Source organism: Pseudomonas sp. YuFO8 (assembly GCF_035065025.1).
Classification (GTDB): Bacteria; Pseudomonadota; Gammaproteobacteria; order Pseudomonadales; family Pseudomonadaceae; genus Aquipseudomonas; species Aquipseudomonas putida_AE.
Window position 1 is genome coordinate 57,108 of the sequence record NZ_JAXDEQ010000019.1, and the last position, 56,688, is coordinate 113,795.

Here is a 56,688-nt window from a genome sequence, read left to right on the forward strand (position 1 = left end):
TTCGACCATGCTGCGCAGGTCGTCATGGTTGGAAATCACGCAGGCGATTTCACAATCCAGCTCATCGCTGTGCCAGCGATGCAACAAGTCGGCGAGGCAGTGGGACTCGCGGCTGGCCATCAGCACCACACGCTTCTTCTGCTCGGTATCGGTGATACGCCATTCCATCGAGAATTCTTCGGCAATCGGCGCAAAGGCCTCGCGCAAGGCCTCGATACCGAAAGGCAGCGAGTCGGCACGAATTTCGTGACGCATGAAGAACCAGCCACTCAGATTGTCCGAGTGGTGGCTCGCTTCAGTGATCCAGCCGTTGTGTGACGCCAGAAAGTTACTGACTTTGGCAACGATGCCGACGCGGTCCGGGCAAGAAATCACCAGCCGAAAAGTGCGCATGAGGGGGAAACTCCAGAACTTCGCAAAGTCGGCCATTCTAACGATTGCGCAGCAAATCTGCAGTATTGATCACGTGTTGCCTTGGCCGATGGCTTGCGCCAGGGTTCCCACGCCACCGGGTTGACGCCCGCCACACTGTACTTGGCCCATCGACAAGCAGCGGTTTGTAAATAGGTGTAGCACAAGCATTGAACTATTTAACGGCGTATCCAATGCATGCTGACTTCACTGGATTTTAATTAAATAAACTCCAGTTTAATGTTTACTTGATGATACACCCTGACTATTATTGCCGCACTGTCACCTGCCATCCAGCGTTCTACATAAGGTAGTAATCATGTCCTTGATCAACGAATACCGTGCCACCGAAGAAGCTATCAAAGAGCTGCAAGCCCGTTTGAAGAACCTGTCCCAAGACGACAAACTGCAGACCGAGCTGGAATTCGAAGGCAAACTGCGCACCCTGATGGGCGAATATTCCAAGTCCCTGCGCGACATCATCGCGCTGCTGGATCCAGAAGCCAAAACCAAAGCCCCACGTGGCGGTGCAGTAAAAACTACCGGCACCAAGCGTGCTCGCAAAGTTAAACAATACAAAAACCCGCACAACGGCGAAGTCATCGAAACCAAAGGTGGCAACCACAAGACTCTGAAAGAGTGGAAAGCCAAGTGGGGCGGCGACGTGGTTGAAGGCTGGGCTACCCTGCTGGGCTGATCCTGCGCGCTTGCCGCGAATCGATTGCGAAAAAAAACGCCGGCCTACGCTGGCGTTTTTTATGCCCGGAATTTAACCCTTGGACATTTTCGATTTCAAAGATTCAAACGTTTGCGTAAATCCTGAACATATTCCTGCCAATCATTGAGCACCGCCTGCTGCATCGATGTCGCTGTAAGGGCCAATTGGGCTGCGGCCTCTACGAAACTATCCAGCGTATTGGGCGCGCCGTATTCAGGCACTGACAAACGTTTCTGGCAGAATATTCGCCAGCGTTCCTGCTCGTCGAGACTCAAGGTATCGGGAAAGTTACGTGCTCGATATCGAAACAACAGCTCGGGCAAACGTTCATCATCGAAAGGCCATTGCTGTTGTGCCAATTGCAGCGGATCGACTGTTCTGACTTGCTCGCAGAGACGCCGATCACGGTCGCCGATAAATCCGTCGTATAACTGTTGTTCCGGATCCTCGCTCAAGGAGAAATCTTCACGGGCATAAATCGCCAGAACTTTAGCTTGCCAATCTTGCTGCGCGTCACTTAGTCGCAGTGCTCGTGCCTGGTAAAGCGCAACATCCATTCCCAGGCGCAGCTGATCTTCCGGACGAAGTACCGATAAAGGCGCCACCACGGGGCATTTATTGACGTGGATAAGCTTGAGCGGTACTGGCAACTCCCCCTCTGCCAGCTCTTCGTGACGGGTATACAAGCGCTGACGCAAGGTTTCGGCATCGAGATCGAGCAAGCCCTGCGGGTCGAGGTGCAGGTCGCAGACGATCAGTGCGTTCTTGTTGCGCGGGTGCCAGGCCAGGGGCAACACCACGCCGACATAGTTGCGCGCCGCAGAAAAGCGTCCCGACACATGCACCATGGGCTGCAGCAGCCGTACCTGGTCCAATACCTTTTGCTTGCTGCGAAGTTGAAATAACCACTCATACAATTTCGGCTGTTTTTCCCGGATCAGCCGTGCCAGGGCGATCGTGGCGCGAACGTCCGACAGCGCTTCGTGGGCATTGCCATGATCGATGCCGTTGGCGGCGGTCAGGCGCTCAAGCTTGAGCGTCACCCGCCCCTCAGCGTCCGTCGGCCAGACAAGGCCATCGGGGCGCAAGGCATAGGCCGCGCGCACGACGTCGATCAGGTCCCAGCGGCTGTTACCGCCCTGCCATTCCCGCGCATAAGGGTCGAAAAAATTTCGGTACAGGCTGTAGCGGGTCATCTCATCGTCGAAGCGCAACGTGTTGTAGCCCGCGCCGCACGTACCTGGCGCGGCCAGTTGGGCATGGACCCGGGTCATGAAGTCGGCTTCGCTCAACCCGTGCTCGGCCAGTTGGGTGGGCGTGATGCCAGTAATTGCGCAAGCCGCGGGATGCGGCAGGATGTCGTCGCTGGGCCGGCAGAAGAGGTTGACCGGCTCGTCGATTTCATTGAGGTCGAAGTCAGTACGCAGCCCCGCCATTTGCAGCGGGCGGTCGCAACGGGGATTGATGCCCGTCGTTTCGTAGTCGTACCAGAAGATGGAAGTCACGGGCTATTCCTGAACTGAAGATTGGCCAAGTCTAGGCGTTCCCGTCCCGCTCCGGCCAGCAATCCTGCCATTCAATCATCCCCGGTTACTCAATGTGCAATACATAGTTATGTCGTTTTGACCGGCGAGGCTGCTAGCATCCGGTACAGAGACAAACCGATCAGGCCACACCACCAGGTTGCCCATGCTCGACGTCACAGCACTGCCACGGAAAGCAACGCTGCCCCCGCCACTGGACACGCGGTATCAGGTCGAAACGCCCGAAGGCATCGACTTGCCACTGCGCCCGGCCGGGTTGATGGTGCGCGCCCTGGCATTTTCCATCGACCTGGTCCTGCGCGGGTTGATCCTGGGCCTGTTGTTCATCGTCCTGGCGATGCTCGGAAAACTCGGTGCCGGCCTGGTTTCGATCCTGCTGTTCGGCGTGAGCTGGTGGTACATGGTGCTGTTCGAAGTCTTCAACCAGGGCTGTTCGCCGGGCAAACAATGGATGGGCTTGCGCGTCATCCAGGACGATGGCACGCCTGTTGGCTGGTCCGCGTCACTGTTGCGTAACCTGCTGCGATTTGTCGACATGTTGCCGTTCGGCTACTTCCTTGGCGCCATCAGTTGCCTGCAACACCCCAACTTCAAGCGCCTCGGTGACCTGGCCGCCGGTACACTGGTGATCTACCGCGAACAACTGCTCACCCGCCCGCAACTGCCCCCCGCGCAACCCCGTCGCCCGCCCTTTGCCCTGACACTGTCCGAGCAACGCGCCATCCTCGGGTTCGCCGAACGCCAGGCCGGACTGTCCGACGCCCGGGTCAACGAGTTGGCAACGATCCTCGCGCGCCCCTTGCAGGTTGCGCCACCCCGGGCCGTGGCCGAACTCAACGGCATCGCCCACGGCTTGTTGGGTCCGGCATGAAACAAAGCCTTTTCGAACATCGGCACATGGCCGAATGGGAGCAGTTTTCCCTCATGCTGGACAGGCTGGAGCGTGGCAGTAAAGCCGATGGGGCCGTTCAATTTCCAGCCGATTATCGGCGCATGTGCCATCACCTGGCGCTGGCCCGCGAGCGTGGTTACAGCAGCTTCCTGATCGACTCGTTGCAGCAACAGGTGTTGCGCGGACATCAACAACTGTATCGGCATCGCAGCCAGCTCGGAGCCAATGCGCTGGGTTTCATCCTGGCCGGCTTCCCGCGGCTGGTACGCGAACAATGGCGCTTCGTGCTCGCCGCCAGCCTGCTGTTTTTCGGTAGCCTGATTGCGTTTGCAGGGCTGGTGTATCTGTTTCCGGACCTGGTCTATAACCTGATACCGGCCGACCAGGTCAACGACATGCAAAGCATGTACGACCCCGAGGCCGGTCACCTGGGGCGCTCGATGGAGCGGGCGGCCAGTGAAGACTGGGCGATGTTCGGCTACTACATCATGCACAACATCGGGATCGCCTTTCAGACGTTCGCCAGCGGCTTGCTGTTTGGCCTGGGCAGCGCGTTTTTCCTGGTCTTCAACGGCTTGATGATCGGCGCGGTGGCCGGGCACCTGACGCATATTGGCTATGGCCAAACCTTCTGGTCATTCGTGGTGGGGCACGGTGCCTTTGAACTGACGGCCATTGCCCTGGCGGGTGCCGCCGGCCTGCAACTGGGCTGGGCGTTGATCGCACCGGGCCCCCTGCCCCGTGGCGAAGCCTTGCGCCTGGCTGCCCGCAAAAGCGTGCTGCTGATTTGCGGCGTGATGCTGTTTCTGCTGATTGCGGCATTTATCGAAGCCTACTGGTCGTCGATGACGGCCCCGGCGCCCCTGACCAAGTACCTGGTCGGTGCGGCCCTCTGGGTGCTGGTGGCGGTTTACCTGTTATTCGCCGGAAGGACCCGCCATGCGCCTGAGTGACACCACCGTGGTCATTCGTCCCAGACCCACCTTCGAAGCCATGGACCTCGGCGTGCTGCTGAGCCAGCGCCACCGACGCCTGCTGATGACCAGTTGGGCGATTGTCACCTTGCCGGTTTTCGCCTTGCTGACATGGTTGCTGTGGGATTCGCCGACCCTCGCCGTGTTCATCTTCTGGTGGCTGAAGCCGGCCTTCGAACGCTTGCCGCTGTACATCCTCTCCAAAGCCATCTTTGGCGAAACGCCCACCCTCAAACAGGCACTTTACCAATGGCCACGGTTGCTCAAGCCGCAACTGCTGGCCAGCCTGACCTGGCGCCGCCTGAGCCTGAGTCGCAGCTTCCTGCTGCCCGTGTTGCAGCTCGAAGGCCTGGGCGCAGAGGCACGCCAGCAACGATTGCAAGTGTTGTTGCAGCGCGACGCCGGCGCGGCACGCTGGCTGACCGTGATCGGTGTGCTCCTGGAAAGCGCGTTATGGATTGGCTTGATGGTGCTGTTCTACCTGCTGCTGCCACCACAGGTCGCACTCGACTGGAGCTGGCAGTCGCTGATCAGCGCCGCGACGCAGGATTGGCACTGGCTGGAACACCTGTCCAACGGCTTCTACGCCCTGGTGCTGGTGGTGTGGGAACCGGTCTATGTGGCCGCAGGCTTCAGCCTGTATCTGAACCGGCGCACCGCGCTCGAGGCCTGGGATATCGAGCTGGTGTTTCGCCGACTGTCCCAGCGTTTGAGCGGCACAACCCTTGCCCTGTTGCTGGCAGTGACTTTGCTGTTGCCCATCGCACCCACCGTCCGGGCGGCCGAACCGGCCCCCGCGGCGCCCGACAGCCCGCGCCTGCTGGAGCAATCCCTGACCAGCCAGGCGTCCCGGGACAGCATCAAGGCCATCCTCGATCAGCCACCGTTCAAGAACCGGGAAACCGTCACCCGCTATCGATTCGGCGAAAACCAGGCCGGCGACGAAAGCGCGGACGACGACAACATGCCTCAATGGCTAAAGAGGCTGCTGCAGATGTTTGACCAGCAGCACTTCGGCGCCGTGGCCACACTGATCGAAGTCACGCTGTGGGCCGTGCTGCTCAGCGCCATCGGGGCATTGATCTGGTACTACCGAGAGTGGTTGCAGGCGTTCGTCAGCCGACGCCCGCGCCCCGTCGAAAAAGCCCCACGCGCGCTTCCTGCGCAGGCCTTCGGCCTGGACCTTGACCGCGAAACCCTCCCGCCCGACATCGCGGCCAGTGCCGAAAACCTCTGGCAGAGCAACCCGCGCGCAGCCCTTGGCTTGCTTTATCGCGCCCTGCTCAGCCGCTTGTTGCACGACTTCGACCTCCCGCTCAAAGCCGCCGACACCGAAGGCCAGGTCCTGGAACGCATCGAGCAACTGCAGCAACCGGACCTGTTGGCCTTCAGCAAAGACCTGACCGCGCACTGGCAAAACATGGCCTATGGGCACCAACTGCCGCCCGCCCATGCGCAGCGCCAACTGTGTGACGCCTGGCGTGGTGTATTTGGCCCGGGAGCCGCCCGTTGAATCGGCGCACCTGGCCGATCATCGGCGCGCTGAGCGCTGTGCTGCTGGGCGCGCTGATGATTTATCTGTACCTGAAGGCAACGCCCTACCCGGTCGAAATCGACCACGGCCCGGCGCCGGAGGCCCAGGCTAATCCCTACCTGGCCGCCGAGCATTTCCTGCGCAAACAGGGCTTGAGTGTCAACCATGCCAACAGCCTCGATATCCTGCCGAGCCTCACGCCAAAGCATCACAGCCTGTTGTTGCTCGGTGACCGCTACAACATGACGCCCAGGCAGATCGATCAGGTGCTGGACTGGACCCGGGCCGGCGGGCGCCTGCTGTTCGTTGCACAGTCGTTATGGGATGAACAGACCGGGCAAAGCAATGACCTGTTGCTTGATCGGGTGCAACTGCAGCAATCGCTGAGCAAAGACCTCAAGGACCCGCCACCCGGTACGCCTGGCGACCCCTTCGCGCAATTGACCAAACTCTATCTGGAAAATGAGGACGCACCGGCCTACGCCGGCTTCGATACCGCGTTCCATCTCGAAGATCCGAAGAACCTCGCCCAGGCCTGGGCCAACAGTGGCAAGGCCACCCACATGATGCAGCTGAACCACGGACTCGGTTCGATCATCGTGGTGACCGACGCCGATCTGTGGAAAACCCCGGCGATCGATCAATACGACAATGCCTGGCTGCTCTGGTACCTGACTGTCGATACCGCTGTGACCCTGCTGTTCAACACAGAACACGACAGCCTGCCGACATTGCTGCTGCGCCATTTCCCCCAGGCGCTGGCCGCCTTGATCGCCCTGGTCGGACTGGCTTTCTGGCACTTCGGCGTGCGCCAGGGCCCTCTGCTGCAACCACAACCGAAAGCCCGGCACCAATGGCAGGAACATCTGCGCGCCAGCGCCGATTTCATGTTGCGCCACAATGGCCAGGACAGCCTGTTGCAAGCCTTGCGGCAAGACATACTGTGCCGTGTGAGACATCGCCATCCTGGCTACGAACGACTCGATGCCACCGAACAATGGCGGGTGCTCGCCCGCCTGGGCGGGCAACCCGAGAGCACCGTCAGCCAAGCCATGAGCCCGCGGCCGAAGCAGCGGCTTTCCAGTGCTGAATTCAGCCGCCAGGTCGCCCGTCTGCAAATTTTGAGGAATGCGTTATGAGTCAACCGACCGAGCCCGATGCAATCAACCACGCCACTGCGCAACGCCAGCGCGCCAGCCAGCTGGCCCAGGCCGTGCGCCATGAATTGCAAAAAGCCGTGATCGGACAGGACACTGTCATCGACGACGTGCTGACCGCGCTGCTTGCCGGCGGCCACGTATTGCTCGAAGGTGTGCCGGGCCTGGGCAAGACGTTGCTGGTCAGGGCGCTGGCCCGCTGTTTCGGCGGCGAGTTCGCGCGTATCCAGTTCACCCCGGACCTGATGCCCAGCGATGTTACCGGGCATGCGGTGTACGACTTACAGACCGAGCAATTCAAACTGCGCAAAGGTCCGTTGTTCACCAACCTGTTGCTGGCCGACGAGATCAACCGCGCCCCGGCAAAAACCCAGGCCGCACTGCTCGAAGCCATGCAGGAACGCCAGGTCACCCTCGAAGGCCGCGCCCTGCCGATCGCCCAGCCGTTCATGGTGCTCGCCACGCAAAACCCCATCGAACAGGAAGGCACTTACCCGCTGCCGGAAGCCGAACTCGATCGCTTCATGCTCAAGGTGCGCATGGACTACCCCGACGCCGAGCAGGAGCTGGACATGGTGCGTCAGGTCAGCCGCTCTACCCGTGCCGACATGCTCGATGTGCAACCAATGCGCACTGTGCTGCAAGCCAAGGACGTGCTGGTCCTGCAACGCATAACCAGTCATTTGCCGTTGGACGAACAAGTCCTCGATTACGCCGTGCGCCTGGCCCGCACCACCCGCAGCTGGCCCGGCCTGACCCTCGGCGCCGGGCCTCGTGCGTCCATCGCGCTGGTACGCTGCGCACGGGCACGAGCCTTGTTGCGCGGCGGCGAGTTCGTGATACCAGATGACATAAAAGGCTGCGCTCTGGCGGTGTTGCGCCATCGCGTGCGCATCGCGCCGGAGCTGGATATCGAAGGGCTGGACGTCGATCACGTGCTGCAGCAACTGCTCGATCAAGTACCGGCGCCACGGCTGTGAAACCTTCGCGCCTGCTGCTGATCTGGCTTGCGATCCTGCTGGTCATCGGCATCGTGCCTGGCACATTGCGGGCGCTGGACATGGCTGTTCCCCCAACGCTGTTCTCGATCAACTGGGGCTTGCTGCTGGCGCTACTGGCCCTGGCCATAATCGACGCGATCCGCCTGCAACGCCTGCCCTCACCCCGCGTACAACGACAAATGCCCGGCAGCCTGGCCCTCGGCCGCTGGGGCGAAGTACGGCTGCAAGTCGAGCACGACCTTGCCCTGCCACTGAACATCCAGATCCATGACCACGTACCCGATGGCCTGAGCTTCGAGAACCTGCCCCTGTCGGTCGAACTGCAACCCGGCCAGCACAGCCACGTCGGCTATCGCCTGCGCCCGCTCAAGCGCGGTCACTTCACCTTCGATCACTGCGAAATCAACCTGCCGAGCCCACTGGGTCTGTGGTCCGGCAAGCGCCTGCTGCACGTGACGGACAGCACCCGTGTCTACCCGGACTTCGCCCGACTCTACGGTGGCCAACTGCTGGCGGCGGACAACTGGCTCAGCCAACTCGGCGTGCGCCAGCGCCAACGACGTGGCCTGGGCCTGGAGTTTCATCAGCTACGGGAGTTTCGCGAAGGCGACAGCCTTCGCCAGATCGACTGGAAGGCCACCGCGCGCCAACGCACACCGATTGCCCGGGAGTACCAGGACGAGCGTGATCAACAGATCATCTTCATGCTCGATTGCGGTCGACGCATGCGCAGCCAGGACGGTGAGTTGGCGCATTTCGATCACGCGCTCAACGCCTGCCTGTTGCTGAGCTACGTCGCGCTGCGTCAGGGGGATGCAGTGGGCCTCAGCACCTTTGCCAGCGATCACCCGCGCCACCTCGCCCCGGTGAAAGGCGCTGGCCAGCTCAATGTGTTGCTCAACACGGTCTACGACCTGAACAGCACCCAACACAACGCCGATTATCAAGCGGCTGCCACCCAGCTACTGGCTCGGCAGAAACGCCGGGCGCTGGTGCTGCTGATGACCAACCTGCGCGATGAAGACGATGAAGAACTGCTGACGGCCGTCAAGCGATTGAGCAAACAGCATCAGGTGCTGGTCGCCAGCTTGCGGGAAAGTGTCCTCGAGACTACACGCCTGTTGCCGGTGCAAACCTTGTCGGAGGCACTGAGCTATTGCGGGACCGTTGAATACCTGAATTCACGCGCAGCACTCCATGAGCGTTTGAACGCCCATGGAGTACAGGTAGTGGACATGCAACCCGAGGCGTTGGGGCCAGCATTGGTCACGCGTTACCTGAACTGGAAAAAAGCAGGAATGATTTAGAGGTCTCCCTGTTCCAGAACACAGCAAAATATTTGCTGTATCAGGCCGAAGCCGGCAACGGCTGAAAACTGAAGTATCGCTTCAATGCCTGCACCAACTGCCCATACTCCGGCGGTGCCCGTTGCAGGCTGAACCCGGCGTCGTAATGGTGGGGCGTTGCGTCCTCGTGGCACCACAGGCAACACGCCTGCAAATCGATGACCTGCATACCCCCGTCGCTCGCGGGGATTTTCAGGCGCAAACCGAAATCGGCACCGATCATCATCGGCAACTGACTGACGAGCATCAGCCCGTCTGCGGAGACGTTGCCCAGAAAGCCGATCGGCTTGTCGGTGACGCTGTTGAACACTCTCAGAAAATACGGCAGTTGATGCCGCTCGATACGGCGGTCAGTGAACATGCGCAATTCGCCCAGCAAGGCCCTTAAGCAGGGCCGCACTAATGCTTCGGAACGGGCCTGCCTGCGGTTGAATCAGACATGGGCGCGCTCTCCCCGCTCCTGGTGCGACAGTCCATGAACCGCTGCCGCTTACTCCTGCCGATCACGGGTGTTACGTCGGTTTGAAGGCAAGGCTTTCAAACCGCTTTATTCGACTATAGCTCACCGTCGTCGCTGAGCCAGCGCTGAATGGGTAACGTAATCAGAAGCGGGTAGGACGCACCGCCGCCGCACTGCGCAGCGGATAGTGACCCAGCGCCTGCAAGGTTTCCAGGCGCGCCTGGGCGCGGTAGGCGTATTCGCTTTGCGGGTACGACGCGATGATGAACTGGTAGGTTTGCGCCGCATCGGCAAACAGCTTCTGCCGTTCCAGGCACAGACCGCGCAGCATCGACACTTCCGGCCACACATAAGGCCGCGCGCGGCTGGCGCGTTCGACCTTGGACAGCTCGAGCGTCACCTGCTCGCAATTGCCCCGGTCATAGGCGCTGTAGGCAAGGTTCAAATGGTGGTTCATCGACCAACGGGTGCAGCCCACGACACTGAGGGCAAGGACGGCTATGAGCACGAATCGCATGGGAGTTCTCCTGACTTGAGCTCTGTATCGACCCATGGGCGAAAATCTTCAGGCGACCGGTCAGCAAAAGTGTTCGGTTCAATAAACAAACGAATAAGTAGTGCACATGAACAATGACTACACCCCAAGAGCATAGTAGCCTCACTCAGCGCTTGAACTCAGGAGTCTTTGCATGTCCGTCCGTCGTACCAAAATCGTCGCCACCCTTGGCCCGGCCAGTAACTCGCCGGAAGTCCTCGAACAACTGATCCTGGCTGGCCTGGACGTCGCCCGCCTGAACTTCTCCCACGGCACCCCCGACGAGCACAAGGCTCGCGCGAAGCTGGTGCGTGACCTGGCAGCCAAGCACGGTCGTTTCGTTGCCCTGCTGGGCGACCTGCAAGGCCCGAAAATCCGTATCGCCAAATTCGCCAACAAGAAGATCGAGCTGAAGATCGGTGATCAATTCACCTTTTCCACCAGCCATCCCCTGACCGAAGGCAACCAGCAAGTGGTCGGCATCGACTACCCGGACCTGGTCAAGGACTGCGGCGTGGGTGACGAACTGTTGCTCGACGACGGTCGCGTGGTGATGCGCGTCGACACCGCCACTGCCACCGAACTGAACTGCACCGTGACCATCGGCGGCCCGCTGTCCGACCACAAGGGCATCAACCGTCGCGGTGGCGGCCTGACCGCTCCGGCCCTGACTGAAAAAGACAAGGCCGACATCAAGCTCGCCGCGGAAATGGAAGTCGACTACCTCGCGGTGTCCTTCCCGCGTGACGCCGCCGATATGGAATACGCCCGTCAACTGCGCGACGAAGCCGGCGGCACTGCCTGGCTGGTAGCGAAGATCGAACGCGCCGAAGCCGTGGCCGATGACGAAACCCTCGACGGCCTGATCAAGGCGTCCGACGCCGTGATGGTGGCCCGTGGCGACCTCGGTGTGGAAATCGGCGACGCCGAGCTGGTGGGCATCCAGAAGAAGATCATTCTGCACGCACGCCGCCACAACAAGGCCGTGATCGTGGCGACCCAGATGATGGAGTCGATGATCCAGAACCCGATGCCGACCCGCGCCGAAGTGTCCGACGTAGCCAACGCCGTGCTCGACTACACCGACGCCGTGATGCTCTCGGCCGAAAGTGCTGCCGGCCTGTACCCGCTGGAAGCCGTGCAGGCGATGGCGCGCATCTGCGTCGGCGCTGAAAAGCACCCGACCAGCAAGACCTCCAGCCACCGCATCGGCAAGGAATTTACCCGCTGCGACGAGAGCATTGCGCTGGCGACCATGTACACCGCCAACCACTTCCCGGGCGTCAAAGCGATCATCGCCCTGACCGAAAGTGGCTACACCCCGCTGATCATGTCGCGTATCCGTTCCTCGGTGCCGATCTACGCGTTCACCCCACACCGCGAAGCCCAGGCCCGCGCGGCGATGTTCCGTGGCGTGTACACCATCCCGTTCGACCCGGCTTCGCTGGCGCCGAACGAAGTCAGCCAGAAGGCGATCGACGAGCTGGTCAAGCGCGGCGTCGTACAGAAAGGCGACTGGGTCATCCTGACCAAGGGCGACAGTTACCACACCACCGGCGGCACCAATGGCATGAAGATCCTGCACGTTGGCGATCCAATGGTCTGAGTGACACGCTGAAAACCAAAAGCCCTGCCATGTGAATGGCGGGGCTTTTTTTTGCCTGAAACTTCGCCATCAGAAAGTTTTTTTATCTCAAAATAATCGACAAACCTGTCAACTCTGACAGTTGTTCATTTCCCCCCGCCCCCGTCTCATAGAGAGCAGCAGCACCGTACTGTTTTTGCGGAACGGGCAGAGGATGCGAGTGCAAAGGCACTCGCCCATTACATCAAGGGAAAGTGCAATGACCACGGAAAAAATACATGCTTCGATTCTTTCAGGCCAACTGGACCCCATTTTTGGTGCAAACGGCTTGGCCGTCCTCCGTTCACCAAACCCCGATTTCCCAAACTGGTCCTCACGGGTTGTCGCTGTAGGTCCTGACAATATGATCTACATCGCGGGAGTTCTATATGATGATGTCAACGGAATGCTCTTCGCGCTGACACGCCTGAATGAAGCTGGCTCTGTCGACACCAGCTTTGGCAAACAGGGTTTCTTCTACGATTTTTTTTACGGATCCGCTAACTCCAGCTTCTACGCCGAACAGATTGCATTTGTGAATGGCAGAATTCTGCTGACGGGAACGCTGTTTTACCGTGTAGGCGGCGTGAGTGCGCGGGATAAGGCCGCCGTTCGTTTTCTTCCCAATGGCACCATTGATAAAGAATTTGGCAAAGAAGGAAAAGTCATTATCCCGGCTCCCAACACGACTGCTGATTTACACGCCGTATCCGCGTACAACGAAAAATGTCTGGAAATCGAAAAATCAAGATGTGTTTCATCCGATTCTCTGAACAAGCTTGCGCCCTACGCGCGCGAAACTTCGCCAATTACCGACGATCGCATCATATTGCTTCATGAATCTGGCACCTTCGCCTCGATTGATGCCTGGATCATCTGCTTGACTCCAAGCGGGGAACTTGACCTTTCATTCAATGAATCGGGTTTTGTCCGTGTCAGACATGACATTTTTAACTTCTTGCAACTGAGTAGCCTGATCGTCGACGATGCGGGCAACTACATCAGTGCCGGCCACGTCAAAACAGGTTACTCCAATCCCCCTGAAGCAGTTGTTTTAGTAAAACACAGCAAAGACGGCAAACTGGATAAATCCTTTCAACGAGACGGATTTCTGGTTATGGAAGATGAAGACCCACTCTATTACTGGGAGGTTGCCAATATAGTAAAACAACCCAACAATCGCATTCTGTGCACAGGTTCAAGGCATTCAAGACACGACACTGCGATCTCCGGATTTTTAATGAGTCTGGAAGCTGACGGCTCGAACAATATCCAGTTCAACGGTGGAAAACCGGTATTCATGAACATAAATTCATCCAGTACGTATTTGTACACTGCTGATTTCCTGCCTGACGGAAGCTTTCTGACTACCGGACTTTTAGAAAGATATCGTAAAGAAAGTCATTACGCTATCTCGCGTTTCTTTTACAACGGCGTTCATGACAAGGACTATAACAACGGGGTGGGCTGGCTTGACTATAAAGAAGCGGTAAACATTGGTTTGTATTCTTCAGCCATTAAAGACAACAAGGCCTTTTTTGCGGTGGAATTTAAAGAAGAAACTGTAGTCATCCGCGCAGTAGCAAAAGGACTGATGCCCTGAAAACCAAAAGCCCTGCCATGTGAATGGCGGGGCTTTTTTCGTTTAAAAATAGTCAGATAGACGATTTCACTACCCCTCACCTGTCAGATCTGACAGTAGACAGCCCTCTTGCCCAGCCCCTTTAATCGATCCGGTCAACCGCGGCTATCGCTGTCATCAAGGCTTTCTCGCGCCAGGCTGTTGCGGGCTCGTCATTGGCAGCCCTTGTCGACGGACAACTCACCCCATTAAAGGAATAGAACGATGAGCCAATACACAACACTGACCACCGCCGACGGTGATCTCGATCCACAGTTTGGTCTTGAAGGTAGGGTGTCTGTGCTTATCCCTGGTGCCAAGTCCACTATAGCCCAATGTATTGTTGTAGGCCCTGACGACAACCTTTATGTCACCGCATCAATAGAGCCAAGTAACAATATTCGCGAATTCACTCCAGCCGTGGTTTGCCTGCACAAGAACGGGGCTATAAACGAAGCGTTCGGTAACAAAGGAATCGTCATCCAGCGTTTTACTCCTCAACTTGGAGTACGAATGCAACAGATACATTTTCTCGAGGACGGGACTGAAACAAAAATCCTCCTTTGCGCTGTCGACAATACCAACGACATTAATGTACTCATTCGCCTTCACATCAACGGGCGGCTGGATGAAACGTTTGGCGAGAATGGCCTGCTAAAGGTAATACTGCCTGCACCCCTTTCCGATAGCCCTGAACAAATGCCCACATCGCAGGCATCAAGCGACATCGGCGCCTCAGGGATCAGCACGGTAGCCAATGGAAAAATCTACCTTGGCAAACACGTTTACATGGCAGGCTTGATCGCCGACATCGGCATAATCACCCGGCTCAACGCTGACGGCTCGCTGGACCTCAGCTTCAACAAAACCGGTTATGTCGCCGTTGCTCATGGATACTGGGCTAATACCACCATCAACGACATCTTCGTGCAGAACGGAAAAATCACCGTGTGCGGATCGCTCTATAAACGCGATACCTCCCAGCACTACGGCATGCTGGCTCGTCTGAATGACGATGGCACTCTCGATCAGACCTTTGCTGAAAATGGGTTTGCACTGGTCCCGGAAGCGACGTTCGATAGACTCACTCAATACGCCGAAGACAGTATTCTCGCTGCTGGCTCGACGTTATCGCCTGCCCAGGGTGTATTGGCTTGTTTCACCAAAGAGGGTCAACTCGACCAAAAATTCAATGGTGGAAAAATTCTTTATCAATCCGACACAGAGAGAGGCGCTATCAGATTCCATGATGTTGGTATAGTCCAAGAGAAAATCATCGTGGCCGGGAAGTTGATACCGAATGCGGGCCTTCACTCATTAATGGTGGCTCGCTACCAGAATGACGGAACCCTGGATCCCGGCTTTGGCAACGGGAAGGGTTTGGTGTATGTACCTCAAGACACCAGTTTTGGGTTCAGCACCACAATGGCCCTGCAAAAGGATGGGAACGTGTTGCTCATCCGCGAGACTGTCGCCATCCCGGATCGGACCTTGATAGCACGCGTACTGAACACGAACCAGGAATAGCAGCACCACACGGCACGTTGGCGACCCGCAGGTCTGAGTGATCGGTTGCTGGAAAAAAGCCCCGCCATTTGAATGGCGGGGCTTTTTTGTTTTTGATCCGCAAGATGTGTTGCCTGGGGAGGCCTCATCGCGGGCAAGCCCGCTCCCACAGGTTTTTGTGGTGGTCACATGATTTGTGAACAACGGTTCAGTCGTAGCGTCAGCAGGCCGCGGTCGCGTTCAATCTGGATGGCATCGGGCATGGAAGGTCTCGCATCTGAAAAATCAGCGCTCAACCGCGGGGCAGGAAGACGTCGGCCAGCAGTTGGTTGCGTGGCAGCCCCGCCAGGTACAGGCGCCGGGCAAAGGCATCGACACTGTCGGGGGATCCGCAGAGCAAGGCCTGGGTTTGTCGCGAAACAAGCCGCAGTTGCGCCAAAGCCGCGGGCAACTCGGTCGATGTCCACAGCTCGATGCTGAGGTTCGGACGGCTGGCGGCCATGGCTTGCAGAGGTTTGGCCAGATAATGCTCGTTGGCATCATGGGCCAGGTGGATGACCCGAATGGCGCCCCGATGATCCTGGCGCAAGGCTTCTCGCAAGACGCCGAACAACGGTCCCAACCCGGTGCCGGCCGCCATCAGCCACAGCGGTCGGTCGTGCCAGTCCGGGTCGTAATGCAAGGCTCCGCCACGCAATTCGCCGAGACGGATCGGGTCGCCGATGTTCAGCTGACGGGCTAAATCGCTGAATTCCCCCGACTGGCGACAATCGAGGTGAAACTCGAGAAAACGGTCCTCTTCCGGCAAGCTGGCGAGGGAATACGGCCGCGCCACATTGCCCGCCCATAGCACCAGATGCTGCCCGGCGCTGTAGCGCAACGGGCGTTGTGGCGCCAGGCGCAGGCGCAAAACGCTACTGCTCAACCAATCGGCCGCAGCGACCTCGGCCGGACGGCCATCCTCTTGCGGGTCGAAGGTGTGCACCTGCAAGTCCTCGACCACCTGACACTGGCAGGCCAGGCGCCAGCCTTGCTGGCGCTGCTCTGCGCTCAGGGCATCGGGGCGGCTGTCGCTCGGTAATCCTTGCACACACTGCACCAGGCAGGCATGACAACTGCCGGCGCGGCAGCTGTAGGGTACCGGCACGCCGTTCTGATTCAGGGCATCAAGCAGATTGGCGCCGGTTGCCACCGACCATTGGCGATCGCCCACGCGTAATTCAGGCATCGACGTTTTCCCACGCCGCCGCGCAACGATTGCGGCCGTCACGCTTGGCGCGATACAGCGCCTGGTCCGCCCGCTGCAAGGCTTCGTCAAGATCATCGCCCATGTCCAGCAGGGTCATGCCCGCGGACAGGCTGAGACTACCGACCTTCAAGCCGATCAACTCGACATCGATGAAGGCGAGGCGCAGCCGCTCGCAACAGGCGGTCAAGCGCTCGGCATCGCAATCGGGCAGCAACACCACGAACTCTTCTCCACCATAGCGTGCCAGGACATCGCCGTCGCGCAGGCAGGCCGACGCCACGCCGGCAAACGCCTGCAACACCTGATCCCCAGCCGCATGGCCGTAAATGTCGTTGATCCGTTTGAAGTGATCGAGGTCGATCAGCGCCAGGCCATGCACCACGCCGGCGTCCATGGCTTTGAGTTCGCGAGAAGCCAGGCGCAGGAAATGCCGGCGATTGAACAATCCGGTCAACTCGTCGGTGGCCACCAGGTCCTCGAGCTGGCGCATCATCCCGCGCAACGTGTCCTGGTGCGCCTGCAGGGCGAAGCGGCGTTGACGCATTCGCAGTCGCGAGGCCTGGACGTAGCGGGCGTACAGTTCCAGCCAGACCAGCACGATAAACAGCACGCACACCTGCACCACCGCCAGCGCCGGGTCGGCCAGCTGAAAGTGGTAACCCTCCCACAGGGTGATCGCGCTGAAACTGAAAAACACCAGCAGCGCGCACCGCGCAAACGCACGACGCGACAGATGAAACAGCCCGAACAGCAGAATCAGCACGTAGAACACCAGGAACGTGCCGCGGGCCTCATCCAGATTGGCAATCAGCCAGGTTTGCCAGCCAAGCCCCAGCAGCACCTGCGCCTCGGTCAGGCTGGGGTCGGAAAAACGCAGGTTGCAGCCGCTGTAAAACACCGCGAACAACGCCGCCTGGCTGATGACCACCAGAGCGCTGCCAACGGCGACATTGGCCAGCGGTTCATCGTAATGGCCGGTGAAAAACGCCAGCCACAGCAGCAACAAAGCCAGGGCATAAGTGCCGGCCGCGAGGGCAAACCGTTTGAGTAACAGGCGCTGGATGGCGTTATGGGTCAATCGTTGACTCACCCTATGAAAGGAGACTGACAGAGCGTCCTACTCTACAGACCGATAACCACTTTAGTGGTGCGGCCGATAAATGACCATTCAATTTTCGGGCTGGCCCGATTCGGGGATCGGGTTCGACCATGCGACCAAGGTTTGACCACCGGCGCGTGTACCCGCCAGCAAGGCACGTTATACTGCCGCGCCTTTTTAGCGTCGCGCCAGCAGCCCCGGCGTGCCTTGAAAGGTGCTTGCAACCGACCGATGCACCCAAGCTGCAAGCACCTTATTGAATGTTCCCGTCTTTTAGAGGAGCGCGACTCATGACCGTGATCAAGCAAGACGACCTGATTCAGAGCGTTGCCGACGCCCTGCAGTTCATTTCCTACTACCACCCCGTGGATTTCATCCAGGCGATGCACGAAGCCTACCTGCGCGAAGAATCGCCAGCAGCCCGTGATTCGATGGCGCAGATCCTGATCAACTCGCGCATGTGCGCCACCGGCCACCGCCCGATTTGCCAGGACACCGGCATCGTCACCGTGTTCGTCCGCGTGGGCATGGACGTGCGTTGGGATGGCGCCACCATGGGCCTGGACGACATGATCAACGAAGGCGTGCGTCGCGCCTACAACCTGCCGGAAAACGTCCTGCGTGCTTCGATCCTCGCCGACCCGGCGGGCGCTCGCAAGAACACCAAGGACAACACCCCGGCCGTTATCCACTACTCCATCGTTCCGGGTAATATCGTGGAAGTGGACGTGGCGGCCAAGGGCGGCGGCTCCGAGAACAAGTCGAAAATGGCCATGCTCAACCCGTCCGACTCGATCGTCGACTGGGTCCTGAAGACCGTTCCGACCATGGGCGCCGGCTGGTGCCCACCGGGCATGCTCGGCATCGGCATCGGCGGCACCGCCGAGAAAGCCGCTGTCATGGCGAAAGAAGTGTTGATGGAATCCATCGACATCCACGAGCTGAAGGCCCGTGGCCCGCAGAACCGCATCGAAGAAATGCGCCTGGAGCTGTTCGAGAAGGTCAACCAGCTGGGCATCGGCGCCCAGGGCCTCGGTGGCCTGACCACCGTGCTCGACGTGAAGATCATGGATTACCCGACCCACGCCGCTTCTTTGCCGGTGTGTATGATCCCGAACTGCGCCGCCACCCGTCACGCCCACTTCGTGCTCGACGGTTCCGGCCCGGCTTCGCTGGAAGCGCCACCGCTGGACGCCTACCCGGAAATCGTCTGGGAAGCCGGCCCGTCGGCCCGTCGCGTCAACCTCGACACCCTGACCCCGGAAGAAGTGCAGAGCTGGAAGCCGGGCGAAACCGTCCTGCTCAACGGCAAGATGCTCACCGGTCGCGATGCTGCGCACAAGCGCATGGTCGAGATGCTGAACAAAGGTGAAACCCTGCCGGTGGACCTCAAGGGTCGCTTCATCTATTACGTCGGCCCGGTCGATCCGGTGCGCGAAGAAGTGGTTGGCCCGGCTGGCCCGACCACCGCAACGCGGATGGACAAGTTCACCCGTCAGATCCTCGAGCAAACCGGCCTGCTGGGCATGATCGGCAAATCCGAGCGCGGCCCGACCGCTATCGACGCGATCAAGGACCACAAGGCCGTTTACCTGATGGCAGTGGGCGGCGCGGCTTACCTGGTGGCGCAAGCGATCAAGAAATCCCGCGTTGTCGCTTTCGCCGAACTGGGCATGGAAGCGATCTACGAGTTCGACGTGAAAGACATGCCGGTGACCGTTGCGGTCGACAGCAAGGGCGAGTCCGTACACATCACCGGTCCTGCCATCTGGCAGCAAAAGATCAGTGAAAGCCTGGCGGTAGAAGTGCAGTAAGCGCTTCGGCTGTCTGAAAAGGCGACAGGGGATTTAACCCCTGTCGCCTTTTTTATTACCTGCACAAGGCGTGGGAATACCGAAGAGGGCCATGTTATGGTGCGCCCCCTCCGTACACCTGTGTAATGCCCACCATGTTTGTGTCCTCTCGCCCTTTGCGCCTGGCGCTGTATACCTTGGTGATCATCGCCGGCGCCGCCCTCACCGCGACCCTGGCCGTTCGTCAAACGGTGCGCCAGTCATTGGTCGATGACGCTGCCCGTGCCAATCAGCAACTGGCGCTTTACGCCACTTCCCTGCACACCCTGATCGAACGCTACCGCGCCCTGCCCTCGGTGCTGGCACTCGACCCGCAGTTGCGCGACGCACTCAAAGGCCCGGTGAGCCCCGAGCTGGCGCAGGAATTGAACCGCAAACTGGAAAAAATCAACGGCGCCGCCGAATCCTCGACCCTGGAGCTGCTGGATCGCACGGGCCTGGCCGTGGCGGCGAGCAACTGGCGCTTGCCCAGCAGCTACGTCGGCCACAACTACGGTTTTCGTCCCTACTTCAGCCAGACCCGCACCCAGGGCACCGGGCGTTTTTACGCCGTTGGGGTCACCAGTGGCATTCCTGGCTATTTCCTCTCCAGCGCCGTAACCAACGACGATGGCCAGTTCCTCGGGGCCATGGTGGTGAAACTGGAGTTTCCCGAGCTGGAACGCGAATGGCGCCAGGGTAGCGACACCCTGCTGGTCAGCGATGCCCGCGGGATTATCTTCATCGCCAACCAGTCGGGCTGGCGCTATCGGTACCTGAAACCGCTGAGCGACAGCGATCACGCCGAACTCAAGATCACCCGCCAATACGACAAGCAGCCGCTGACACCGCTTCAATACCAATCATTGCGCCGCTTCGACGAGAACAGCGACCTGGCACGGGTCGATGGCCCCGACGGCCCTGCCGATTACTTGTGGGAATCCCTGCCGCTGGCCGCCGAAGGCTGGACCCTGCACCTGCTGCGCCGCCCGCAGGTTGCCTTCGAAGACAGCCGCAACGCCGCACTCGCTGCGGCGGGTATCTGGCTGACGCTGGTGTTTTTGCTGCTGTTTCTCACCCAGCGCTGGCGCCTGGCCAAACTGCGCCAACGCAGCCGCGAAGAACTCGAACAGCTGGTAGAAGAGCGTACCCGCGACCTGCGCACCGCCCAGGAAGGCCTGGTGCAATCGGCCAAGCTCGCGGCCCTCGGGCAGATGTCAGCGGCGCTGGCCCATGAGATCAACCAGCCGCTGACCGCCCAGCGCATGCAGCTGGCGACCTTGCGCCTGTTACTGGATCACGGTCGCGTCGACGACGCCTACAAGGCGCTCAAGCCGGTGGATGACATGCTCACGCGCATGGCCGCCCTCACCGGCCACCTGAAGACTTTTGCCCGCAAAAGCCCCAGTGGCTTGCGCGAACGCCTGGACCTGGCAGCGGTGGTGGACCAGTCCCTTGAGCTGCTCGACACGCGTCTGCGCGATGAACAGGTCAGCACCGTGCTGCACCTGACGCGCCCGGCCTGGGTGCGGGGCGATGCGATTCGCCTGGAACAGGTACTGATCAACTTGCTGCGCAATGCCCTGGATGCGATGCAGGACAAACCCTGCAAACGCCTGGAAATCCGCCTCGAAGCCGACGAACAATTGTGGCGCCTGAGCGTCATCGACAACGGCAGTGGCATCGCCGAGGAAAACCTGGCGAAAGTGTTCGACCCGTTTTTCACCACCAAACCGGTGGGTGATGGCCTGGGCATCGGTCTGGCCGTATCCTTCGCCATCGTTCACGAATCGGGCGGACGCCTGAGCGCTGATAATCACGACAACGGCGCGGTGTTCACCCTCACCCTGCCCATCGACGCGGAGGCTCAAGACCCATGCTGAATTCAGTGATGGTGGTCGACGACGAAAGCAGCATTCGCAGCGCCGTCGAGCAATGGCTGAGCTTGTCGGGTTTCGAGGTGCAGCTGTTCAGCCGCGCCGACGAGTGCCTGGCGCAGTTGCCCAGGCATTTTCCCGGGGTGATTCTCAGCGACGTGCGCATGCCCGGCATGAGCGGCCTGGAACTGCTGGCCGAAGTACAGCGCCGCGATGCCGACTTGCCGGTGATTCTGCTGACGGGCCACGGCGACGTGCCGATGGCTGTCGACGCGATGCGCGATGGCGCCTACGACTTCCTGGAAAAACCCTTCAGCCCCGAAACCCTGCTCGGCAGCTTGCGCCGGGCGCTGGACAAGCGCCGGCTGGTCCTGGAAAACCGTGCCCTGCACGAACAGGCCGACAACCGCGCCAAACTTGACGCCACCTTGCTTGGCGTCTCCCGTGGCTTGCAGACTTTGCGCCGGCAGGTGCTCGACCTGGCGGCGCTGCCGGTCAACGTGTTGATCCGCGGCGAAACCGGCAGTGGCAAGGAGCTGGTCGCCCGTTGCCTGCACGACTTCGGCCCACGCGCCGACAAACCCTTCGTCGCCTTGAATTGCGCGGCCATCCCCGAACAACTGTTCGAAGCCGAACTGTTCGGCCATGAAAGCGGCGCATTCACCGGCGCCCAGGGCAAGCGCATCGGCAAGCTCGAATACGCCGATGGCGGCACGCTGTTTCTCGATGAAATCGAAAGCATGCCCCTGGCGCAGCAGGTGAAATTGTTGCGGGTGCTGCAGGAGCAAAAACTCGAGCGATTGGGTTCGAACCAGAGCATTCGCGTGGATCTGCGGATCATTGCCGCGACCAAACCGGACTTGCTGGAGGAAGCGCGGGCCGGACGTTTTCGCGAGGACCTGGCTTACCGCTTGAACGTCGCCGAGCTGCGCCTGCCGCCGTTGCGCGATCGCCGCGAAGACATTCCATTGTTGTACGAGGCCTTTGCCCGGAGTGCCGCCGAACGCCTGGGTCGCTCCTTTGCGCCGTTGAGCGGGCCGCAGTTGAGTCATCTGCTGAGTCACGACTGGCCGGGCAATGTGCGTGAGCTGGCGAACGTGGCCGAGCGCCAGGTGTTGGGGCTTGGCGAGCCCGTGCCGGCGGGCATCGAGCCTGGGCAGTCACTGGCGGCGCAGCAGGAGGCGTTTGAAGCGCAGTGCCTGCGCGCAGCGTTGACCCGGCACAAGGGCGATGTGAAAGCGGTGCTCGAAGAGCTGCAACTGCCGCGCCGGACTTTCAATGAAAAGATGCAGCGGCATGGATTGAGCCGGGAGATGTTTTTGTAGTGACTGTGCAGGCCTCTTCGCGAGCAAGCCCGCTCCCACAATGACCGAGCCGGTCGCGAATTTTGTGTACGACACCCGCCACTGTGGGAGCGGGCTTGCCCGCGAAGAGGCCAGTTCAGGCAACACACCTGCCAGGACCTAAGCAGTTTTCCGCTCAAACCCAGCCTTTCATGAGCGGATTTCCGCTCATCAACTCCCCTAAACCCCTCTAAACCGCCCCTCTCCCCGTTGGCACAGCTCCTGCTATAGCCCCCGCAGGCTGCGTTTAATCGCGCTCCACAAAAACAATTAAACGAAGGATCCTTCAATGGATAACTCCAACGCCCTGCCACTTGGGTCGGCTGCCGCGCCGGCCAAAGCAAGAACCACCGCCAGTCGCATCAAATCGATCTTCAGCGGTTCCGTTGGCAACATGGTCGAGTGGTATGACTGGTACGTCTATGCCGCCTTCTCCCTGTACTTCGCCAAGACCTTTTTCCCCAAAGGCGACACCACCGCACAACTGCTGAACACCGCTGCGATTTTCGCCGTGGGCTTCCTGATGCGTCCGATCGGGGGTTGGCTGATGGGCCTGTACGCCGACAAAGTCGGACGCAAAAAGGCGCTGATGGCCTCGGTGTACCTGATGTGCTTCGGCTCGCTGTTGATCGCCCTGAGCCCGGGTTATGAAATCATCGGCATCGGCGCGCCGATCCTGCTGGTGTTCGCCCGTCTGCTGCAGGGCCTGTCGGTCGGTGGCGAATACGGCACCTCCGCCACCTACCTCAGCGAGATGGCGACCAAGGAACGTCGCGGTTTCTACTCCAGCTTCCAGTACGTGACCCTGATCTCCGGCCAGCTCATCGCCTTGGCCGTGCTGATCATCCTGCAAAACGTACTGACCACCGAAGAGCTGTATGCCTGGGGCTGGCGTATCCCGTTCGCCATCGGCGCGCTGTGTGCCGTGGTCGCGCTGTACCTGCGTCGCGGCATGGAAGAAACCGAGTCGTTCACCAAGAAGGAAAAGGCCAAGGAAAGCGCGATGCGCACCCTGATGCGCCATCCGAAGGAACTGATGACCGTGGTCGGCCTGACCATGGGCGGTACGCTGGCGTTCTACACCTACACCACCTACATGCAGAAATACCTGGTGAACACCGTCGGCATGAGCATCTCCGACTCCACCACCATTTCCGCCGCCACGCTGTTCCTGTTCATGTGCCTGCAACCAATCATCGGCGGGCTTTCCGATAAAATCGGTCGCCGGCCGATCCTGATCGCCTTCGGTATTCTCGGGACGCTGTTCACCGTGCCGATCCTCACCACCTTGCACACCATCCAGACCTGGTGGGGCGCGTTCTTCCTGATCATGGCGGCGCTGATCATCGTCAGCGGCTACACCTCGATCAACGCGGTGGTGAAGGCCGAACTGTTCCCGACCGAAATCCGCGCCCTGGGCGTCGGCCTGCCGTATGCCCTGACCGTGTCGATCTTCGGCGGCACCGCTGAATACATCGCGCTGTGGTTCAAGAGCATCGGCATGGAAACCGGGTACTACTGGTATGTCACCGCGTGTATCGCCGTGTCGTTGCTGGTGTACATCACCATGAAAGACACCCGCAAGCATTCGCGGATCCTCACGGACTAAGTCCAGGCGCGTTTGACAAAAGGGGGCAGACCGTCGGGGTCTGCCCCTTTTTTGTTTTTCCTGCGCTACATGAAAAATCCTTCACTGCCGTGGGAGGCAGATTAATCACGAGTTAATGCGCTCCCCTCATCCTGAACCTGCCTGATCGATTACCTGTGATGCGCTCATTCAGACCTTGAAAGCGAAAACGCCTGCCGGCCTTAACATCAATTTAATCGATTGTTTTTAGCATAATTTTGCGCTTTTTAATCAGTTTAATTGGCGTAGCATAAAACCCATGCCCAAGACACAAAACGCCAAAGAACCTGGAGAAATGAAGATGAAAACCAAACTGTTCCTCGCCATCGCCCTGTCCGTACTGGCCGCCAACACCTTCGCCGCCGACGGTTACGACCGCACAGGCTCCGCCGTTGCCGCCGATGGTTATGACCGCACTGGCTCCGCTAACGTCGCCGCAGACGGCTACGACCGCACTGGCGGCGCCACCGTCGCTGAAGATGGCTACGACCGTACTGGCGGCGCTACCGTCAGCTGATTGTTTCAGGCGGCACCACAGCCCGGCTTCGGCCGGGCTTAGTCATTTCTGTGGCACCGAAAATCTGCGGGCAAACCATATAACCTGTGGGAGCGGGCTTGCTCGCGAATGCGGTTTTACATTCAACATTTCTGTTGCATGACACACCGCTTTCGCGAGCAAGCCCGCTCCCACATTGTCTGAGTCCGTACTGGAAAAATGTCGGCGGTCCTTGCACCATGTCCGCCTCCCGCAAGTGCCAGGAATTCCCACCATGCCCGACGACATCCACTATTACGAACCCGCCAACGGCCACGGCCTGCCCCACGATCCCTTCAATGCGATCGTCGGCCCGCGTCCCATCGGCTGGATTTCCTCACAGGATGCCGAAGGCCGCTTGAACCTGGCGCCCTACAGCTTTTTCAACGCCTTCAACTACATTCCGCCGATCATTGGTTTTTCCAGCGTCGGGCGCAAAGACAGCCTGAACAACATCGAACAGACCGGCGAATTCGCCTGGAACCTGGCCACCCGGCCATTGGCCGAGCGGATGAACCAGAGCAGTGCCATGGTCGAGCCGCAGGTCAACGAGTTCGAGCTGGCAGGCCTGGGCACCGTCGCCTCGAAAGTCATTCAGGTACCACGGGTCGCCGAAAGCCCGGTGTCCTTCGAGTGCAAGGTCACGCAGATCATTCAGTTGCAGCGGGCCGATGGCAATGTGGTGCCAAGCTGGCTGATTCTCGGCGAAGTGGTCGCCGTGCATATCGCCAAGTGGCTGTTGAAGGATGGCGTGTACGACACCGCCGCGGCAGAACCGATTCTGCGCGGCGGCGGGCCGGCGGACTATTTCCAGCTGGGGCCTGAGGCGTTGTTCAAGATGTATCGCCCGGGGGCGGTGAAGTAATTACCAGAGCAGGTCGGTGTCTTCCTTCACATCCTTGAGGCGGGTCAGCTCCTTGGCCGCCGCCAGATCAGCCTCATTGGCCGTCTTGAAGGTCTGGCCTTCCAGCACTTTGTGAAAACGCGGGGCGCCGGAACCACCCAGCGCTTTGACGGCGATAGCGGCGTGGTAACCACCCTCACCCGGTACTACGGCGGAAACAGCTTCGAAGTATTCAAAGGCTTTACGTGCCATGTCGCGAATCCTGGCTGATTGAGAATGCCGCCATTAAACCCTCAACCGGCCAGTTTGTGTACATCTGCCCCAGACTGGCGCAAGGCCTGCGCCGCCGACACATCCTTGAAGGTGTGAAAATCCAGGCTGTTGACCACCAGTTCCTGCACCAGCTCGGCAAAAACCTCCATCGCCGGGGTGCTGAAATACGCGGTCATGGCCTGCTGGTTGACCCAGAAACCGGACACCAGCCACAACTCGGGGTCGCATAACGAATGCTGCAAGGCAAAGTTCAGGCAACCGGGTGCCGCGCGGGACGGTTCGATCAGGGCGCTCAGGCGCACACCCAGCTCTTGGGAACGCCCAGCGCGCGCTCGGACAAAGGCCATATGACTGACGGGGATCTGCTTGGACATGTTCAACCCTCCCGGGGAGTCGCGTGGCAGCCAGGGGCGGGCTGCGACAGGATCAAAGGTTAAAGGCCTCTGCGCCTGTGTCGTTAGTCGATTCCTGCCGGCGCGTTGCACAATCCTGCGAAGGTGCATCAGTCACCTGTAACAATGCGTAAAACATTGTCGGGGTTGTACCCTGTAGGAGCTGCCGCAGGCTGCGATCTTTTGATCTTAAAAACAAAATCAAAAGATCGCAGCCTGCGGCAGCTCCTACAGGGGTTTGGCTGTGTGTCGGGACGCTGGGTAGGCGAAGGGATGAAGACACTCCGTGCAGAATCAGGCAAGCATCAGGCAGGATGTGTCTACCGCTGCTGCTTGCACAAACTTATGCTCTAGCCATCACCCAAGCCTTGCCGAGGATGCCTTGCATGTCGTCGTTCGATCAATTTCAAGCCCCGCTTGACACCGACATGGAAAAGCAGCGCGCGGAACTGGCGGCGATCATCCGTCGCAACACCGCCGAAGATGGCAGTTATGCCACTGCCATCGGCTCGCTGTTCATGTCGCGCCACAGCCAATCCCACGAGTTCGCTCCGGTGCTCGCTCAACCGGCGCTGTGCATCATGGCCCAGGGGCGCAAGGAAGTTCAGCTGGCCAACGAGTACTTCAATTACGACCCGCTGAACTACCTGGTGGTCTCGGTCTCGATGCCGCTGAGCGGGCGGGTGATCGATGTTTCGGCCGAGGAACCGATCCTGGCCTTGCGCCTGGACATCGACCCGACGGAAATCACCGCGCTGATCGCCGACGCCGGCCCCCTTGGCGTACCCACCCGGCCGACCGGGCGCGGGTTGTATGTCGAACAGCTCGACAGCGCCATGCTCGACGCCGTGCTGCGCCTGGCGCGGTTGCTCGACACACCCAAAGACATCGCCATGCTCGCGCCGCTGATTCGCCGGGAAATTCTCTATCGGTTGTTGCGCAGCAAGCAGGGGCACCGGCTGTATGAAATCGCCATTGCCAACAGCCAGAGCCATCGCATCAGCCAGGCGATCAAGTGGCTCAATGGCAACTACGAGCAGCCGTTGCGCATCGATGATCTGGCCAAGGAAGTGAACCTGAGCGTGTCGACCTTGCATCACCGCTTCAAGGCGATGACGGCGATGAGTCCGTTGCAGTATCAGAAGCAGTTGCGCTTGCAGGAAGCCAGGCGGCTGATGCTGGCCGAAGGATTGGAGGCTTCGGCGGCGGGATATCGAGTGGGGTATGAAAGCCCTTCTCAGTTCAGCCGGGAGTACAGCCGGTTGTTCGGGGCACCGCCGTTGCGGGATTTGGCGCGGTTGCGGTTGTCGGTTTGATCCGGCATTCGCGGTGCCGTGACCGGCGCCTTCGCTGGCAAGCCAGCGCCTACAAGGGATCGCGGTAACCTGTAGGAGCTGGCTTGCCAGCGAAGGGGGCCTGTCAGGCGCCCAGTACCCGGCAAGCCTCGACCGGCAATGTCACCGACACCGGATGCCCAACGCTCAAACCAAAGCCCTGGCACGGCGTACTCAACGCCGTAAACGACACCCCGGAACACTCCACCGTAGTCTCGATGGTCGCGCCAATATCCCGCACGAACGTCACCTTGCCCAGCAAGCGGTTACCCGCCGTGGCCTGCGGCGCCGACAGTTGCAGGTCTTCCGGACGAATCAGCATCTTCACTTTTTCCCCCACCACAATGCTGCTGCAGATCGGCACTTGCAGTGCATCACCGCCCGGCAGGCTGACTTTGCCATTGCCCAGCGCCGTGGCCGGGAAGATGTTGCCCGAACCGATGAAGTCCGCGACGAATTCGTTGGCCGGGTGCCGGTAGATCTCGATCGGCGTACCCACCTGCTGCACCTTGTGCTCGCCCAACACCACGACAATATCGGCCATGGTCATGGCTTCGCGCTGGTCGTGGGTGACCATGATGGTGGTGATGTTCAGGCGCTGTTGCAGCTGACGGATCTCCACCTGCATCGACTCGCGCAGCTTGGCGTCCAGCGCCGACAGCGGTTCGTCGAGCAAGAGGATTTTCGGGTGATTGGCAATCGCCCGGGCAATCGCCACGCGCTGACGCTGGCCGCCGGACAGTTTCGCCACCGGCCGATCGATCATCGGTTGCAGCTGGATCAGTTCCAGCAACTCCACCACCCGCGCCTGCTGGTCAGCCTTGCTGACCCCGCGCAGTTTCAGTGGATAGGCAATATTTTCGCCCACGGTCATGTGCGGGAACAGCGCCAGGGACTGGAACACCATGCCGAAATTACGCAGGTGCGCCGGGGTGTGGCCGATGTCCTCGCCGTCCAGGCGAATCTCGCCACCGCTCAGGGTTTCCAGCCCGGCGATCATCCGCAGCAAAGTGGTTTTGCCGCAACCCGAGGGGCCGAGGAAACACACCAGTTTGCCCTCGGGCAAATGCAGGTTTACATCCTTTACCGCGCAGGCCGAGCCGTAATGTTTCTCGACGTTTTCCAGAATCAGACCAGACATAAATCACCTCAAGAAATCAGAACGAAACGCCACCTTCACCGACCAGCTTCTCCAGCGCCCAGATCAGGACGAAGTCGATCAGCACGATCAGCACGGCAAACGAAAATACGGTGGGGTCGAGCGAGGACACGGTGCGGCTGTACATCCAGATCGGCACGGTCATGACGTCGATGGTGTAGAGAAAATAGGTCACGGTGAACTCGTTGAACGAGACGATGAACGCCAGCAGCATGCCCGCCAGGATCCCCGACTTCATCAACGGCACCACCACGTCGACAATCGCCCGCAGCGGTGAAGCGCCAAGCATTTGCGCGGCCTCCTCGACTTCGCTGCCGATCGAGAGCATGGCCGCCGTGCAGTTCTTCACCACGAACGGCAAGGCCAGGATCACATGGGCAATCACCAGGCGCGAGGTGGTCATCTGGAACGGCAGGCTGTCGAACACCAGCAGCAACGCCAGCCCCAACACCACCATCGGGAACACCAGGGGCAGCGACATCAGTTGCAGGGCCACGGCCTTGCCACGGAACTCACAACGGGTCAGGGCATAGGCTGCCGGCACGGCGATGATGGTCGCAAAAACCATGGTCAGGCACGACACCATCAGGCTGGTGGTCATGGCCTTGCCCAGGCTCAGCACATCGCTGGCATCGGGTGAGACGAAGGTGTGCCAGGCGGCCTTGTACCATTGCAGGCTGTAGCTGCTCGGCGGGAAGTCGAGGTTCGACGCGCCGCTGAACGACATCACGATCATGGTCAGGATCGGCAACACCGCCAGCAGCAGGATGAAGCCCGAGAGGATGCCGGCGAACTTGCCGGTTTCGCCCGGCAGTAGCCCATAGCGTTTCTTGGTCAGGGTGCTCATTGCGAAGCCTCCAGCATGCGCCGACGGCGGCCAGTGATGTATTCGGACAGGGTCATGATCGCGAGGGTGGTGACGATCAGCACCACGCCGGCGGCGGAGGCGGCGGGCCAGTTCATCAGTGGGGCGATCTGGTCATGCACCATCACCGCCAGCATCGGCACGCGGCGGCCACCGAGCAGCAACGGCACCACGAAACTGCTGGCGTTGTAGGCGAACACCAGCGTCGCGCCGGTGATGATCCCCGGCATGCTCATCGGCAACACCACCTGGCGGAACACCTGGAAGCGACTGGCGCCCAGGGTCGCGGCGGCCTCTTCGTACGTACGGGCGACGCCGCGCATGGCACTGGCGATCGGCAGCACGGCCAGCGGGAAGGCGGTTTGCACCAGGCCCATCAGCACGCCGTTCTGGTTGTACAACAGCATGATCGGGCGCTTGATCAGGCCCAGGCCCATCAGTGCCTGGTTGAGCATGCCGCCGGGGCCGAGGATGACCAACCAGCCGTAGCTTTGCAGCAGCAGGTTGACCAGCAGGGGCAACAGCACCGCGGCGAGGAAGATCCGGCGCACAAACGGAGAGGTCAGCCGCGACATGGTGTAGGCCACCGGGATCGCCAGCACCACCGCGATCACCGCGCTGATCAGCGCCAGGCGCAGGGTCAGCATCAGGGATTTGAGGTAGTAGGGTTCGAGCAATTGGGCGTAGCTGGCCAGGCTGAACCCGGACCATTCCGCGCCCTTGGTGCCCACGCTCATGCGCAGCACCAGCAGGCTGGCGGCAATCAGCACGCCCAGGAACAGCATCGACGGTGTGAGGAAAAACCAGGCGCGGGCCGTCGGCGAAACGCCCCGACTCGGGCGCGACTCAGCGGCGCTGACCGAATGGGTCAAAGGTTGGTGTTCCATAGCAAAGGTCTCGTCAATGGAAAGCAGCTGAAGAACACGTCCTTCAAAACCACCGTGAACCCTGTGGGAGCGGGCTTGCTCGCGAAAGCGGCCTGTCAGTCACATGCATGTTGAAATGTGCTGACGCATTCGCGAGCAAGCCCGCTCCCACATTGGATTTGTGGTGTTCCAAAGAGCCGGTGTTCGTCAAACGATCAGGAAGAAAAGATTTCCGTGTAACGACGAATCCATTGGTCATGCACGGTGGCCAGGAAGGCGTTGTCGTGCATGATCGCCTTCTCGGCAATCTGCTCCGGCGTGAGAATGAACGGGCTCTTGCGCGCTTCGGCGGAGATGATCGCCTTGGCGTTGACCGGGCCGTTGTAGATGTCTTCAGCCATCTTGCCCTGCACCAGCGGGTCCAGGGAGTGGTTGATGAAGGCGTAGGTCAGGTCGGTATCGCCCGGACGATTCTTCGGCATCACCGAGAGCATCAGGTCGGTGTAGAAACCTTCCTTCATGCCGAAGGTGGCGCCCAGGCCGTAGGCCGGATCGCGGATCTGTTTCGGGAAAAACGCCGGGGCGTACAGGCCGCCCATGTCCAGGGAACCGGTGCGGAACAGCTCGGCGATCTGGTTCGGGTTTTCGCCCAGGGTCACCACGCGATCCTTGAGCTCGGCGAGTTTCTTGAAGCCCGGCTCGATGTTGTGCTCGTCACCACCGGCCAGTTTGGCGGCGATGATGATCAGGTCCATGGCCTCGGTCCAGTTCGGCGGCGGCAGGAAGATGTTCGGCGACAGGTCGGCGTCCCACAGGGCGGCGTAGCTGTCCGGCGCTTGCTGGATGGTGCGGGTGCTGTAGACCAGGCTGTTGCACCAGAGCAGGTAACCGATACCGTGGCCATTGGCGCCGGTACGGTATTTTTCCGGTACGTCGACCAGGTTGGGAATGCGGTTGAGGTCGGGTTTTTCCAGCAGGTTGGCGGCGGCCAGGCCTTCGGCGCCGACGCCGGCCAGGGTGATGATGTCGTACTGCGGACGATCACCGCCGGCCTTGAGTTTGGCGACCATTTCCGAGGTACTGCCGGTGCGGTCGGCGATGACCTTGCAGCCGTACTTGTCTTCGAAGGTCGCGGCGATGTTGCGCAGTGCAGCCAGGCCGGTGTCGTCGGACCAGGTCAACAGGCGCAGGGTCTTGCCTTGAAAGCGGGTGTCGCTGGCATTGGCCTTGACGAATGGCAGGCTCATGGCCGCCGCGGCAACCGAGGCTACGCCCACGGTCTTGATGAATTGACGTCTGTTCAGATCATGCTCGCCCATTACGGACTCCCTTTGTTTTTGTAGGTATAAGGCAGGTCGAAACTGTTGCATCCGCGCGGCTGGAGCAGCGGGTTACCCCTCGTATTTGCGGGGCTTGGCTGAACCAGTGAGTTCATCCTGAGGTGGTGCAAAACACCTGACTATCGATAAAAAATCATCGAAGCCATGACGCCAACGCATGCCTCGCCATGAGGCATGCGTTCACCGTTTTCGTGCCGTCAGACGGCGCGAATCACGTGTTTGATTTCCTGGAAAGCCTGCAAGCCCCACGGCCCCAGTTCACGGCCGATGCTGCTCTGCTTGTAGCCACCCCAGGCGGTCTGCGGGAAGATCACTTGCGGCGCGTTGATCCACACAAGCCCCGCCTGCAAAGCGTTGGCGACGCGGTCCGCCGCCTCGGCATTGCGCGTGACCACGCTGGCGACCAGGCCGAACTGGCTGTCGTTGGCCAGGGCAATCGCTTCGGCCTCGGAGGCGAAACGGCGCACGCAGATTACCGGGCCGAAAATCTCTTCACACCACAGCGCACTGTCGAGGGGCACGTCAGTGAAAACCGTCGGCTGCAAAAAATACCCGCGCGGCAGATCCGCCGGACGATTACCGCCGCAAACCAGCTTGGCGCCCGCACTCAAACCACGATCGATGTGGCCGAGCACGCGCTGGTATTGCGCCTGATTGACCAGCGCGCCCATTTCCACGTTCGGGTCGAACGGGTCGGCCACGCGAATGGCTTCGGCGCGGGCCTTCACCCGGGTGAGGAATTCATCGGCCAGTTCATCGGCGACCAGCACGCGGCTGGTGGCGGAGCACATCTGCCCGGCGTTGAAGAAACCGCCACCGCAGGCCACGTCCACCGCCAGGTCGAGGTCGGCATCGGCCAGCACCAGCAAGGAGGATTTACCGCCCAGTTCCAGGCTCACGCCCTTGACGGTTTCCGCGGCACGCTGCATGACCTGCACGCCGACCGCGTTGCTGCCGGTGAACGACACCTTGGCGATACGCGGGTCCGCCGACAGCGGTGCGCCAACGGCCAGGCCGGTGCCGCACACCAGGTTGAACACACCGGCAGGCAAGCCGGCCTGGGCAATGATCGTCGCCAGTTCCAGCTCCGGCAGCGGCGTCACTTCCGATGGCTTGAGCACCACGCAGCAACCGGCGGCCAGGGCCGGGGCGAGCTTCCACGCGGTGGTGACCATCGGGAAGTTCCACGGCACGATCAGGCCGACCACACCACACGGCTCGCGGCGCAGGCGCGCACTGAAGTCGTCAGTCGGCAGTTCGACCGGGCTGTCCTGTTTCGCGTCCAGCCCTTCGGCCAGACCTGCGTAATACTCGAACGTGGCGATCACGTCATCGACGTCGATGGCCGCTTCGAACAATGGCTTGCCGTTGTTGCTCGACTGCAAATGCATGAGTTTTTCCCGACCGGCCTGCACGCCTGCCGCAATCGCGCGCAGGATCGCACCGCGCTCGGCACCGCTGGTGTTCGACCAGGCGGCGAAAGCCTTGGTCGCCGCGCCCACGGCCAGGTCGACGGCGCGTTCGTCACCGCCATTTACGGTGGTCAACAGCGCTTCGGTGGCCGGGTTGATCACGCGCAAATGTTCGTCGCCCGCCGACCATTGGCCGTTGATGTACAGGCCATCCAGGGTGGTTGGAAAACTCATTTCGACACCGCCTTGGTCCACTCGGTCTGATCGATTTCAATCAGCGTCGGCCCCTGGCGATCAGTAGCGACACGCAATGCCGTACGCAGTTGTTCAACGCCATTGACCGCCTCGGCGGCGCAACCCAGGGCCTTGGCCACACCGATGAAGTCCGGGGTGTAGATGTCCACGCCGACCGGTTCGATATCCCGGTTGACCATGTACTTCTTGATCTCTTCGTAGCCCTGGTTATTCCACAGCAGCACGATCACCGGGGTGCGCGCTTCCACGGCGCTGGCCAGTTCCGGCAGGGTGAATTGCAGGCCGCCGTCGCCGATCAGGCACACCACCGGAGGACGTGCGCCGCCTTCGACGGTGCCGCCCAACCAGGCGCCAATCGCCGCCGGCAGGGCGTAACCCAGAGTGCCGTAACCGGTCGACGAGTTGAACCAGCGACGCGGGCGCTCGGGGTTGAACGTCAGGTTGCCGGTGTACACCGGTTGGGTCGAATCGCCGACGAATACCGCGTTCGGCAGTTCGTGCAGGACAGTTTCCAGGAAACGGGTCTGGGCCAGGGTCGGCGCATCCCAGTTGGCGGCCAGCTCTTCACGCAAGCGAGCGGCGCGCACCTGGCCCCAATCGTTGCGGCGTTCGGCCAGCGACTTGTGCGACAGGGCGCTGAGCAAGGCCTGGGCGGCGTTGCGCGAGTCCGCTACCAGGGCCAGGTGTGGCGGGTAGTTGCGCACGGTCTGGTCCGGATCGATGTCGACGCGCAGCAGCTTGCCGGGAATCTCGAAACCACCGGCGAAGGTGACGTCGTAGTCGGTCTCGGCCAGTTCGGTACCGATGGCCAGGACCACATCGGCCTCGGCGACCAGGGCGCGAGTGGCGACCAGGCTCTGGGTCGAACCGATCAGCAACGGGTGAGCGGAGTGCAGCATGCCCTTGGCGTTGATGGTCAGCGCGACGGGGGCGTCCAGCAATTCAGCCAGTTCGGTCAGCTCGGCGGCGGCATCAATGGCACCGCCACCGGCGAGGATCAACGGCCGCTTGGCGCCCGCCAGCAGATCGGTCATGCGCGAAACAGCTGACGGCGAAGCACCGGCGCGGTCGATGTTCACCGGCAGGCTGGCGAGCAGGTCGTCGGCTTCTTCAACCAGCACGTCCAGCGGAATTTCGATGTGCACCGGACGCGGGCGACCGGCCTGGAACAGCGCGAAGGCACGGGCCAAAACACCCGGCAATTCCGACGCCGACATCAGGGTATGGGAGAACGCCGCCACGCCACCGACCAGTGCGCTCTGGTTCGGCAACTCGTGGAGCTTGCCGCGACCACCGCCCAGCTGGTTGCGGGTCTGTACGCTGGAGATCACCAGCATCGGGATCGAGTCGGCATAGGCCTGGCCCATCGCCGTGGTGATGTTGGTCATGCCAGGGCCGGTGATGATGAAGCACACACCCGGCTTGCCGCTGGTGCGGGCATAGCCGTCGGCCATGAAGCCGGCGCCCTGTTCGTGACGCGGGGTGACGTGGTTGATGCTCGAACGGGCCAGCCCGCGATACAGCTCCACGGTATGCACCCCGGGAATGCCGAACACCTGCTCGACCCCGTAACCTTCGAGTAACTTGACCAATACTTCGCCGCACGTCGCCATGTGATTGCCCTTCCTGTTCGTTTGAGACGCCGGGCCTGCGCAGTGTTTATGATGGATTGGCAGGTCCAGGGATGGCCTCATTGGAACGGGCGACACGTAGCCGCAACAATGGATAAAAAGTCATACTAGCCATGTCCTCACGTCATACCTTGGATCCCAATGAAACGATTGCCTCCCCTGCCGGCGCTGCACACTTTTCTGATTACCGCGCAGTGCTGCAACTTCACCCGGGCCGCCGAGCAACTGCACATCACCCAGGGCGCCGTGAGCCGGCAGATCGCCGGGCTGGAAGATCACCTGGGTTATGAACTGTTCATTCGCCAGGCCCGAGGCCTGGACCTGACCGCCGAGGGACGCGAGTGGTTGCCACGGGTCCAGCAGATTTTCGGCCTGATCGACGAAGCCGTTGAGCAGATCGGCGAGAAGCGCGAAACCCTGCAACTCAAGGCCCCGACCTGTGTCATGCGCTGGCTGTTGCCACGGCTGTTGCAGTGGCAAAAAGAACGCCCGGACGTGCCGGTCGAGCTGACCACCACGGTCAAGCACGGGGTGGATTTTCATCTCGAACAATTCGACGCGGCGGTGATGTATGGCGCGTCGCCGGACGACTCGCTGGTGGCGCAAAAACTCTTCGACGAGCAACTGACACCGGTGTGTTCGCGGCCCATGCTCGAAGGCCCCCTGGCCCTGCAGACACCGACCGATCTGCAACAACACCTGCTGCTGCACCCCACCCGCGACGAACGGGACTGGAAGGCCTGGTTGAAAGCCGCGGACGTACAGTTGAGCAATGTCGGCAAGGGCCAGCATTTCGAAACCCTGGACCTGGCGATGTCGATGGCGTCCCAGGGGACAGGCGTGGCGATCGGTGACTGGTCGCTGATCGGCGACGACCTGAATGCCGGACGGCTGGTCATGCCTTTCGAATTGAAGGTGAAAACCGGGCTGGCGTATTACCTGGTGTTCCCGGAAAAACCCGGACCTTCAGCGAAGTTGCGTGAGTTGATGGGGTGGTTGGTGGAGCAGGCCCAAAGTCGCTGAGCCCTGTGTAGGAGCTGCCGCAGGCTGCGATCTTTTGACTTTGCTTTTAAAAAACAAGATCAAAAGATCGCAGCCTGCGGCAGCTCCTACAAGGTACCGCGGGTTACCACTTCATTTCGCCCTTGGCGACCTTCGCGCTCAGCTCCAGTGAGCTCTCTTCACCCAGTGCCGGGTAGCGCTTTTTCATCGCTGCAATCAGGGCCGCCGAATCCTTGGCCTTCGCAGTTTCTTCGTCGAAGGCCTTGATGTAATCAGCGGTGAACTGCACGCCGGCCAGGGAACGGGCGGTGTCGCCGAGGTAGTGACCCGGCACGATGGTTTTCGGCTTCAGGCTTTCGATCGAGTGCAGCGTTGCCAACCAATCGGCATGGGACTGCGGGGTCTGGGTGTCGGCCATCCACACATGGATGTTCTCTGCCACGACCACGCCACCGACCACGGCCTTGATCGATGGAATCCACACGAAACTGCGATCCGGTTGCTTGCCCGCAAGACCGACCACCTGCAGTTTCTGCCCTTCGAGTATCAGGCTGTCGCCCTTGAGCACGTCCGGCACGACGGTTCTGGCCGGCACATCAGCGCCCATTTTCGGGCCCCAGAACGCCAATTTGCCGTCGACGGTTTGCTTGATGTGATCAACGGTCGGCTGCGATGCGAGCACTTTGGCCTTGGGGAATGCAGCGGTCAGGGTATCGAGGCCGAAGTAGTAGTCCGGGTCGCCGTGGCTGATGTAGATGGTGGTCAGTTGCTTGCCGCTGGCGCGGATTTTTTCCACCACCTGTTCGGCCTGGGATTTGCCGAACTGGGCGTCCACCAGGATCGCCTCCTTCTCGCCGCTGACCAGCACCGAAGTCACCGGGAAAATCGCTTTTTCGCCGGGGTTGTACACATCCAGGGTCAGTGTCGACGCGGCTGCGTGTGTGGCAAAACCGAGGGCAGTGGTCGCCAGCAAAATGCGCTTCAGGGTGGTGAAACCGATCATCTGTTGCTCCGTTGTTTGATGGCCAAGGTTGGCCGATAACAGAGCTTAATTGCCTGGTTCAGTACAAAAAATGCGATGCTTGAACATAGTTTGTTTCTGAAATCGGGCAAATCATGGATCGTCTGCAAGCAATGAGGGTGTTCGTCACAGTGGTCGATCTCGGCAGCCAGTCGGCTGCGGCCGATCATCTGGAGCTTTCAAGGCCGGTGGTTTCGCGCTATCTGGCGGAACTGGAAGACTGGGTCGGCGCGCGCCTGATGCACCGCACCACGCGCAAATTGAGCCTGACTGCCGCCGGCAGCGAAATACTTCCCCGCTGCCGGCAGATGCTCGACCTGTCCACGGACATGCAGGCCGCCGTCAGCGTATCGGACGATGCACCCCGTGGCCTGCTGCGCATCAGCGTCAGCACTTCGTTCGGCCAGGCGCAACTGGCCGATGCCATGGCGGCCTACGTCAAGCGCTACCCGGGTGTCAGCATCGACATGCAGATGCTCGATCGCACGGTGAACCTGGTGGATGAGCGCATCGACCTGGCCATTCGCACCAGCAATGACCTGGACCCTAACCTGATCGCCCGTCGGTTGACGGTGTGTCGTTCGGTAATCTGCGCCGCCCCCGCCTACCTGCGCGAACACCCGGCGCCCCAGCGGATCGAGGACCTGAGCCAGCACAATTGCCTCACGCACTCGTACTTCGGCAAAAGCCTGTGGCACTTTGAATTCGGGGGAGAACAGGTTTCGGTACCCGTGCAAGGCAACATCAGCGCCAACGAAGCCAGTACCCTGCTGCGCGCCACCCTGGCCGGCGCCGGCGTGGCCATGTTGCCCACCTATCAGGCCGGCGTGCACATCCACAGCGGTGAGCTGGTCCGTCTGCTGCCCCAGGCCGAGCCAAGGCAGATGAACGTGTACGCGGTGTATGCCTCACGCAAGCACATGCCGACGGCGCTGCGCAGCTTGCTGGATTTTCTGGTGGCGAGGTTTCCCGAAGAACCGGAGTGGGATGTTGGCCTGTAACACCGCCCTCTGTAGGAGCGAGCTTGCTCGCGATGGTCGCCAACGATGACGCTGGGAACCTGATACCCCGCGGCGTTCTCAGGCTCATCGCGAGCAAGCTCGCTCCTACAAGGGTTCATCAGTGTTCTGAATACAGCGCTATTGCTGGCAACTCCCCGCCCCTGACCTATGCTCAAGGTAATACCCAAGGGTATTCGTTCAGAGGTCTAAGCCATGAACATCAAAACAAGAAGGTACCTCGCCATCTTCATCACCTGCGCGGTCACGCTCGGCCTGTATGGCGCCGCCGCCTGGCGCGTCGAGCAGCTGCGCAACCTGCCCCGGGAATACGCCAGCTGCAATTTCGAGCGCTGCATTCCCCACAACGCGACCCTCAACGCCTTGCGGTAACCAGGGTCAGGCCTCGTTGTCCTGATCGGCCTTCAAGCGGTCGCGGAACGCTTTTGGCGAGATTCCCACCCGGCGTCGGAACAGGCGCGTGAAGTTGGTCGGATCAGAGAACCCCAACACGTCGGACATTTCATAGATGGTCATGCTGGTGTAGGTCAGCAGGCGCTTGGCCTCCAGCAATTGCCGTTCGTGCATGATCTGCAACGCCGGCTGCCCCGCCAGCTCACGGCAGGTGCCATTGAGGTGCGAAACCGAAATCCCCAGGCGATGGGCCAGGTCCTCGACCTTGACGTGCTGGCGATAGGTCTCCTCCACCAGCTGGATGTAGCCATTGAGGTATTCCCGCGCCCGTTGCGGTCGTTGACTGGCCGACCGGCGCTGGATCACCTGGCGGCTGACCCACACCATGATCACGCTGACCAGCGAATGCATGAGCATTTCCCGCGCCGGTTGATGGCTGGTGTATTCGTTCTGCAACGCACAAAACAGACTGTTCAAGTACTCGGCGTCCTGTCCCGCCGGGTAGCTCTCGGCCTGGGCCAGGGCATTCACCGAATGCCCCAGTTGCCCCTGAAGATGCGTGATCAGCGGCGCCGCGAGGGTCACCACGAAGCCCTCGACATCTTCACTGAAGCGGAAGCCATGCACCGACAGCGGCGGCAGGATCTGGATCGCCGCTTCAGTCAGTTGCGTACGTTTGCCTTCGATTTCAAGCTCTGCCTGACCTTTGAATACGAAGAGCAACTGACATAAATCGGCGTGACGGTGGGGTTTGATTTCCCATTGATGTTCGCGACTGCGTTTGGAAATGGTTTCACAGTGCAGCAAGTCCGGAGTCGGCCAATCCAGGCTTTCCCCGTAGAGCTTGAACACCGGAATCGAAGGCAGGTCAGGCTTGTTCATCACTTCAATCCAGGTTTCGGAATGGACGACGGGCGATAATCGCACCGATTGGCAGAATGTACAGCTATCCGCTCAGTTTTCACCTTCAATTGACAGACCCGCAAGGGAAAAATGCAAGCACTCGATCCATAAAAATCATTCACCGACCCCCGTCGCGTGTAGCTTGCGAGTCATAAAAACAATGAAAACACTGAAAACCCAAGTTGCCATTATCGGTGCCGGCCCGTCCGGTTTGCTCCTCGGTCAGTTGTTGCACAACGCCGGCATCGACACCGTCATTGTCGAGCGTCAGGCTCCGGACTACGTGCTCGGGCGAATCCGTGCCGGGGTACTCGAACAAGGCATGGTAGAGCTGTTGCGCCAGGCCGGTGTGAGTCAGCGCATGGACGCCGAAGGGCTGGTCCACGGTGGCTTCGAACTGGCGCTGGATGGCCGTCAGGTGCACATCGATCTGCAGGCCCTGACCGGTGGCAAAACGGTGATGATCTACGGTCAGACCGAAGTCACCCGCGACCTGATGGCCGCTCGTCAGGTCGCCGGTGCACAGACGATTTACCAGGCCGCCAATGTCGTTCCCCACGGCATGAAAACCGATGAAGCGTTCGTGACCTTCGACAAGGACGGCGAAAGCTGGCGCCTCGATTGTGACTACATTGCCGGATGTGACGGCTTCCATGGCGTAGCACGGCAATCGATTCCCGCCGAATGCCTGAAGGTCTTCGAACGGGTCTACCCGTTCGGCTGGCTGGGGATCCTGGCGGATACCCCGCCTGTCCACGAAGAGCTGGTGTACGCCCGCCACGAGCGCGGTTTTGCCTTGTGCAGCATGCGTTCGGCAACCCGCACCCGTTATTACCTGCAGGTACCGGCGGACGAAAAGGTCGAGGCCTGGTCCGACCAACGCTTCTGGGATGAACTCAAGACCCGCCTGCCGCAAGCGTTGGCGGACAAGCTGGTGACCGGTCCGTCCATCGAGAAGAGCATCGCGCCGTTGCGCAGTTTCGTGGTCGAACCGATGCAGTACGGGCGCATGTTCCTGGTCGGCGACGCAGCGCACATTGTCCCGCCCACCGGGGCCAAGGGCCTGAACCTGGCGGCCAGCGATGTCAGCACGCTGTTCAATATCCTGCTCAAGGTCTATCGCGAAGGCCGTGTCGATCTGCTGGAGAAATACTCCGAGGTCTGCCTGCGCCGGGTGTGGAAAGCCGAGCGGTTTTCCTGGTGGATGACCTCGATGCTGCACCGCTTCGACGATCACGACGCCTTCAGCCAGCGCATTGCCGAATCGGAGCTGGACTATTTCGTCGATTCCGAAGCGGGCCGCAAGACTATTGCGGAAAATTACGTCGGTCTTCCCTATGAGGCTATCGAATAGCTTGCTATCGACTTAAACTGGCGAGCATCCCGCTCGCCGTGCCTCTGGCGGGTGAATCACTGCCGCAGGTTTACCCGTGACCACTCTCCACCAGCCTGACTTGCCCAAACCGGCCATCCGCAGCGTGCTGATCGCGCTGATGCTGGCGATTTTCCTCGGTGCGCTTGACCAGACCATCGTTGCCGTGTCGATGCCGGCCATTTCCGCGCAGTTCAAGGACGTCAGCCTGCTGGCCTGGGTGATTTCCGGCTACATGGTGGCGATGACGGTGGCGGTGCCGATCTACGGCAAACTGGGCGACCTGTACGGCCGGCGCAAACTGATGCTGTTCGGCATGGGTCTGTTCACCCTGGCGTCATTGTTCTGCGGCATGGCCCAGAGCATGGAGCAGCTGGTGCTGGCACGCATTCTCCAGGGTATCGGTGCCGGTGGCATGATCTCGGTCAGCCAGGCGATCATCGGTGACATCGTGCCGCCCCGCGAGCGTGGCCGCTATCAGGGCTACTTCAGCAGCATGTATGCAGTGGCCAGCGTCGCCGGCCCGGTGCTGGGCGGGTACATGACCGAATACCTGTCCTGGCGCTGGGTATTCCTGATCAATCTGCCGCTGGGCCTGGGCGCGTGGCTGGTGGCCAATCGCACGCTGGTGGGCTTGCCGATTCCGCAACGCAAGCCGGTGATCGATTACCTCGGCACGCTGTTGATGATCATCGGGCTGACAGCCTTGTTGCTGGGCATTACCGAATTCGGCCAGGGCCATTCCTGGCGCAGTGTCGAAGTATTGGGTTTGCTGGCTTGCGCGGCGGCTGTGCTGGGCCTGTTCGTGCTGCATGAACGACGGGCGGCGGAGCCATTGTTGCCCATGCATCTCTTCGCCAACCGCAATGCCATCCTGTGCTGGTGCACGATTTTCTTCACCAGCTTCCAGGCCATCTCGATGATCGTGCTGATGCCACTGCGGTTCCAGAGTGTCACCGGTGCCGGTGCAGACGCCGCCGCCCTGCACCTGCTGCCGCTGGCCATAGGCTTGCCGATCGGCGCGTATTTCGCCGGCCGCCGTACCTCCATCACCGGTCGCTACAAGCCGATGATCCTGGGCGGCGCCCTGCTCATGCCGCTGTCGATTCTGGGCATGGCGTTCAGCCCGCCCCAGGCCTTCTGGTTGAGCAGCCTGTTCATGCTGCTCTGCGGGATCGCCTCGGGCATGCAGTTTCCCACCTCGCTGGTCGGCACGCAGAACTCGGTGCAACAGCGGGACATCGGCGTCGCCACCAGCACCACCAACCTGTTCCGCTCATTGGGCGGTGCGGTGGGCGTGGCCTTGATGTCGGCGCTGTTGCTGGCGTTGCTGCAGGATTCGAGCTTCGCCCATCTGGCCGGCGCTTCGCTGCTGGCCGAGGGTCATTCGGGGAATGTTTTGCTGGACGGCCTGAACGCCACGCCGGGGGAGGCACAAAATGCCTTGCGCGCTGAATTGCTGCTGACGTTCCGGCATTTGCTGATGATCAGCGCGGCGGTATCGCTGCTGGGGCTGGCGGCGGCGATTGGCATGCCGAACATGTTGTTGCGCGGACGCGAGGACAAGGTTCTGTAGGAGCGTGGCTTGCCCGCGAACCAGACGCCGCGGTGTGTCTGTAATACCGCGTTATCGTTGTTCGCCGGCAAGCCGGGCTCCTACAGGTCTGCGATATCAAGGGCTGTAATACCCCACAGCCACCAGGAAATGCCCAACCTTTTTCAGGTAGGCATGCTTGTTCTCGACCTTCCCGGTCACCGGGTTTTTCCAGCGGTACTCATACTCGCCGTAATCCTGTTTCGCGATCAACGCCAGCATCGGTTCACCCACCGGCTTGCCATCCGGATCCCTGATCATGCTGAAATCAGTGTTGATCAATCGCAGGTTAGTGCCATGGGCCACGTAGCGCCCGGTATTGATGTCGACGACAAAGACATACAGGTCATCCTGCAGATATCCGCCCTTCAGGGAGTTGATCGCCGCCAGGGTGCCCTTCTCGTCCTTGGCCAGGTCGGTCGCCGCCTTGTTCAGCAAGGCCATGGCCTGTTCCGCCGAGGCCCGGGGCAGGTAGTAGCCGACCGCGAGAATGCGCTGGCCGACGCGCTGATAGTAGACATGCTTGCGCTCCACCTTGCCGTCGGACCAGTTCTGCCAACGGTATTCCGCTTGCTGGATGCCATTGCCCTCGGGCGTTTTCAGCGCCTCCTTGAAGGCCTTCTGCAGATCCGGCCCGAGCACATCCGACACATCGCGGCCAATCAGCGCCGCCGAAGGCCCGCCGCTGGCGAGCATCACACCCTGGGTATCGACCACGAAGACATAGCGGTCCTGATCGACGAACTCGCCCTGGCGGCTGAACGCGGCGAAGGCCTTGTCGCCATTGTCGTGGTAGTAGGCCAGGGCCTTTTCGAGCAAGGCGATGGCGGCCTGGCTGTCAGCCTTTTCCGTCTCAGCCGCTTGAACCTGGCCCAGGCACATCAGCAGCATGCCGCATAACCAGGCCAACTTGTGCACAACTCCCATGGCGCGTCCCTCGTTCTTTTTTGGTGTTTCAAGAGCGTAGACGGCAATGGCGTGGGTGCGGGAGGGATTCATTCCCGGCGAACCGGGAATGAACCAGGGTTTACTGGCGAGTGCGCAACTGCTGCTGCAGGTACTGGATCTGCGCTTGCAGGGAATTGATGGTCCGGGTGACCTGGCTGCGGAACGCATCGAACTCCGCCAGGTTGGCGCTTTGAGAAGCGCCCGAACGGTTGTCCTGCTGGCTTTTGAGGACAACGATGTCCTGCTCCAGACGGTCGATGGCGGCGCCTGGATTGCCCTGTTTCTTCAGCGCCGTGATGTCAGCCCCCAGGCTTTTGAGCTGCGCATCGAATTTTTCGGTGTCCGCCGGGGTTTCCTTCAGGGTGGTCAGTTCAGCGCTCAAGGCTTTGACCTGCGCCTGCAATTGCGTATCGGCATTCTGCTGCTCGGTGTACTGGGCGGTCATCTGGGCCAGGCGCTTGTCGAGCTCGCTGGTTTGCGCGGTCATCTGCGCCAGGCGCTTGTCCAGGTCCGAGGCCTGGCCGGCGACGCCCAGCTGTTGTTTGCCCTGGTCCTGCAACTGGTTTTCCAGCTGTTTGATTTGCAGCTTCAGCGCTTCGCTGTCGCTGGTGACGTTAGTCTGGCTGGCGACCACCTTGCCGGAAATATCCTGCAGGCGCCCCGCCGCTTCTTCACTGATACGCGCAAAGCTTTCCTGGGTCGCCACCAGCTGTTGCTCCATCAGCGAAATCTGCTGGAAGCTCCACCAGGCAAGGCCCGCGAAGGCAAAGAACAAGGCGCCGACCAGGGCCCACAACGGCCCTGTGCTCGCCGCCTTGACCCTGACCGCGGGCGGTGTGCGCGAATGCACGGTGGTGCGGGTGGTCTTCGGGTAATCATCGTCATCGAGGATGTCTGCACGCAGGCTCGGTACATCGTCGAAGTCATCGTGGGCATCGTTACGCATGGACATTGAGTCAACCTTTGTGAAACACGGTGATGGCTTGATGCGGCGCAGTATAACCCCCCATGGCCGCATCGATTGACCCCGGACCCGAACCTCGGTTCAGTGCGGCAGGTATCAGCGAAGGTCCTGGGCCTTCCACCAGGCGCAGAATTCATCGAGCGCCGTCCAGAGACTGACCTTGGGGTCGTAGTCCAGATAATGCCGGGCGCGGCTGATATCCAGGGTGAAATTCTTCTTCATGACCTGCATGCCCAGGCGCGACAGGGTCGGTTCGGGACGTCCCGGCCACAGCTTGCAGAACCCCTCGTTGAGCGCCGCGACGCTGTAGCCCAGGCCGTAGGAACGGTAGCGCGTCACTTGTGGGACTTCCATCCTGCGCATCACGTAATTGACCACGTCCCACAACGGGATCGGCGTTCCGTTGCTGATGTTGTACACCTTGCCCAGGGCTGAACCGCTGGCCAGCAAACTGCTGAGCAAGGCTTCATTGAGGTTTTGCACACTGGTGAAATCGACCTTGTTCAAGCCGTTGCCGATGATCGCCAGGCGCCCCTTGCGCTGCATGTTCAGCAGCCGCGGGAAGATGCTCATGTCACCGGCACCGGTGACGAAACGCGGACGCAGCGCCAGGGTTTCCAGGCCAAACTCCTGGGCACCGAAGACTTTCTGCTCAGCCAGGTACTTGGTCGCGGCGTACGGATGCTTGAAGCGTTTGGGCACTTGTTCTTCGGTCAGCCCCAGGTGATCGCGGCCATCGAAATAGATCGACGGCGACGACAGATGCACCAGCCGCCGCACCCGCTGCTTCAGGCAGGCTTCGACCACGTTTTCGGTGACCTGGACGTTGCCCAGATGAAAGTCCTGATAACGCCCCCACAATCCAACGGCACCGGCGCAATGCACCACGGCCTCAACCTCGGAACACAGGTCGTGGGCCAGGATCGGATCGCTCAAGTCGCCCTGGACGAACTCGGCGCCACGGCGCACCAGGTGCTCGACACTTTCGGCCCGGCGACCGTTGACCCGCACGTCCAGGCCCTGCTCCAGGGCGAATCGCGCAAAGCGCCCGCCAATGAAGCCGCTTGCGCCGGTGACCAGAATTTTCATGAAGTATTCCTTCGGATACAGCTGCGAGATTCAAGCTTCAAGCTGTAAGTTAAATATGATGCGCAGGTTGTTCTCTTGCCGCTTGCAGCTTGACGCTCAAATCTGCCCGAAGGGCACTAGACATTGCCTCGACGCCTGCACCAATTGCTCGGTCAACAACCCCAGCAACTGACCGCCATTGCGCCAATGATGCCAGTACAGCGGCACGTCGATCGGTTTATCTGGCAACAACTCCAGCAAAATGCCGCGTTCCAGCTGCTCGCGCACCTGCAGTTCCGGCACCAGGCCCCAACCCAGCCCGGCCTCGGTGAGGCGAATGAACCCTTCGGACGAGGGGCACAGGTGGTGTTCGAAACCACCATCGACGCCCAGGGACGCCAGGTAGCGATGCTGCAGGAAGTCGTCCGGGCCGAAGACCAGCGCCGGGGTTCGGGCCAACTGATCGGCACGCACGCCGTGAGGAAAGTGCCGCGCAATGAACGCTGGGCTGGCCAGGGCCCGATAGCGCATGGCGCCGAGCAATACGCTGCGCGCACCGGCTACCGGGCGCTCGCTGGCACACAGACACGCCGCGACTTCGCCGGCGCGCATGCGCTTGAGGCCGACGGTCTGGTCTTCGACCACCAGGTCCATCAACAGGTGTTGCTCTGCGCAAAAATCCCCTACCGCCCGGGCCCACCAGGTCGCCAGGCTGTCGGCATTCAGGGCGATCCGCAGGCGTTCGGGCAGGCCCTCCTCGTCCAGCGCCGGCACCAGCGTCTGCAAATCCCGCTCAAGCAGGCGCACCTGCTGCACGTGGTTGAGCAAACGCCGACCAATCTCGGTCGGTGACGGCGGCGTACCCCGCACCAGCACCGGTTGACCGACCCGCGCCTCGAGCAGTTTGATCCGCTGGGAAATGGCCGATTGCGACAACCCCAACACCTGGGCCGCCCGTTCGAAACCGGCCTGCTCGACCACCGCGGCCAGGGCAGAAAGCAATTTATAGTCGAACATCAGTTTTCCTAATGAGCGATCAGCAATATTGGTTTTTCTTATACAGGCTCGTACTGGAGAATGGCTAGTAAGAACTCTCCAACAAGGACCACCGATATGGCTGGTGAAACGTCATTGGCAACGCTGCTGCGCAGCATGAGCCCGCAACTCAACGCCGGCGACTACGTGTTCAGCACCCTGGGCGACGGCCAGTTGCCGGCGGGCCTGGACATCGTCGGCAGCTTTCGCGAGCAGGAAGGCCTGACCGTGATTCTCGAACGTTCCCAGGCTGAACAGGCCGGTTTCAGCTACGACTACGTCGCCGCGTGGATCACCCTGAACGTGCATTCGGCCCTCGAAGCGGTCGGCCTTACCGCGGCGTTCGCCACGGCCCTGGGCCAGGCAAGCATCAGCTGCAATGTGATCGCCGGTTATTACCACGACCATTTGTTCGTCGGCCAGGCCGATGCCGAGCGCGCCATGCAAGTGTTGCGCGACCTGGCGGCGAACGCGGAGTAAAAGCCATGTGGCAAAGTTATGTGAACGGCCTGCTGGTGGCCTTCGGCCTGATCATGGCGATCGGCACGCAGAATGCATTTGTGCTGGCGCAAAGCCTGCGCCGCGAACATCACCTGCCGGTGGCGGCACTCTGCGTGGCCTGCGACGCCTTGCTGGTGGCCGCCGGTGTATTCGGCCTGGCGACGGTGCTGGCACAGAACCCCACCCTGTTGGCCATCGCCCGTTGGGGTGGCGCGGCGTTTCTGTTGTGGTACGGCAGTCAGGCACTGCGCCGCGCCTGCTCGAAGCAGAGCCTGCAACAAGGTGAAAACCAGACCGTGCGTTCGCTGCGCGCGGTAATGCTCAGTGCCCTCGCGGTGACGCTGCTCAATCCCCACGTCTATCTGGACACTGTGTTGCTGATCGGCTCCCTCGGCGCCCAGCAAACAGAACCCGGCGCTTACGTGGTAGGTGCGGCGAGTGCTTCATTGCTGTGGTTCTTCACCCTGGCGCTGGGTGCGGCGTGGCTCGCGCCATGGCTGGCTCGCCCGAGCACTTGGGGTATTCTTGATCTGTTGGTGGCCGTGATGATGTTTGCCGTAGCACTGCAGCTGATCACCGCTGGTTGAATTATTCCAAACGGCTCTGGAACCTCTATTCCACACAGTTGTTGCGTGGTTATGCCGCCACCCCGGTGCTATGATCCGAATCCCTGCGCCGCAAAGAGTACAAACTCCCCGGCGCTTGTTTGGCCGCCCGTGATCGGCCTTGCGCTCACCGCAACAGACCTGATTAGGAGAATCATCATGGCTTTCGAATTGCCGCCACTGCCGTACGCACACGATGCCCTGCAGCCGCACATCTCCAAGGAAACCCTGGAGTTTCACCACGACAAGCACCACAACACCTACGTCGTGAACCTGAACAACCTGGTGCCAGGCACCGAGTTCGAAGGCAAGACCCTGGAAGAAATCGTCAAGACTTCCTCGGGCGGCATCTTCAACAACGCCGCTCAAGTGTGGAACCACACTTTCTACTGGAACTGCCTGGCGCCAAACGCTGGCGGTCAACCAACCGGCGCGCTGGCTGAGGCCATCAACGCAGCCTTCGGTTCGTTCGACAAGTTCAAGGAAGAGTTCAGCAAGACTTCCATCGGCACCTTCGGCTCCGGCTGGGGCTGGCTGGTGAAAAAGGCTGACGGTTCCCTGGGCCTGGCCAGCACCATCGGTGCCGGCAACCCGCTGACCAGCGGCGACACCCCGCTGCTGACCTGCGACGTCTGGGAACACGCTTACTACATCGACTACCGCAACCTGCGTCCGAAGTACGTCGAAGCGTTCTGGAACCTGGTCAACTGGAAATTCGTGGCTGAGCAGTTCGAAGGCAAAACCTTCACCGCTTAAGTCGATGCCCCAAAAAAACCCGGCTTTCATGCCGGGTTTTTTGTGGGTGCAGAAAATGAAGACAATAAAAAACCCGCTGACGAATCAGCGGGTTTTTTATTTGGCAGCCACAGGATCAGAAATCCTCCAACCGCCACACTTCATAAGCCGGCGTCTCATAGGGGTGACTCTGTTTCAGAGCCGCCACCACCGAGCCAATCAACTCATCGGCCACCACAAGCTCGACCTTCCATTCCTCGACCCGTTCGACCTGCCCGGCCTCGCCAATGAACGGCGTACTGCCGTCCAGTGGACGAAACTGGCCCTGGCCCAACACCTGCCAGGCGCAGTGATCGTAAGCGCCGATCCGCCCGCCACCGGCAGCGAATACGGCGCTCTTGACCACTTCGACATGACTGTCGGGAACGAAGAAAGCGAGCTTGTACACAGCTATCAGTTAACCCACACGCGGGCATTACGGAACATACGCATCCAAGGCGCGTCTTCGTTCCAGTCTTCCGAACGCCACGAGTTCTGCACGGCACGGAACACACGCTCCGGGTGCGGCATCATGATGGTCACGCGACCGTCGCGGCTGGTCAAACCGGTGATCCCGCGCGGCGAGCCGTTCGGGTTGGCCGGGTAGCTTTCGGTGACCTTGCCGTGGTTGTCGACGAAACGCATCGCCACGCAACCGGACAGGTCGGCTTCCAGCAACGCTTCTTCGCTGGCGAACTCGGCATGGCCTTCACCGTGGGCGATGGCGATCGGCATGCGCGAACCGGCCATGCCCTGCAGGAAGATCGAGTTCGACTCCTGGATCTGCACCATGGCCACACGGGCTTCGAACTGCTCCGAACGGTTACGCACGAAGTGCGGCCAGAACTCGCTGCCCGGGATCAGCTCGTGCAGGTTGGACATCATCTGGCAACCGTTGCACACGCCGAGGGTGAAGCTGTCGTTGCGCTCGAAGAAGCCCTGGAACGCATCGCGGGCACGGCTGTTGAACAGTGCCGACTTGGCCCAGCCTTCACCGGCACCCAGTACGTCGCCGTAGGAGAAACCGCCGCACGCCACCAGGCCCTTGAACTCGTTCAGGTCGACACGACCGGCGAGGATGTCGCTCATGTGCACGTCGACCGCGTTGAAACCGGCGCGGTCGAACGCGGCCGCCATTTCCACCTGGCCGTTGACGCCCTGCTCACGCAGCACGGCAACCTGTGGGCGGATGCCTTTCTTGATGTAAGGCGCGGCGATGTCCTGGTTGACGTCGTAGCTCAGCTTGACGCTCAGGCCCGGGTTGTCTTCTTCCAGCAGCACGTCGAACTCTTGATCGGCGCAGTCGGCGTTGTCGCGCAGACGCTGGATCTGGTAGCTGGTCTCGGCCCACTGGCGTTGCAGCAGACGACGCTGGCCTTCGAACACGGTGTCACCGTTGAAGGTGATGTTGATCTGGCCATTGTTGATCGGCTGACCGATCACCGACACGCACTCGCCCAGACCGGCAGCGCTGAACTGCGCGAGGATGTCCGCGGTAGCGTCCTGGCGAACCTGGATCACGGCGCCCAGTTCTTCGTTGAACAGGATCGCGGCGATGTCGGCGGACGTTTCCGCCAGGCCGTCGAGGTTCAGGCTCAGGCCGCAGTGACCGGCGAACGCCATCTCGACCACGCTGGTCAACAGACCACCGTCGGAACGGTCGTGGTAGGCCAGCAGGTGACCGTCGGCGTTGAGGCCCTGGATCACCGCGAAGAAGGCCTTCAGGTCTTCGGCGTCGTCGACGTCCGGCGCCTGCTTGCCGAGCTTGCCGTGAACCTGCGCGAGGATCGAGGCGCCCATGCGGTTCTGGCCACGGCCCAGGTCGATCAGGATCAGGTCGGTGGTGCCCTTGTCCATGCGCAGTTGCGGGGTCAGGGTCTGACGGATGTCAGTCACTGGCGCGAAACCGGTCACGATCAGGGACATTGGCGAAGTCACGGACTTGTCCACGCCTTCATCGTTCCAGCGCGTGGCCATGGACATCGAGTCCTTGCCCACCGGAATGGTGATGCCCAGCTCAGGGCACAGTTCCATGCCGACCGCTTTCACGGTGTCGTAGAGACGTGCGTCTTCGCCCGGGTGACCGGCGGCGGACATCCAGTTCGCCGACAGCTTGATGTCGGAGATCTTGCCGATGCGCGAGGCTGCGATGTTGGTCAGGGTTTCGCCGATGGCCATGCGGCCCGACGCTGGAGCGTCCAGCAGTGCCAGCGGAGTGCGCTCGCCCATCGCCATGGCTTCACCGGTGTAGACGTCGAAGCTGGTGGCGGTGACGGCAACGTCGGCCACTGGAACCTGCCACGGGCCGACCATCTGGTCGCGGGCCACGAGGCCGGTGATGGTGCGGTCGCCGATGGTGATCAGGAAGCTCTTGCTGGCCACAGCCGGGTGATGCAGGACGCGCTCGACGCACTCGCCGATGTCCAGGGTCGACGGATCGAAATCGTCGCCCAGCTCGTTTTCACGTACCACCGAACGGTGCATGCGCGGGGCTTTGCCCAGCAGCACTTCGAGCGGCATGTCCACCGGGCTGTTGCCGAAGTGGCTATCCGTAACAGTAAGCTGCGGCTCGGCAGTGGCTTCGCCGACGACGGCAAACGGGCAACGCTCACGTTCGCAGATTGCCTTGAAGCGCTCGAAGTCGGCCGGGCCGACGGCCAGTACGTAACGTTCCTGGGATTCGTTGGACCAGATTTCGTGCGGGGCCATGCCCGGCTCGTCGTTTGGAATGTTGCGCAGTTCGAAACGGCCACCGCGGTCGCCGTCGTTGACCAGCTCCGGGAAGGCGTTGGACAGACCGCCCGCACCCACGTCGTGGATGAAGCTGATCGGGTTCTTGTCGCCCAGCTGCCAGCAACGGTCGATGACTTCCTGGCAACGACGCTCCATCTCAGGGTTTTCGCGCTGTACGGAAGCGAAGTCCAGGTCCGCCGAGCTGGTGCCGGTGGCCATGGAGGAAGCCGCGCCGCCACCCAGGCCAATCAGCATCGCCGGGCCGCCGAGCACGATCAGCTTGGAGCCGACGACGATCTCGCCTTTCTTGACGTGTTCTTCACGGATGTTGCCCATGCCGCCAGCCAGCATGATCGGCTTGTGGTAACCGCGCACTTCATCGCCGTGCGGGGTGCTGATCGACTGTTCGAAAGTACGGAAGTAACCGGTCAGCGCCGGACGACCGAATTCGTTGTTGAACGCAGCGCCGCCCAGCGGGCCTTCGATCATGATGTCCAGCGCGGTCACGATGCGCTCGGGCTTGCCGTACGGCACTTCCCACGGCTGTTCGAAACCCGGGATCTGCAGGTTGGACACGGTGAAGCCGGTCAGGCCAGCCTTCGGCTTGGCGCCACGACCGGTCGCGCCTTCGTCGCGGATCTCGCCACCGGAACCGGTGGATGCGCCCGGGAACGGGGCAATCGCGGTCGGGTGGTTGTGGGTCTCGACTTTCATCAGGATGTGCACCGGTTCCTGCACCGCGCCGTACTGGCGGGTTTCAGGGTCCGGGAAGAAACGCCCGGCCACGGAGCCGACGATCACCGAAGCGTTGTCCTTGTATGCCGACAGAACGCCTTCGCTGTGCATCACGTAGGTGTTCTTGATCATGCCGAACAGGCTTTTTTCCTGGCTCTCGCCGTCGATGTCCCAACTGGCGTTGAAGATCTTGTGACGGCAGTGCTCGGAGTTGGCCTGGGCAAACATCATCAGTTCGATGTCATGCGGGTTGCGCTTCAAACCGACGAAAGCGTTGACCAGGTAGTCGATCTCGTCTTCGGCCAGGGCCAGGCCCAGCTCGGTGTTGGCTTTTTCCAGCGCGGCGCGGCCGCCACCCAACACGTCGATCGCGGTCAGGGGCTTGGGTTCGGCGTGGCTGAACAGGCCGGCGGCCTGTTCCAGGTTGCCCAGGACGATCTGGGTCATGCGGTCGTGCAGTGCATCGGCAATCAGCTGGGCGTCAGCATCGCTGAACTGGCCGGCGACGTAGAAGGCAATGCCGCGCTCCAGGCGCTGGATCTTGCCCAGGCCGCAGTTGCGAGCGATGTCGCTGGCCTTGCTCGACCATGGCGAGATGGTGCCGAAACGCGGCAACACCAGGAACAGACGACCGGTCGGTTCCTGGACCGGAACACTTGGACCGTACTTCAGAAGGCGCGCCAGCACCTGCTGTTCGTCGCCGGTCAGGACGCCGGTAACTTCGGCGAAGTGAGCGAATTCAGCATACAGGCCGCTGACAGCCGGAACCTTCTGGCTCAGTTGCTCAAGGAGCTTGCTGTGGCGAAAGGCAGAAAGGGCAGGAGCGCCGCGCAGGATCAACATCTTCGGGACAGCCTCGGGAAGGGGTGTGCTTTGAGGCCGTGCATTCTAGCCTAAACAGCCCGCGACAGCACCCGAAACGCTACGCACGGTTGCACTCGGGTGTCGATCTGTGTTTCTGCCCCGAGAGTCAGGTTAACCGGACGTGTAACGACAGCTTATTTTTACTGTATCAAAATGCACAAAAGGTCCATTCCTGCGGGCTTTCGGCCGGTTTTTCGATCGCTAGCAGATAGGCCCTTCGCTGTCGAGATATGGCGCCCGTGGTCCTTTGCGTATACTGCGCAGATGTTTTCCCCAACGGCTTTGCGTCCGCGGTACGCCAAATGGCTGATCGCAACCGGACTCTTCCTGATGCTCAGTGGCTGTGTTGATAAACCCAACACACTGGAGCGCGTAAAGGAGGATGGTGTGCTGCGGGTGGTTACCCGGAACAGCCCCGCCACCTACTTTCAGGATCGCAACGGTGAAACCGGCTTCGAATACGAGCTGGTGAAGCGCTTCGCCGACGATCTGGGGGTCGAGCTCAAGATCGAGACGGCCGACAACCTCGACGACCTGTTCGACCAGGTGGGCAAGCCCAATGGCCCGGTACTGGCGGCCGCCGGCCTGGTCAGCAGTGAAGCGCGCAAGAAGCAGGTGCGGTTTTCCCACTCCTACCTGGAAGTCACGCCGCAGATCATCTACCGCAACGGCAAGTCGCGCCCTACCGACGCCAAGGATCTGGTCGGCAAGAAGATCATGGTGCTCAAGGGCAGCACCCACGCCGAGCAGCTCGCACAGCTGAAACAGAAATTTCCCGGCATCGAATACGAAGAATCCGACGCGGTCGAGGTCGTGGATCTCCTGCGCATGGTCGACGAAGGTCAGATCGATCTGACACTGGTCGACTCCAATGAAGTGGCGATGAACCAGGTGTACTTCACCAACATCCGGGTCGCCTTCGACCTGGGGGATGCCAGCAACCAGAGCTGGGCCGTGGCCCCGGGCGACGACAACAGCCTGCTCAACGAGATCAACGAGTACCTCGACAAGGTCAAGAAGAACGGCACCCTGCAACGCCTCAAGGACCGTTACTACGGGCATGTCGATGTGCTCGGCTACATGGGCGCCACCACGTTTGCCCAGCACTTGCAGCAACGCCTGCCCAAGTACGAACAGCACTTCAAGGCGTACGCCAAGAAAGAGAAAGTCGATTGGCGCCTGCTGGCGGCGATCGGCTATCAGGAGTCCCTGTGGCAACCGACCGTGACCTCCAAGACCGGCGTGCGCGGCCTGATGATGCTGACCCAGAACACCGCGCAGGCCATGGGCGTGTCCAACCGCCTCGATCCGAAGCAGAGCATCATGGGCGGCGCCAAGTACCTGGCCTACATGAAAGAACAGTTGGACGATTCGATCCAGGAACCGGATCGCACCTGGTTTGCCCTGGCCGCCTACAACGTCGGCAGCGGTCACCTCGACGACGCCCGCAAGCTGGCCGCCAAGGAAGGGTTGAATCCGGACAAATGGCTGGACGTGAAAAAGATCCTGCCGCGCCTGTCCGAGAAGAAGTGGTACAGCAAGACCCGTTACGGCTACGCCCGTGGCGGCGAACCGGTGCATTTCGTGGCGAACATCCGTCGCTACTACGACATCCTGACCTGGGTCACGCAGCCGCAGCTTGAAGGCGATCAGGTCGCCGAGGGTAACTTGCATGTGCCCGGCATCGACAAGTCCAAGCCGTCCCAGGAACCTGCCCCCCTCTAACATCTACCACCAAACAACTGTGGGAGCCAGCCTGCTGGCGATAGCGGTTCATCATTCAACATCTTTGTTGACTGACTCGCCGCAATCGCCAGCAGGCTGGCTCCCACATTGGTTTTGTGTTGTTGCTCAGGCCTTGGCAGCCGCCAGAATCAGCGCCTTCATCTCCGACACCGCCGATTTGAACCCCACAAACAACGCATGGGCCACCAGCGCATGGCCGATGTTCAATTCGTTGATGCCCTTGATCGCCGCCACCGCCTCGACGTTGTGATAATGCAGGCCGTGGCCGGCATTGACGATCAGGCCTTGAGTCAGGCCGAACGCTACGCCATCGGCGACGCGCTTGAGTTCTTCAGCCACTTCGGTCGGCGTCTCGGCGTCGGCATAACGCCCGGTGTGCAGTTCGATGGCTGGCGCACCGACGCGACGCGAGGCCTCGATCTGCCGTTCGTCGGCATCGATGAACAGCGACACTTCCGAACCGATCTTCGACAGGCGCTCCACCGCGGCCTTGATCCGCGCTTCCTGCCCCGCCACATCCAGCCCGCCTTCGGTCGTCAGTTCCTGTCGGGTTTCCGGCACCAGGCAAATATGCGCCGGGCGAATACGCTCGGCGAACTGCATCATTTCCTCGGTGACGCCCATTTCGAAGTTCATGCGGGTTTGCAGCACGTCCTTGAGCAGCAGCACGTCGCGCTCCTGGATGTGCCGGCGGTCTTCACGCAGGTGCACGGTGATGCCGTCAGCGCCCGCCTCTTCCGCATCCAGTGCTGCCTTGACCGGGTCCGGGTAGCGAGTGCCCCGGGCCTGACGCAGGGTGGCAACGTGGTCGATGTTTACGCCAAGAAGAATGCGGGTGCTGGTGGTCACGGAAGCGCTCCAGAATCAGAAAAAGTTCGGTGCACAGCATACGGGGAGACTACGGCTTGCGAAACAGCTCGCGACTGACCAGAGGCCGGCCACCCAGGTGAACGGCCAGCGCCTGGCGCATCAGACGCTTGGCCGCCGACAACGCACCCGGTGCGCTCCAGTCAGCTTCAGCCATGGCCAGCAGCTCCGTGCCATTGAACAACCCGGGCTGCAGCAGATAGACCCGCTCCAGGCCCGCATCCACCTGCAAACGGTAAAGACCGTCTGGCGCAACGGGTTGGTCGTGGATATCGGTTTTCAGTGAAAAACCGTAGCCCAGGTCATCCAGCAAGCGCCATTCGAACGAGCGCAGCAACGGCTCCAGCGGACGGCCTTCGGCCAAGGCCAGCAAAGTCGCGGCATAGTGATCGAACACTGCGGGGAAAGGGTCTTCGGCAGGCAGCAGGCGAATCAACAGCTCATTGAGATAAAGCCCGCTGAACAGCGCCTCGCCGTTGAGCCAGGTGGCGATGCCGGCACTCTCCATGCGCCCGACGTTCTTCAGCTCGCCCCGCCCGCGAAACTCGACCTCCAACGGCACAAACGGGCGCGCCAGCGTCCCGGCCTTGCCCCGCGCGCTGCGCAACACCGCCCGCAGCCGACCTTGCGGCGTGAGGAAGTCCACCAGGGCGCTGCTTTCGCGGTAGGCACGGGAGTGGAGGACGTAGGCGGGTTGGGGGATGGGTTGGGACATGGAGATCAGAGCTCTCAATGAATAAACGCAGTTTTACAAGCAACCCAAAACCAATGTGGGAGCGGGCTTGCTCGCGAAAGCGGTGTAACAGTCAACATCAATGCTGAATGTTACATCCTCTTCGCGAGCAAGCCCGCTCCCACAGGGTTTTGCTGTGTATCTGAAGCCCCAGTTACAGGTCGCCGTAACCCAGCGAACGCAAGGCGCGCTCGTCATCGGACCAGCCACCCTTCACCTTCACCCACAGGTTGAGCATGATTTTGGAGTCGAACAACAGCTCCATGTCCTTGCGCGCTTCGGTGCCGATGCGCTTGATGCGCTCGCCCTTGTCGCCAATGATGATCTTCTTCTGGCCATCACGCTCGACGAGGATCAGGGCATGGATGTGCAGGGTCTTGCCCTGCTGCTTGAACTCTTCGATTTCAACGGTGATCTGGTACGGCAGCTCGGCGCCCAGCTGGCGCATGATTTTCTCGCGTACCAGCTCGGCGGCGAGGAAACGGCTGCTGCGGTCGGTGATCTGGTCTTCCGGGAAGAAGTGATCGTTTTCCGGCAGATGATCAGCGATGACCT

At 60.8% G+C, this 56,688-nt stretch carries 51 protein-coding genes (2 of these 51 running past the window's edge); 26 read left to right on the forward strand and 25 right to left on the reverse strand.

What is annotated here, in order from left to right; genetic code table 11:
- Nucleotides 1-393, reverse strand: partial view of a formyltetrahydrofolate deformylase gene (gene purU, locus SOP95_RS18120; protein WP_323607822.1) — the beginning only. The gene continues 456 nt to the left of window position 1, outside the view; only the first 393 of its 849 coding nucleotides appear in the window; its start codon is at nt 391-393; the stop codon falls past the left edge of the window.
- 337 nt (nt 394-730) lie between these two features.
- Between purU and mvaT the strand changes: the two genes are divergently transcribed.
- Entirely contained in the window at nt 731-1,108 is a 378-nt protein-coding gene (mvaT, locus tag SOP95_RS18125; RefSeq protein WP_008058684.1) for a histone-like nucleoid-structuring protein MvaT, read from the forward strand.
- A gap of 95 nt (nt 1,109-1,203) precedes the next feature.
- Here the strand turns inward: mvaT and sbcB are convergent, their stop codons facing one another.
- Nucleotides 1,204-2,634: an exodeoxyribonuclease I gene (gene sbcB, locus SOP95_RS18130; protein WP_274074343.1), complete on the reverse strand. Its 1,431-nt coding sequence runs from the start codon at nt 2,632-2,634 to the stop codon at nt 1,204-1,206.
- Nucleotides 2,635-2,818: 184 nt separating this feature from the next.
- On the opposite strand from sbcB, the gene SOP95_RS18135 reads away from it, so the two are divergent.
- Genes SOP95_RS18135 through SOP95_RS18160 form a run of 6 tightly spaced genes read left to right on the forward strand, consistent with a single transcriptional unit; the run spans nt 2,819 to nt 9,538 of the window.
- The gene (locus SOP95_RS18135) at nt 2,819-3,544 is read left to right on the forward strand and encodes an RDD family protein (RefSeq protein WP_323607823.1); all 726 of its coding nucleotides are present in this window, start codon (nt 2,819-2,821) and stop codon (nt 3,542-3,544) included.
- Nucleotides 3,541-4,518: a stage II sporulation protein M gene (locus SOP95_RS18140; RefSeq protein ID WP_323607824.1), complete on the forward strand. Its 978-nt coding sequence runs from the start codon at nt 3,541-3,543 to the stop codon at nt 4,516-4,518. Before SOP95_RS18135 ends, SOP95_RS18140 begins: the two co-directional genes overlap by 4 nt.
- On the forward strand, nt 4,505-6,052 hold the full coding sequence (locus SOP95_RS18145) for a DUF4129 domain-containing protein (protein WP_323607825.1): 1,548 nt from the start codon (nt 4,505-4,507) through the stop codon (nt 6,050-6,052). The genes SOP95_RS18140 and SOP95_RS18145 overlap by 14 nt, the downstream gene beginning before the upstream one ends.
- Nucleotides 6,049-7,212, forward strand: coding sequence for a DUF4350 domain-containing protein (locus tag SOP95_RS18150; protein WP_323607826.1), 1,164 nt, complete (start codon nt 6,049-6,051; stop codon nt 7,210-7,212). Before SOP95_RS18145 ends, SOP95_RS18150 begins: the two co-directional genes overlap by 4 nt.
- Nucleotides 7,209-8,210 (forward strand): AAA family ATPase, encoded by a 1,002-nt coding sequence (locus SOP95_RS18155; protein WP_323607827.1) that lies wholly within the window; start codon nt 7,209-7,211, stop codon nt 8,208-8,210. The genes SOP95_RS18150 and SOP95_RS18155 overlap by 4 nt, the downstream gene beginning before the upstream one ends.
- Nucleotides 8,207-9,538: a DUF58 domain-containing protein gene (locus tag SOP95_RS18160; RefSeq protein ID WP_323607828.1), complete on the forward strand. Its 1,332-nt coding sequence runs from the start codon at nt 8,207-8,209 to the stop codon at nt 9,536-9,538. The genes SOP95_RS18155 and SOP95_RS18160 overlap by 4 nt, the downstream gene beginning before the upstream one ends.
- Before the next feature lie 40 nt (nt 9,539-9,578).
- On the opposite strand, the gene SOP95_RS18165 is transcribed toward SOP95_RS18160, so the two are convergent.
- Both SOP95_RS18165 and SOP95_RS18170 read right to left on the reverse strand, forming a co-directional pair.
- Entirely contained in the window at nt 9,579-9,938 is a 360-nt protein-coding gene (locus SOP95_RS18165) for a PilZ domain-containing protein (RefSeq protein WP_274074336.1), read from the reverse strand.
- 241 nt (nt 9,939-10,179) lie between these two features.
- Nucleotides 10,180-10,554 (reverse strand): tetratricopeptide repeat protein, encoded by a 375-nt coding sequence (locus tag SOP95_RS18170; RefSeq protein WP_323607829.1) that lies wholly within the window; start codon nt 10,552-10,554, stop codon nt 10,180-10,182.
- 172 nt (nt 10,555-10,726) lie between these two features.
- Between SOP95_RS18170 and pyk the strand changes: the two genes are divergently transcribed.
- From pyk to SOP95_RS18185, 3 genes are all read left to right on the forward strand, one after another.
- On the forward strand, nt 10,727-12,178 hold the full coding sequence (gene pyk, locus SOP95_RS18175) for a pyruvate kinase (protein WP_150733727.1): 1,452 nt from the start codon (nt 10,727-10,729) through the stop codon (nt 12,176-12,178).
- Between the two features lie 238 nt (nt 12,179-12,416).
- Nucleotides 12,417-13,799: a hypothetical protein gene (locus tag SOP95_RS18180; RefSeq protein ID WP_323607830.1), complete on the forward strand. Its 1,383-nt coding sequence runs from the start codon at nt 12,417-12,419 to the stop codon at nt 13,797-13,799.
- 243 nt (nt 13,800-14,042) lie between these two features.
- Nucleotides 14,043-15,344: a hypothetical protein gene (locus SOP95_RS18185; RefSeq protein WP_323607831.1), complete on the forward strand. Its 1,302-nt coding sequence runs from the start codon at nt 14,043-14,045 to the stop codon at nt 15,342-15,344.
- Between the two features lie 271 nt (nt 15,345-15,615).
- Here SOP95_RS18185 and SOP95_RS18190 read toward each other — a convergent pair whose 3' ends face one another.
- Together SOP95_RS18190 and SOP95_RS18195 are read right to left on the reverse strand one after the other, a co-directional pair.
- Nucleotides 15,616-16,551 carry an iron-sulfur-binding ferredoxin reductase gene (locus tag SOP95_RS18190; RefSeq protein WP_323607833.1) on the reverse strand — a complete coding sequence of 312 codons (936 nt, stop codon included), beginning with the start codon at nt 16,549-16,551 and terminating at the stop codon, nt 15,616-15,618.
- Nucleotides 16,544-17,650, reverse strand: coding sequence for a GGDEF domain-containing protein (locus SOP95_RS18195; protein ID WP_323607834.1), 1,107 nt, complete (start codon nt 17,648-17,650; stop codon nt 16,544-16,546). The genes SOP95_RS18190 and SOP95_RS18195 overlap by 8 nt, the downstream gene beginning before the upstream one ends.
- Before the next feature lie 311 nt (nt 17,651-17,961).
- On the opposite strand from SOP95_RS18195, the gene SOP95_RS18200 reads away from it, so the two are divergent.
- The 6 genes from SOP95_RS18200 (at nt 17,962) to SOP95_RS18225 (ending at nt 25,750) form a co-directional block, all read left to right on the forward strand.
- Nucleotides 17,962-19,485, forward strand: a complete 1,524-nt coding sequence (locus tag SOP95_RS18200) for a fumarate hydratase (protein WP_323607835.1) — start codon at nt 17,962-17,964, stop codon at nt 19,483-19,485.
- A gap of 134 nt (nt 19,486-19,619) precedes the next feature.
- Nucleotides 19,620-21,386: a sensor histidine kinase gene (locus SOP95_RS18205; protein ID WP_323607836.1), complete on the forward strand. Its 1,767-nt coding sequence runs from the start codon at nt 19,620-19,622 to the stop codon at nt 21,384-21,386.
- Nucleotides 21,380-22,705, forward strand: coding sequence for a sigma-54-dependent transcriptional regulator (locus tag SOP95_RS18210; protein WP_274074328.1), 1,326 nt, complete (start codon nt 21,380-21,382; stop codon nt 22,703-22,705). The genes SOP95_RS18205 and SOP95_RS18210 overlap by 7 nt, the downstream gene beginning before the upstream one ends.
- 307 nt (nt 22,706-23,012) lie before the next feature.
- On the forward strand, nt 23,013-24,332 hold the full coding sequence (locus SOP95_RS18215; protein WP_274074327.1) for an MFS transporter: 1,320 nt from the start codon (nt 23,013-23,015) through the stop codon (nt 24,330-24,332).
- Between the two features lie 319 nt (nt 24,333-24,651).
- The gene (locus tag SOP95_RS18220) at nt 24,652-24,867 is read left to right on the forward strand and encodes a hypothetical protein (protein ID WP_323607837.1); all 216 of its coding nucleotides are present in this window, start codon (nt 24,652-24,654) and stop codon (nt 24,865-24,867) included.
- A 253-nt stretch (nt 24,868-25,120) separates the two neighbouring features.
- Nucleotides 25,121-25,750: a flavin reductase family protein gene (locus tag SOP95_RS18225; protein WP_323607838.1), complete on the forward strand. Its 630-nt coding sequence runs from the start codon at nt 25,121-25,123 to the stop codon at nt 25,748-25,750.
- Here the strand turns inward: SOP95_RS18225 and SOP95_RS18230 are convergent, their stop codons facing one another.
- Complete coding sequence (locus SOP95_RS18230) at nt 25,751-25,981, reverse strand: hypothetical protein (protein ID WP_323607839.1); 231 nt, start codon at nt 25,979-25,981, stop codon at nt 25,751-25,753.
- Between the two features lie 41 nt (nt 25,982-26,022).
- Nucleotides 26,023-26,376 carry an antibiotic biosynthesis monooxygenase family protein gene (locus SOP95_RS18235; protein WP_323607840.1) on the reverse strand — a complete coding sequence of 118 codons (354 nt, stop codon included), beginning with the start codon at nt 26,374-26,376 and terminating at the stop codon, nt 26,023-26,025.
- 404 nt (nt 26,377-26,780) lie between these two features.
- On the opposite strand from SOP95_RS18235, the gene SOP95_RS18240 reads away from it, so the two are divergent.
- Nucleotides 26,781-27,710, forward strand: coding sequence for an AraC family transcriptional regulator (locus SOP95_RS18240; protein ID WP_274074322.1), 930 nt, complete (start codon nt 26,781-26,783; stop codon nt 27,708-27,710).
- A gap of 103 nt (nt 27,711-27,813) precedes the next feature.
- Here SOP95_RS18240 and SOP95_RS18245 read toward each other — a convergent pair whose 3' ends face one another.
- The 6 genes from SOP95_RS18245 to SOP95_RS18270 form a co-directional block, all read right to left on the reverse strand.
- Nucleotides 27,814-28,869, reverse strand: a complete 1,056-nt coding sequence (locus SOP95_RS18245) for an ABC transporter ATP-binding protein (RefSeq protein ID WP_274074321.1) — start codon at nt 28,867-28,869, stop codon at nt 27,814-27,816.
- Nucleotides 28,870-28,885: 16 nt separating this feature from the next.
- A complete protein-coding gene (locus SOP95_RS18250) occupies nt 28,886-29,734 on the reverse strand; it encodes an ABC transporter permease (protein ID WP_007986104.1) in 849 nt (282 codons plus the stop codon).
- Nucleotides 29,731-30,639, reverse strand: coding sequence for an ABC transporter permease (locus SOP95_RS18255; protein WP_274074320.1), 909 nt, complete (start codon nt 30,637-30,639; stop codon nt 29,731-29,733). The genes SOP95_RS18250 and SOP95_RS18255 overlap by 4 nt, the downstream gene beginning before the upstream one ends.
- Nucleotides 30,640-30,833: 194 nt before the next feature.
- Entirely contained in the window at nt 30,834-31,937 is a 1,104-nt protein-coding gene (locus SOP95_RS18260; protein ID WP_274074319.1) for an extracellular solute-binding protein, read from the reverse strand.
- 218 nt (nt 31,938-32,155) lie between these two features.
- On the reverse strand, nt 32,156-33,604 hold the full coding sequence (locus SOP95_RS18265) for an aldehyde dehydrogenase family protein (protein ID WP_323607841.1): 1,449 nt from the start codon (nt 33,602-33,604) through the stop codon (nt 32,156-32,158).
- Nucleotides 33,601-35,238 carry a 5-guanidino-2-oxopentanoate decarboxylase gene (locus SOP95_RS18270; protein WP_323607842.1) on the reverse strand — a complete coding sequence of 546 codons (1,638 nt, stop codon included), beginning with the start codon at nt 35,236-35,238 and terminating at the stop codon, nt 33,601-33,603. Before SOP95_RS18270 ends, SOP95_RS18265 begins: the two co-directional genes overlap by 4 nt.
- A 159-nt stretch (nt 35,239-35,397) precedes the next feature.
- On the opposite strand from SOP95_RS18270, the gene SOP95_RS18275 reads away from it, so the two are divergent.
- On the forward strand, nt 35,398-36,279 hold the full coding sequence (locus SOP95_RS18275) for a LysR substrate-binding domain-containing protein (protein ID WP_274074316.1): 882 nt from the start codon (nt 35,398-35,400) through the stop codon (nt 36,277-36,279).
- Between the two features lie 103 nt (nt 36,280-36,382).
- Here SOP95_RS18275 and SOP95_RS18280 read toward each other — a convergent pair whose 3' ends face one another.
- A complete protein-coding gene (locus SOP95_RS18280; RefSeq protein WP_323607843.1) occupies nt 36,383-37,261 on the reverse strand; it encodes an MBL fold metallo-hydrolase in 879 nt (292 codons plus the stop codon).
- A gap of 113 nt (nt 37,262-37,374) precedes the next feature.
- Between SOP95_RS18280 and SOP95_RS18285 the strand changes: the two genes are divergently transcribed.
- Both SOP95_RS18285 and SOP95_RS18295 read left to right on the forward strand, forming a co-directional pair.
- Nucleotides 37,375-38,280: a LysR family transcriptional regulator gene (locus SOP95_RS18285; protein WP_323607844.1), complete on the forward strand. Its 906-nt coding sequence runs from the start codon at nt 37,375-37,377 to the stop codon at nt 38,278-38,280.
- 213 nt (nt 38,281-38,493) lie between these two features.
- Nucleotides 38,494-38,670 carry a hypothetical protein gene (locus SOP95_RS18295; RefSeq protein WP_162837843.1) on the forward strand — a complete coding sequence of 59 codons (177 nt, stop codon included), beginning with the start codon at nt 38,494-38,496 and terminating at the stop codon, nt 38,668-38,670.
- Nucleotides 38,671-38,676: 6 nt separating this feature from the next.
- Here SOP95_RS18295 and SOP95_RS18300 read toward each other — a convergent pair whose 3' ends face one another.
- Nucleotides 38,677-39,573, reverse strand: a complete 897-nt coding sequence (locus SOP95_RS18300; protein ID WP_274074313.1) for a helix-turn-helix domain-containing protein — start codon at nt 39,571-39,573, stop codon at nt 38,677-38,679.
- Between the two features lie 190 nt (nt 39,574-39,763).
- Here SOP95_RS18300 and pobA point away from each other — a divergent pair, with 190 nt between their 5' ends.
- Together pobA and SOP95_RS18310 are read left to right on the forward strand one after the other, a co-directional pair.
- Nucleotides 39,764-40,948 carry a 4-hydroxybenzoate 3-monooxygenase gene (gene pobA / locus SOP95_RS18305; protein WP_323607856.1) on the forward strand — a complete coding sequence of 395 codons (1,185 nt, stop codon included), beginning with the start codon at nt 39,764-39,766 and terminating at the stop codon, nt 40,946-40,948.
- A 76-nt stretch (nt 40,949-41,024) separates the two neighbouring features.
- Nucleotides 41,025-42,542, forward strand: a complete 1,518-nt coding sequence (locus SOP95_RS18310) for an MDR family MFS transporter (protein WP_323607845.1) — start codon at nt 41,025-41,027, stop codon at nt 42,540-42,542.
- A 96-nt stretch (nt 42,543-42,638) separates the two neighbouring features.
- Here the strand turns inward: SOP95_RS18310 and SOP95_RS18315 are convergent, their stop codons facing one another.
- The 4 genes from SOP95_RS18315 to SOP95_RS18330 all read right to left on the reverse strand — a co-directional run bounded on the left by SOP95_RS18315 (nt 42,639) and on the right by SOP95_RS18330 (nt 46,557).
- Nucleotides 42,639-43,487, reverse strand: a complete 849-nt coding sequence (locus SOP95_RS18315) for a cache domain-containing protein (RefSeq protein ID WP_323607857.1) — start codon at nt 43,485-43,487, stop codon at nt 42,639-42,641.
- 100 nt (nt 43,488-43,587) lie between these two features.
- Nucleotides 43,588-44,460 carry an ATPase gene (locus SOP95_RS18320; protein WP_323607846.1) on the reverse strand — a complete coding sequence of 291 codons (873 nt, stop codon included), beginning with the start codon at nt 44,458-44,460 and terminating at the stop codon, nt 43,588-43,590.
- 108 nt (nt 44,461-44,568) lie between these two features.
- Nucleotides 44,569-45,561: an NAD-dependent epimerase/dehydratase family protein gene (locus SOP95_RS18325; RefSeq protein ID WP_323607847.1), complete on the reverse strand. Its 993-nt coding sequence runs from the start codon at nt 45,559-45,561 to the stop codon at nt 44,569-44,571.
- A 96-nt stretch (nt 45,562-45,657) separates the two neighbouring features.
- Complete coding sequence (locus SOP95_RS18330) at nt 45,658-46,557, reverse strand: LysR family transcriptional regulator ArgP (protein WP_274074309.1); 900 nt, start codon at nt 46,555-46,557, stop codon at nt 45,658-45,660.
- Between the two features lie 96 nt (nt 46,558-46,653).
- Here SOP95_RS18330 and SOP95_RS18335 point away from each other — a divergent pair, with 96 nt between their 5' ends.
- From SOP95_RS18335 to SOP95_RS18345, 3 genes are all read left to right on the forward strand, one after another.
- Nucleotides 46,654-47,055 (forward strand): ACT domain-containing protein, encoded by a 402-nt coding sequence (locus SOP95_RS18335; protein WP_323607848.1) that lies wholly within the window; start codon nt 46,654-46,656, stop codon nt 47,053-47,055.
- Nucleotides 47,056-47,060: 5 nt separating this feature from the next.
- A complete protein-coding gene (locus SOP95_RS18340; RefSeq protein ID WP_323607849.1) occupies nt 47,061-47,663 on the forward strand; it encodes a LysE/ArgO family amino acid transporter in 603 nt (200 codons plus the stop codon).
- Nucleotides 47,664-47,840: 177 nt separating this feature from the next.
- On the forward strand, nt 47,841-48,437 hold the full coding sequence (locus tag SOP95_RS18345; protein WP_274074306.1) for a superoxide dismutase: 597 nt from the start codon (nt 47,841-47,843) through the stop codon (nt 48,435-48,437).
- 115 nt (nt 48,438-48,552) lie between these two features.
- Here SOP95_RS18345 and SOP95_RS18350 read toward each other — a convergent pair whose 3' ends face one another.
- Together SOP95_RS18350 and purL are read right to left on the reverse strand one after the other, a co-directional pair.
- Complete coding sequence (locus tag SOP95_RS18350; RefSeq protein WP_274074305.1) at nt 48,553-48,864, reverse strand: Nif3-like dinuclear metal center hexameric protein; 312 nt, start codon at nt 48,862-48,864, stop codon at nt 48,553-48,555.
- A gap of 5 nt (nt 48,865-48,869) precedes the next feature.
- Nucleotides 48,870-52,766 carry a phosphoribosylformylglycinamidine synthase gene (gene purL / locus SOP95_RS18355; RefSeq protein ID WP_323607850.1) on the reverse strand — a complete coding sequence of 1,299 codons (3,897 nt, stop codon included), beginning with the start codon at nt 52,764-52,766 and terminating at the stop codon, nt 48,870-48,872.
- Between the two features lie 285 nt (nt 52,767-53,051).
- On the opposite strand from purL, the gene mltF reads away from it, so the two are divergent.
- Complete coding sequence (gene mltF, locus SOP95_RS18360; protein WP_323607851.1) at nt 53,052-54,512, forward strand: membrane-bound lytic murein transglycosylase MltF; 1,461 nt, start codon at nt 53,052-53,054, stop codon at nt 54,510-54,512.
- Between the two features lie 126 nt (nt 54,513-54,638).
- Here the strand turns inward: mltF and pdxJ are convergent, their stop codons facing one another.
- The 3 genes from pdxJ to era all read right to left on the reverse strand — a co-directional run.
- On the reverse strand, nt 54,639-55,382 hold the full coding sequence (gene pdxJ, locus SOP95_RS18365) for a pyridoxine 5'-phosphate synthase (protein ID WP_323607852.1): 744 nt from the start codon (nt 55,380-55,382) through the stop codon (nt 54,639-54,641).
- A gap of 49 nt (nt 55,383-55,431) precedes the next feature.
- Entirely contained in the window at nt 55,432-56,115 is a 684-nt protein-coding gene (recO, locus tag SOP95_RS18370; RefSeq protein WP_323607853.1) for a DNA repair protein RecO, read from the reverse strand.
- Between the two features lie 172 nt (nt 56,116-56,287).
- Nucleotides 56,288-56,688: the 3' portion of a GTPase Era gene (gene era, locus SOP95_RS18375; protein ID WP_020799458.1), read on the reverse strand. It continues 502 nt past the right edge of the window; only the last 401 of its 903 coding nucleotides appear in the window; its start codon lies off the right edge, out of view; its stop codon occupies nt 56,288-56,290.

What these genes read in the sequence shown, in the direction of transcription:
- SOP95_RS18200 (WP_323607835.1), top strand. Translation starts at nt 17,962, where the DNA reads ATGACCGTGATCAAGCAAGACGACCTGATTCAGAGCGTTGCCGACGCC.
- SOP95_RS18295 (WP_162837843.1), top strand. Translation starts at nt 38,494, where the DNA reads ATGAACATCAAAACAAGAAGGTACCTCGCCATCTTCATCACCTGCGCG.
- SOP95_RS18145 (WP_323607825.1), top strand. Translation starts at nt 4,505, where the DNA reads ATGCGCCTGAGTGACACCACCGTGGTCATTCGTCCCAGACCCACCTTC.
- SOP95_RS18300 (WP_274074313.1), bottom strand. Translation starts at nt 39,573, where the DNA reads ATGAACAAGCCTGACCTGCCTTCGATTCCGGTGTTCAAGCTCTACGGG.
- SOP95_RS18225 (WP_323607838.1), top strand. Translation starts at nt 25,121, where the DNA reads ATGCCCGACGACATCCACTATTACGAACCCGCCAACGGCCACGGCCTG.
- SOP95_RS18155 (WP_323607827.1), top strand. Translation starts at nt 7,209, where the DNA reads ATGAGTCAACCGACCGAGCCCGATGCAATCAACCACGCCACTGCGCAA.
- SOP95_RS18255 (WP_274074320.1), bottom strand. Translation starts at nt 30,639, where the DNA reads ATGGAACACCAACCTTTGACCCATTCGGTCAGCGCCGCTGAGTCGCGC.
- SOP95_RS18270 (WP_323607842.1), bottom strand. Translation starts at nt 35,238, where the DNA reads ATGGCGACGTGCGGCGAAGTATTGGTCAAGTTACTCGAAGGTTACGGG.
- SOP95_RS18140 (WP_323607824.1), top strand. Translation starts at nt 3,541, where the DNA reads ATGAAACAAAGCCTTTTCGAACATCGGCACATGGCCGAATGGGAGCAG.
- SOP95_RS18265 (WP_323607841.1), bottom strand. Translation starts at nt 33,604, where the DNA reads ATGAGTTTTCCAACCACCCTGGATGGCCTGTACATCAACGGCCAATGG.
- SOP95_RS18335 (WP_323607848.1), top strand. Translation starts at nt 46,654, where the DNA reads ATGGCTGGTGAAACGTCATTGGCAACGCTGCTGCGCAGCATGAGCCCG.
- SOP95_RS18190 (WP_323607833.1), bottom strand. Translation starts at nt 16,551, where the DNA reads ATGCCTGAATTACGCGTGGGCGATCGCCAATGGTCGGTGGCAACCGGC.
- SOP95_RS18275 (WP_274074316.1), top strand. Translation starts at nt 35,398, where the DNA reads ATGAAACGATTGCCTCCCCTGCCGGCGCTGCACACTTTTCTGATTACC.
- SOP95_RS18340 (WP_323607849.1), top strand. Translation starts at nt 47,061, where the DNA reads ATGTGGCAAAGTTATGTGAACGGCCTGCTGGTGGCCTTCGGCCTGATC.
- purL (WP_323607850.1), bottom strand. Translation starts at nt 52,766, where the DNA reads ATGTTGATCCTGCGCGGCGCTCCTGCCCTTTCTGCCTTTCGCCACAGC.
- SOP95_RS18235 (WP_323607840.1), bottom strand. Translation starts at nt 26,376, where the DNA reads ATGTCCAAGCAGATCCCCGTCAGTCATATGGCCTTTGTCCGAGCGCGC.
- SOP95_RS18345 (WP_274074306.1), top strand. Translation starts at nt 47,841, where the DNA reads ATGGCTTTCGAATTGCCGCCACTGCCGTACGCACACGATGCCCTGCAG.
- SOP95_RS18220 (WP_323607837.1), top strand. Translation starts at nt 24,652, where the DNA reads ATGAAAACCAAACTGTTCCTCGCCATCGCCCTGTCCGTACTGGCCGCC.
- SOP95_RS18240 (WP_274074322.1), top strand. Translation starts at nt 26,781, where the DNA reads ATGTCGTCGTTCGATCAATTTCAAGCCCCGCTTGACACCGACATGGAA.
- SOP95_RS18280 (WP_323607843.1), bottom strand. Translation starts at nt 37,261, where the DNA reads ATGATCGGTTTCACCACCCTGAAGCGCATTTTGCTGGCGACCACTGCC.
- SOP95_RS18230 (WP_323607839.1), bottom strand. Translation starts at nt 25,981, where the DNA reads ATGGCACGTAAAGCCTTTGAATACTTCGAAGCTGTTTCCGCCGTAGTA.
- SOP95_RS18170 (WP_323607829.1), bottom strand. Translation starts at nt 10,554, where the DNA reads ATGCGATTCGTGCTCATAGCCGTCCTTGCCCTCAGTGTCGTGGGCTGC.
- mltF (WP_323607851.1), top strand. Translation starts at nt 53,052, where the DNA reads ATGTTTTCCCCAACGGCTTTGCGTCCGCGGTACGCCAAATGGCTGATC.
- SOP95_RS18165 (WP_274074336.1), bottom strand. Translation starts at nt 9,938, where the DNA reads ATGTTCACTGACCGCCGTATCGAGCGGCATCAACTGCCGTATTTTCTG.
- recO (WP_323607853.1), bottom strand. Translation starts at nt 56,115, where the DNA reads ATGTCCCAACCCATCCCCCAACCCGCCTACGTCCTCCACTCCCGTGCC.
- SOP95_RS18315 (WP_323607857.1), bottom strand. Translation starts at nt 43,487, where the DNA reads ATGGGAGTTGTGCACAAGTTGGCCTGGTTATGCGGCATGCTGCTGATG.
- SOP95_RS18215 (WP_274074327.1), top strand. Translation starts at nt 23,013, where the DNA reads ATGGATAACTCCAACGCCCTGCCACTTGGGTCGGCTGCCGCGCCGGCC.
- pyk (WP_150733727.1), top strand. Translation starts at nt 10,727, where the DNA reads ATGTCCGTCCGTCGTACCAAAATCGTCGCCACCCTTGGCCCGGCCAGT.
- SOP95_RS18245 (WP_274074321.1), bottom strand. Translation starts at nt 28,869, where the DNA reads ATGTCTGGTCTGATTCTGGAAAACGTCGAGAAACATTACGGCTCGGCC.
- SOP95_RS18320 (WP_323607846.1), bottom strand. Translation starts at nt 44,460, where the DNA reads ATGTCCATGCGTAACGATGCCCACGATGACTTCGACGATGTACCGAGC.
- SOP95_RS18185 (WP_323607831.1), top strand. Translation starts at nt 14,043, where the DNA reads ATGAGCCAATACACAACACTGACCACCGCCGACGGTGATCTCGATCCA.
- SOP95_RS18180 (WP_323607830.1), top strand. Translation starts at nt 12,417, where the DNA reads ATGACCACGGAAAAAATACATGCTTCGATTCTTTCAGGCCAACTGGAC.
- SOP95_RS18325 (WP_323607847.1), bottom strand. Translation starts at nt 45,561, where the DNA reads ATGAAAATTCTGGTCACCGGCGCAAGCGGCTTCATTGGCGGGCGCTTT.
- SOP95_RS18285 (WP_323607844.1), top strand. Translation starts at nt 37,375, where the DNA reads ATGGATCGTCTGCAAGCAATGAGGGTGTTCGTCACAGTGGTCGATCTC.
- SOP95_RS18205 (WP_323607836.1), top strand. Translation starts at nt 19,620, where the DNA reads ATGTTTGTGTCCTCTCGCCCTTTGCGCCTGGCGCTGTATACCTTGGTG.
- SOP95_RS18210 (WP_274074328.1), top strand. Translation starts at nt 21,380, where the DNA reads ATGCTGAATTCAGTGATGGTGGTCGACGACGAAAGCAGCATTCGCAGC.
- SOP95_RS18135 (WP_323607823.1), top strand. Translation starts at nt 2,819, where the DNA reads ATGCTCGACGTCACAGCACTGCCACGGAAAGCAACGCTGCCCCCGCCA.
- mvaT (WP_008058684.1), top strand. Translation starts at nt 731, where the DNA reads ATGTCCTTGATCAACGAATACCGTGCCACCGAAGAAGCTATCAAAGAG.
- SOP95_RS18250 (WP_007986104.1), bottom strand. Translation starts at nt 29,734, where the DNA reads ATGAGCACCCTGACCAAGAAACGCTATGGGCTACTGCCGGGCGAAACC.
- SOP95_RS18260 (WP_274074319.1), bottom strand. Translation starts at nt 31,937, where the DNA reads ATGGGCGAGCATGATCTGAACAGACGTCAATTCATCAAGACCGTGGGC.
- SOP95_RS18330 (WP_274074309.1), bottom strand. Translation starts at nt 46,557, where the DNA reads ATGTTCGACTATAAATTGCTTTCTGCCCTGGCCGCGGTGGTCGAGCAG.